At 60.1% G+C, this 57322-nt stretch carries 50 protein-coding genes and 1 riboswitch (2 of these 51 only partly in view); of the genes, 27 read left to right on the top strand and 23 right to left on the bottom strand.

Annotated elements, in window-relative coordinates; genetic code table 11:
- Window positions 1–525, top strand: partial view of a putative RNA methyltransferase gene (locus DWX63_RS04630; protein WP_117842955.1) — the 3' portion only. 288 nt of this gene lie to the left of the window's left edge; 525 of the gene's 813 nt are visible here — the last part of the coding sequence; its start codon lies off the left edge, out of view; the stop codon is at window positions 523–525.
- 125 nt (window positions 526–650) lie between these two features.
- Here DWX63_RS04630 and DWX63_RS04625 read toward each other — a convergent pair whose 3' ends face one another.
- Window positions 651–1052 carry a hypothetical protein gene (locus DWX63_RS04625; RefSeq protein WP_117582847.1) on the bottom strand — a complete coding sequence of 134 codons (402 nt, stop codon included), beginning with the start codon at window positions 1050–1052 and terminating at the stop codon, window positions 651–653.
- A gap of 434 nt (window positions 1053–1486) precedes the next feature.
- On the opposite strand from DWX63_RS04625, the gene DWX63_RS04620 reads away from it, so the two are divergent.
- Complete coding sequence (locus DWX63_RS04620) at window positions 1487–2191, top strand: class I SAM-dependent methyltransferase (protein ID WP_117842954.1); 705 nt, start codon at window positions 1487–1489, stop codon at window positions 2189–2191.
- A gap of 67 nt (window positions 2192–2258) precedes the next feature.
- Here DWX63_RS04620 and DWX63_RS04615 read toward each other — a convergent pair whose 3' ends face one another.
- Window positions 2259–2555, bottom strand: coding sequence for a hypothetical protein (locus tag DWX63_RS04615; protein WP_055310006.1), 297 nt, complete (start codon window positions 2553–2555; stop codon window positions 2259–2261).
- A 76-nt stretch (window positions 2556–2631) separates the two neighbouring features.
- Between DWX63_RS04615 and DWX63_RS04610 the strand changes: the two genes are divergently transcribed.
- The 4 genes from DWX63_RS04610 (at window position 2632) to DWX63_RS04595 (ending at window position 9099) form a co-directional block, all read left to right on the top strand.
- Window positions 2632–3120 (top strand): N-acetyltransferase, encoded by a 489-nt coding sequence (locus DWX63_RS04610; protein WP_117716525.1) that lies wholly within the window; start codon window positions 2632–2634, stop codon window positions 3118–3120.
- A gap of 257 nt (window positions 3121–3377) precedes the next feature.
- Window positions 3378–5381, top strand: coding sequence for a translation factor GTPase family protein (locus tag DWX63_RS04605; RefSeq protein WP_117842953.1), 2004 nt, complete (start codon window positions 3378–3380; stop codon window positions 5379–5381).
- 93 nt (window positions 5382–5474) lie between these two features.
- Window positions 5475–6593 (top strand): AAA family ATPase, encoded by a 1119-nt coding sequence (locus DWX63_RS04600; RefSeq protein WP_117842952.1) that lies wholly within the window; start codon window positions 5475–5477, stop codon window positions 6591–6593.
- A gap of 10 nt (window positions 6594–6603) precedes the next feature.
- Entirely contained in the window at window positions 6604–9099 is a 2496-nt protein-coding gene (locus DWX63_RS04595) for an excinuclease ABC subunit UvrA (protein WP_233514470.1), read from the top strand.
- A gap of 29 nt (window positions 9100–9128) precedes the next feature.
- Here the strand turns inward: DWX63_RS04595 and DWX63_RS04590 are convergent, their stop codons facing one another.
- The 6 genes from DWX63_RS04590 to DWX63_RS04565 form a co-directional block, all read right to left on the bottom strand.
- Window positions 9129–9728, bottom strand: a complete 600-nt coding sequence (locus DWX63_RS04590; protein ID WP_117842950.1) for a tRNA (cytidine(34)-2'-O)-methyltransferase — start codon at window positions 9726–9728, stop codon at window positions 9129–9131.
- 95 nt (window positions 9729–9823) lie between these two features.
- A complete protein-coding gene (locus DWX63_RS04585) occupies window positions 9824–10954 on the bottom strand; it encodes a GTP-binding protein (protein WP_117842949.1) in 1131 nt (376 codons plus the stop codon).
- 86 nt (window positions 10955–11040) lie between these two features.
- The gene (locus tag DWX63_RS04580) at window positions 11041–11382 is read right to left on the bottom strand and encodes an arsenate reductase family protein (protein WP_055252194.1); all 342 of its coding nucleotides are present in this window, start codon (window positions 11380–11382) and stop codon (window positions 11041–11043) included.
- Window positions 11383–11398: 16 nt separating this feature from the next.
- Window positions 11399–12022 carry a flavodoxin family protein gene (locus tag DWX63_RS04575; protein ID WP_117842948.1) on the bottom strand — a complete coding sequence of 208 codons (624 nt, stop codon included), beginning with the start codon at window positions 12020–12022 and terminating at the stop codon, window positions 11399–11401.
- Between the two features lie 111 nt (window positions 12023–12133).
- Complete coding sequence (locus DWX63_RS04570) at window positions 12134–13663, bottom strand: diguanylate cyclase domain-containing protein (protein ID WP_117842947.1); 1530 nt, start codon at window positions 13661–13663, stop codon at window positions 12134–12136.
- 126 nt (window positions 13664–13789) lie between these two features.
- Window positions 13790–16507, bottom strand: a complete 2718-nt coding sequence (locus DWX63_RS04565; protein WP_117842946.1) for an EAL domain-containing protein — start codon at window positions 16505–16507, stop codon at window positions 13790–13792.
- 324 nt (window positions 16508–16831) lie between these two features.
- Here DWX63_RS04565 and DWX63_RS04560 point away from each other — a divergent pair, with 324 nt between their 5' ends.
- Window positions 16832–17701 (top strand): patatin family protein, encoded by an 870-nt coding sequence (locus DWX63_RS04560; protein WP_117842945.1) that lies wholly within the window; start codon window positions 16832–16834, stop codon window positions 17699–17701.
- Window positions 17702–17863: 162 nt separating this feature from the next.
- Here DWX63_RS04560 and DWX63_RS04555 read toward each other — a convergent pair whose 3' ends face one another.
- The 3 genes from DWX63_RS04555 to thiM are packed head-to-tail and all read right to left on the bottom strand — an operon-like array spanning window position 17864 to window position 19740.
- The gene (locus DWX63_RS04555; RefSeq protein ID WP_117842944.1) at window positions 17864–18559 is read right to left on the bottom strand and encodes a thiamine phosphate synthase; all 696 of its coding nucleotides are present in this window, start codon (window positions 18557–18559) and stop codon (window positions 17864–17866) included.
- Window positions 18556–18897 (bottom strand): thiamine-binding protein, encoded by a 342-nt coding sequence (locus DWX63_RS04550; protein WP_233514469.1) that lies wholly within the window; start codon window positions 18895–18897, stop codon window positions 18556–18558. Before DWX63_RS04550 ends, DWX63_RS04555 begins: the two co-directional genes overlap by 4 nt.
- Before the next feature lie 3 nt (window positions 18898–18900).
- Entirely contained in the window at window positions 18901–19740 is an 840-nt protein-coding gene (gene thiM / locus DWX63_RS04545) for a hydroxyethylthiazole kinase (protein WP_117842943.1), read from the bottom strand.
- A 51-nt stretch (window positions 19741–19791) separates the two neighbouring features.
- A riboswitch (TPP riboswitch) is annotated at window positions 19792–19902 on the bottom strand.
- A gap of 61 nt (window positions 19903–19963) precedes the next feature.
- Here thiM and DWX63_RS04540 point away from each other — a divergent pair.
- The 4 genes from DWX63_RS04540 (at window position 19964) to DWX63_RS04525 (ending at window position 24523) form a co-directional block, all read left to right on the top strand.
- On the top strand, window positions 19964–20872 hold the full coding sequence (locus DWX63_RS04540; protein WP_117757303.1) for an HAD-IIB family hydrolase: 909 nt from the start codon (window positions 19964–19966) through the stop codon (window positions 20870–20872).
- 10 nt (window positions 20873–20882) lie between these two features.
- Window positions 20883–21779 (top strand): LysR family transcriptional regulator, encoded by an 897-nt coding sequence (locus DWX63_RS04535; RefSeq protein WP_117842942.1) that lies wholly within the window; start codon window positions 20883–20885, stop codon window positions 21777–21779.
- 152 nt (window positions 21780–21931) lie between these two features.
- Entirely contained in the window at window positions 21932–23065 is a 1134-nt protein-coding gene (locus DWX63_RS04530; protein ID WP_233514468.1) for a 5-methyltetrahydropteroyltriglutamate--homocysteine S-methyltransferase, read from the top strand.
- Between the two features lie 123 nt (window positions 23066–23188).
- Window positions 23189–24523, top strand: a complete 1335-nt coding sequence (locus DWX63_RS04525; protein WP_117757306.1) for a uracil-xanthine permease family protein — start codon at window positions 23189–23191, stop codon at window positions 24521–24523.
- Window positions 24524–24584: 61 nt separating this feature from the next.
- Here the strand turns inward: DWX63_RS04525 and DWX63_RS04520 are convergent, their stop codons facing one another.
- The 4 genes from DWX63_RS04520 to DWX63_RS04505 form a co-directional block, all read right to left on the bottom strand.
- On the bottom strand, window positions 24585–25250 hold the full coding sequence (locus tag DWX63_RS04520) for an alpha/beta hydrolase (RefSeq protein WP_117655640.1): 666 nt from the start codon (window positions 25248–25250) through the stop codon (window positions 24585–24587).
- A 207-nt stretch (window positions 25251–25457) separates the two neighbouring features.
- A complete protein-coding gene (locus DWX63_RS04515; protein ID WP_158559609.1) occupies window positions 25458–27212 on the bottom strand; it encodes a hypothetical protein in 1755 nt (584 codons plus the stop codon).
- A 271-nt stretch (window positions 27213–27483) separates the two neighbouring features.
- Entirely contained in the window at window positions 27484–29262 is a 1779-nt protein-coding gene (locus DWX63_RS04510; RefSeq protein WP_117842939.1) for a hypothetical protein, read from the bottom strand.
- 207 nt (window positions 29263–29469) lie between these two features.
- A complete protein-coding gene (locus DWX63_RS04505) occupies window positions 29470–30783 on the bottom strand; it encodes an NCS2 family permease (RefSeq protein WP_117842938.1) in 1314 nt (437 codons plus the stop codon).
- 193 nt (window positions 30784–30976) lie between these two features.
- Here DWX63_RS04505 and DWX63_RS04500 point away from each other — a divergent pair, with 193 nt between their 5' ends.
- Complete coding sequence (locus DWX63_RS04500) at window positions 30977–31396, top strand: peptide deformylase (protein WP_117563534.1); 420 nt, start codon at window positions 30977–30979, stop codon at window positions 31394–31396.
- Between the two features lie 131 nt (window positions 31397–31527).
- Entirely contained in the window at window positions 31528–32493 is a 966-nt protein-coding gene (gene bsh / locus DWX63_RS04495) for a choloylglycine hydrolase (RefSeq protein WP_117629622.1), read from the top strand.
- Between the two features lie 102 nt (window positions 32494–32595).
- Here bsh and DWX63_RS04490 read toward each other — a convergent pair whose 3' ends face one another.
- A complete protein-coding gene (locus DWX63_RS04490; RefSeq protein WP_117842937.1) occupies window positions 32596–33507 on the bottom strand; it encodes a DMT family transporter in 912 nt (303 codons plus the stop codon).
- Window positions 33508–33625: 118 nt separating this feature from the next.
- Between DWX63_RS04490 and DWX63_RS04485 the strand changes: the two genes are divergently transcribed.
- Window positions 33626–34483 carry a LysR family transcriptional regulator gene (locus DWX63_RS04485; protein ID WP_233514467.1) on the top strand — a complete coding sequence of 286 codons (858 nt, stop codon included), beginning with the start codon at window positions 33626–33628 and terminating at the stop codon, window positions 34481–34483.
- Between the two features lie 162 nt (window positions 34484–34645).
- Window positions 34646–36166 (top strand): aminotransferase class I/II-fold pyridoxal phosphate-dependent enzyme, encoded by a 1521-nt coding sequence (locus DWX63_RS04480; protein WP_117842935.1) that lies wholly within the window; start codon window positions 34646–34648, stop codon window positions 36164–36166.
- Between the two features lie 75 nt (window positions 36167–36241).
- Here the strand turns inward: DWX63_RS04480 and DWX63_RS04475 are convergent, their stop codons facing one another.
- Window positions 36242–36652 (bottom strand): peptide deformylase, encoded by a 411-nt coding sequence (locus DWX63_RS04475; protein ID WP_117842934.1) that lies wholly within the window; start codon window positions 36650–36652, stop codon window positions 36242–36244.
- 271 nt (window positions 36653–36923) lie between these two features.
- Here DWX63_RS04475 and DWX63_RS04470 point away from each other — a divergent pair, with 271 nt between their 5' ends.
- Both DWX63_RS04470 and DWX63_RS04465 read left to right on the top strand, forming a co-directional pair.
- Window positions 36924–38273, top strand: coding sequence for an MFS transporter (locus DWX63_RS04470; RefSeq protein WP_233514466.1), 1350 nt, complete (start codon window positions 36924–36926; stop codon window positions 38271–38273).
- 152 nt (window positions 38274–38425) lie between these two features.
- On the top strand, window positions 38426–39334 hold the full coding sequence (locus DWX63_RS04465; RefSeq protein ID WP_117842932.1) for a hypothetical protein: 909 nt from the start codon (window positions 38426–38428) through the stop codon (window positions 39332–39334).
- Window positions 39335–39767: 433 nt separating this feature from the next.
- On the opposite strand, the gene pdxT is transcribed toward DWX63_RS04465, so the two are convergent.
- Window positions 39768–40355, bottom strand: a complete 588-nt coding sequence (gene pdxT / locus DWX63_RS04460) for a pyridoxal 5'-phosphate synthase glutaminase subunit PdxT (protein ID WP_117842931.1) — start codon at window positions 40353–40355, stop codon at window positions 39768–39770.
- Between the two features lie 20 nt (window positions 40356–40375).
- Window positions 40376–41266, bottom strand: a complete 891-nt coding sequence (pdxS, locus tag DWX63_RS04455) for a pyridoxal 5'-phosphate synthase lyase subunit PdxS (protein ID WP_117842930.1) — start codon at window positions 41264–41266, stop codon at window positions 40376–40378.
- A gap of 145 nt (window positions 41267–41411) precedes the next feature.
- Between pdxS and DWX63_RS04450 the strand changes: the two genes are divergently transcribed.
- Both DWX63_RS04450 and DWX63_RS04445 read left to right on the top strand, forming a co-directional pair.
- Window positions 41412–42851, top strand: coding sequence for a PLP-dependent aminotransferase family protein (locus DWX63_RS04450; RefSeq protein WP_117842929.1), 1440 nt, complete (start codon window positions 41412–41414; stop codon window positions 42849–42851).
- A 537-nt stretch (window positions 42852–43388) separates the two neighbouring features.
- On the top strand, window positions 43389–44270 hold the full coding sequence (locus tag DWX63_RS04445) for a hypothetical protein (protein WP_117842928.1): 882 nt from the start codon (window positions 43389–43391) through the stop codon (window positions 44268–44270).
- 241 nt (window positions 44271–44511) lie between these two features.
- Here DWX63_RS04445 and DWX63_RS04440 read toward each other — a convergent pair whose 3' ends face one another.
- Window positions 44512–45075, bottom strand: coding sequence for a ferritin family protein (locus DWX63_RS04440; protein ID WP_070097113.1), 564 nt, complete (start codon window positions 45073–45075; stop codon window positions 44512–44514).
- Between the two features lie 254 nt (window positions 45076–45329).
- On the opposite strand from DWX63_RS04440, the gene DWX63_RS04435 reads away from it, so the two are divergent.
- The 6 genes from DWX63_RS04435 to DWX63_RS04410 all read left to right on the top strand — a co-directional run bounded on the left by DWX63_RS04435 (window position 45330) and on the right by DWX63_RS04410 (window position 51395).
- Window positions 45330–46550: an iron-containing alcohol dehydrogenase gene (locus DWX63_RS04435; protein ID WP_117842927.1), complete on the top strand. Its 1221-nt coding sequence runs from the start codon at window positions 45330–45332 to the stop codon at window positions 46548–46550.
- Window positions 46551–46558: 8 nt separating this feature from the next.
- Window positions 46559–47938, top strand: a complete 1380-nt coding sequence (locus DWX63_RS04430; protein WP_117842926.1) for an aldehyde dehydrogenase — start codon at window positions 46559–46561, stop codon at window positions 47936–47938.
- Between the two features lie 422 nt (window positions 47939–48360).
- Window positions 48361–48687, top strand: a complete 327-nt coding sequence (locus DWX63_RS04425) for an HIRAN domain-containing protein (RefSeq protein ID WP_117776063.1) — start codon at window positions 48361–48363, stop codon at window positions 48685–48687.
- Window positions 48688–48705: 18 nt separating this feature from the next.
- Window positions 48706–48885: a hypothetical protein gene (locus DWX63_RS04420; protein ID WP_117655200.1), complete on the top strand. Its 180-nt coding sequence runs from the start codon at window positions 48706–48708 to the stop codon at window positions 48883–48885.
- 66 nt (window positions 48886–48951) lie between these two features.
- Window positions 48952–49497 carry a metallophosphoesterase gene (locus tag DWX63_RS04415; RefSeq protein ID WP_233514465.1) on the top strand — a complete coding sequence of 182 codons (546 nt, stop codon included), beginning with the start codon at window positions 48952–48954 and terminating at the stop codon, window positions 49495–49497.
- Window positions 49498–49637: 140 nt separating this feature from the next.
- Window positions 49638–51395: a DUF2130 domain-containing protein gene (locus DWX63_RS04410; RefSeq protein WP_117842924.1), complete on the top strand. Its 1758-nt coding sequence runs from the start codon at window positions 49638–49640 to the stop codon at window positions 51393–51395.
- A gap of 80 nt (window positions 51396–51475) precedes the next feature.
- Here the strand turns inward: DWX63_RS04410 and DWX63_RS04405 are convergent, their stop codons facing one another.
- From DWX63_RS04405 to DWX63_RS04395, 3 genes are all read right to left on the bottom strand, one after another.
- The gene (locus DWX63_RS04405; protein WP_117842923.1) at window positions 51476–54157 is read right to left on the bottom strand and encodes an RNA helicase; all 2682 of its coding nucleotides are present in this window, start codon (window positions 54155–54157) and stop codon (window positions 51476–51478) included.
- Between the two features lie 310 nt (window positions 54158–54467).
- On the bottom strand, window positions 54468–55307 hold the full coding sequence (locus DWX63_RS04400; protein WP_117842922.1) for a tRNA (guanosine(46)-N(7))-methyltransferase TrmB: 840 nt from the start codon (window positions 55305–55307) through the stop codon (window positions 54468–54470).
- Window positions 55308–55425: 118 nt separating this feature from the next.
- Window positions 55426–56298, bottom strand: a complete 873-nt coding sequence (locus tag DWX63_RS04395) for a hypothetical protein (protein ID WP_117842921.1) — start codon at window positions 56296–56298, stop codon at window positions 55426–55428.
- Between the two features lie 267 nt (window positions 56299–56565).
- Here DWX63_RS04395 and DWX63_RS04390 point away from each other — a divergent pair, with 267 nt between their 5' ends.
- Both DWX63_RS04390 and DWX63_RS04385 read left to right on the top strand, forming a co-directional pair.
- Window positions 56566–57282, top strand: a complete 717-nt coding sequence (locus DWX63_RS04390; RefSeq protein WP_117842920.1) for a helix-turn-helix domain-containing protein — start codon at window positions 56566–56568, stop codon at window positions 57280–57282.
- Window positions 57282–57322: the beginning of a DUF4097 family beta strand repeat-containing protein gene (locus DWX63_RS04385; RefSeq protein ID WP_117842919.1), read on the top strand. 856 nt of this gene lie beyond the right edge of the window; only the first 41 of its 897 coding nucleotides appear in the window; its start codon is at window positions 57282–57284; the stop codon falls past the right edge of the window. The genes DWX63_RS04390 and DWX63_RS04385 overlap by 1 nt, the downstream gene beginning before the upstream one ends.

Here is a 57322-nt window from a genome sequence, read left to right as displayed (position 1 = left end):
TGCTGTGGCGAGGGCTACTACACCAGCGCCATGGGTGCGGTGCCGGGCGTGGATGCTTATGGGTTCGACCTGGGCAAAGAGATGGTGCGTCTGGCCGCCAAGCGCGGCGATGCGACCTACTTCGTGGCCAACATGAAGGACATCCCCGTGGCCGATGGCACCTTCGATATGGTGACCGAGCTCTTTGCCCCCTTTAACGAGCGCGAGTTTGCCCGCGTGCTGGCGCCCGAGGGCTCGCTCTACACCGTGGTGCCGGGCGCCCGTCATCTCTTTGGGCTCAAGGAGGTGCTCTACGACACGCCGTACCTTAACGACGAGAAGCTGCCGAAGACGACCGAGCTCGAGTTGGTGGGAACGCAGCGGGTGTCTGCGAACATTACGCTCCAGACACAGGCCGACATCGAGGCGGTGTTCCAGATGACGCCGTACTACTACCGCACGCGCCCTGCCGACAAAGAGCGCCTGGCAAACCTGGACACCCTTCAGACCGATATCGACTTCATCATCGCCGAGTACCGCCACTAACCTACCAAAAAGGGACAGGTTTATTTTGGCAGGTTTTATCTGGGCAAACGTAAAGGGCTGACCGCGGAGATGCGCGATCGGCCCTTTTTAGTTGCTTGGCTGCAGAGGCTATGAGAAGCGAGCGCTTACAGGCGGTCCTTGTTCTCGGCCTTGATGGCGTGCGCCTGCTGAACAAAGAACAGGTCGTACACCACGATGACAAAGGCGCCAAAGTTGATGGCGTCGCCGCCAAACGCGGGAAGCGTGAGCACCGCCTGGGCAAGCGTGGCGACTGCAGCAACGATACCGAGCTTAAACGCGCCGTCAACCTGCGAAGGCTTGTTGGCACCCTTGATGCCCGCAACGCCCGCGGCAAGATCGATGAGGCCCTTGGCGATAATCACGGCCGCGGCGAGCATGGCGTTCGATCCGTAGGTGGACTCGAACTTGCCGGTCGCGATGCCGGCGATTCCAATGACGAGACTGGCGATGCCCAGAACAAAATAAATCAGGGCAAGGATTTTGAGAGTCTTGCGAGTGAAGCTCATGGCTGGTCCTTTCGATACGAGTACGCCAACCTGGCGCACCCTATGTGCTGCACATATGGTGAAGCACATTGTAGTTCAACGCGGCGATGCATGCGCCTGAAAGCGTCTCTTGCCTGCACGGTTCAACCTTTCAAAAAGGAAAGCTGGACGTAAGTCAAATCGATGGCAGCGCATGCGCGGCGCTGCGATGATGAGGCCATGGTAAGAGCTGGACCGAAGGAGGAGCCATGATGTACGGAGTCAAGCAAGTGGATGAGCCGCGGTCACTGGGAAGGCGCATGAGTGATTCTGTGATCGCTGCCGTGTGCACGGTATTGATGGCTGTGCTTTGCATTGGGATGCTGTGGACCATGTCGCATGTGGGACAATAACGGACGGTTGGGTGCCAACTGAGGTGGCGCTCACGTATTCGTTTTGCTTGCTAAGGAGTGTCCATGGGCGTCGTCGATTCCTTTTCTGTTGCTCGGGCTGCTGGGCTCGAGCTCGTGCGGACGTCCGAGGGCCTTACGCTCACCGACGGCACGATGGAGTTGCGTGCCGATTTTGGCCGCATGCTTCCACGGCTCAAGCAGGGCCGTTTGCAGCAAGAGCTACTGGTTAAGGCCGCGCGCACAAAAGGCATCGAGCAGCCATGGGCGATTGACGCCACGGCAGGCTTTGGCGAGGATTCGCTGCTGCTGGCGGCAGCGGGCTTTACCGTCGATCTGTATGAACAGGACTGCGTGATCGCGGCGCTCCTCAAGGATGCCTTGGACCGCGCGGCGGATGATCCGGCGCTTGCGACTGCCGTGGCGCGTATGCGCTTACATGCGGGCGAGGACAGCATTGCCGGCCTTCGCCATACGGCTGAGCTGGTCGAGCGCGGTGAGCTCGCGGCTCCCGACGTGGTGTATCTGGACCCCATGTTTCCCGAGCGCACCAAGAGCGCGGCGGTTAAAAAGAAGTTCCAGCTCTTGCACCATTTGGAGCAGCCGTGCGCCGATGAGGAGACGCTGGTCGAAGCTGCGCTTGCACCGCACCCGCGCAAGGTTGTTATCAAGCGGCCGGTGAAGGGGCCGCTGCTTGCCGGCGTTAAGCCGAGCTATCAGCTTGCGGGCAAGGCCGTCCGCTACGATGTTTTGGTGCCGCCGCGCCCGTAGCCTGCGTGCGATGGCCGGCGATGTGTCGGTGCCGTGCCGCTGCGTGAGCGTCGCGCCGATGCGGCGCCTATTTCCAAGGGTGCGACGTCAGGTGCCACCCGCCGCAGTATTCACATTTGTAGCAGGCCAAGCCACGTCGTCCACGGTTTTCGCAGTCGGCCATAACGGCCTCGGCCTCGGCGCGTGTGTCGTAGCGGTTTTTGCGCTCGCACGACTTGTAGCGCCAAGCCTCATCGCGCTCGGCGTCCAGGGCATCGCGGCGCTCGTCCTCGCGCGCAAACAGGTCGCTCATATCGCCGCCGGTGGCAGCGCCCAAAAACTCGCTTTTGGCCTTTGACCAGGCGGCTCGCTTTTTGCTTCCCATCTGCTTCGTGCCCTTTCCAAACGCTGGTATCATTGCCCAATCAAAGTGATACCAATAAACGTGAGGTCGCCGCGTGATGATCAGAAAAACCCTCGATACCGACATTCCCGCCGTCATGGCTATCTATGACGCCGCCCGCGCCTTTATGCGCGCGCATGGCAACGCCACACAGTGGCCCGAGGGCACGCCTTCGGCCGAGCAGCTGGCTGCCGATATCGCCGCCGGTGGCAGCTATGTGTGCGAAGTCGACGGTCGCGTGGTGGCGACGTTTGCCTTTTTGCCGGGCCCGGACGAGTGCTATGACGTCATCGAGGACGGTCAGTGGCGTAGCGACACTCCGTACGCCGTACTGCACCGCGTGGCGTCCGACGGCACCGTGCACGGTATCGCGGCCGCGATGTTTGCCTTTGCCAAGGCGCGCGCTGACCACCTGCGTATCGACACGCACGCGGACAACCTGCCCATGCAGGGCGCGAGCATGAAAGCGGGGTTCGAGCGCGCCGGCGTCGTGTATGTGTCGGACGGCACGCCGCGTGTTGCGTTCGACTGGCTGCGCGAGGCATAAGAGCGAGGACGCGTATCAACAATCCATGTACATGAAAATGGCCCCGGGTGGGGCCATTTTTGGTCGCTGCGCTGTTAGGGGAGGTGCCGGCTTTCGCAAGGCGCGAACCTGCGAAAATCGCCGCGCGGCAACGCGGGGCGATGAGCTCGGTCGGGGGATAGGGCCCGCTTCGCCCGCCGGCCCGTAAATTGTATCATCCAGTGTGGAACGAGAATGCCCGTTGCCGCGTGCGGTGGGCTTGCAATAAGAGGAGAGCCATGTCGAAGCAAGCTGTCGTTGGAATCTTGGCGCATGTCGATGCCGGCAAGACTACGCTGGCCGAGGCCATGCTGTTCAACGCAGGTCGCATTCGCAAGCGCGGCCGTGTGGACGACGGCGACTCGCACCTGGATACCAACGCTATCGAACGCGAGCGCGGCATCACGATTTTCTCGTCGCAGGCTGTGCTCGATCACGACGAAACCCACGTTATGCTCGTGGACGCCCCCGGTCACGTGGATTTTTCAGCCGAGGCGGAGCGCACGTTACGCGCGCTCGACTACGCGATTTTGGTGGTAGGTGCCAACGACGGCGTGCAGGGACACACCGAAACCCTGTGGCGCCTGCTTGCGCGCTATGGCATCCCGACGTTCATCTTTATCAACAAGATCGACTTGGAGAATCCCGGCCGCGATGTTTTGCTGGCACAACTTGGGCGGCGTCTTTCCGGGGGCTGCCTGGATGCCAACGAACTGCTGGCGGGCGGTGCCGCTTGGGAGGACGCTGCCGCATTGGACGAGGCAGCCCTCGAGGAGTTTCTTGAGACGGGCGAGCTTTCCGTCGCAACGCTGTCGCGCATGGTTGCAGAGCGCAAGCTCTTTCCCTGCTTTGCCGGCTCGGCGCTCAGGGACCAAGGCGTGGGCGAGCTGCTGGATGGCATGTGTGCGCTGATGCGTGAGAGGGCGTGGCCGCCGGAGTTCGCCGCGCGTGTCTATCGTGTCAGCCGAGGCGTTCGCGGAGAGCGCTTGGCTTGGGTTAAAGTGACCGGCGGCACGCTGCGTGCAAAACAGATGATCGAGGGGCGCTCCGGTGCCGAGGCATGGGAGCAGAAAGTCGATCAGGTGCGCATCTATAACGGAGAGAAGTACGAGCTTGCCCAGGAAGTTGCCGCTGGCGGTATTTGTGCCGTGACGGGTCTTGCGCACGTTCGCCCGGGGGACGCCTTGGGTGCGGAGCCCGGGTGCGATGCACCCGTCATTGCGCCGGTCCTCACCTATACGGTGCTCCCGGGCGAACATGATGTCCATGCGGTGTTTAAAGCGCTGACCGAGTTGGCGGACGAAGACCCCATGCTCGGCGTAAGCTGGAATACGCATCTTGAGCAGATTCATTTGCAGTTGATGGGCGCCGTGCAGCTCGAGGTCGTGCAGCGGGTGTTGGCAGATCGCTTTGGTCTATCGATTGCGTTTGAGCCCGGCGGCATTCTCTATAAGGAGACTATTTCGCAGCCGGTTGAGGGCGTGGGCCACTTTGAGCCACTGCGCCACTATGCCGAGGTGCATCTGCGTCTGGAGCCGTTGCCAGCGGGTTCGGGCGTGCACTTTGGCACCGTGACCTCGACCGATGAGCTCGATCTTAACTGGCAACGTCTGGCGCTCACCAACGCCATGGAGCGCGACCACCTGGGCGTGCTGACCGGCTCGCCCATCACCGATGTGCGCATTACGCTCACGGGCGGCCGCGCGCATACCAAACACACCGAGGGCGGCGATTTTCGCCAGGCCACGTACCGCGCGATTCGCCAGGGTTTGATGCGGGCGCGCGAGGCCGGCACAGCCGTGCTGTTGGAGCCGTGGTACCACTTTGAGCTCGAGGTGCCGGGGGAGTGCGTGGGCCGGGCGCTCTCGGATGCCACGCGCATGGGTGCCGAGTACGAGCCGCCGACGATGGCGGGAGACCGGGCGAAGCTTGTGGGTCGCGTGCCGGCATCCGAGGTACAGGATTACGCGCTGGAGGTGGCTGCCTACACGAGCGGCCGCGGGCATCTGTACCTGGAGTTCGCCGGCTATGCGGCTTGCCATGATGCCGAGCGCGTCATCGAGACGGCCGCCTACGAGCCCGAGGCCGATCTGCCCAACACGCCCGATTCGGTCTTTTGCGCCCACGGCGCCGGTTACACGGTCAAATGGTACGACGTACCCGCCGCGGCGCACGTAAAGGTCGATCCTGCCACCTTCCGCCCCTATCGCCCCGCCGACGCAGAATTTTTCGGCCACATGTGACAAAGGGACTGTCCTCTTGTCACATTCAGTTGGTATAACTCGGTATAAGTTGGTATAACTATTATCAGCGTTTGCCAATCCGAGGAGGCCGACATGAATCCAAATCCCTTTAAGCCAACGGCTGGTAAGCGGCCTCCGGTGCTCATCGGTCGCGAGTCGGTCATCGAAGATTTTGAGGAAGGGCTCGATAACGGCGCCGGAGCGCCGGGCAGGCTCATGCTCATTACGGGAAACCGCGGCTGCGGCAAGACGGTTCTCCTGTGGGAGCTGCAACGTCTAGCCAATGAGCGCGGATGGGCGGTTGTCTCCGATTCCGCTTCGCTTGGCTTGTGCGATCGCCTGGCCGACGCGCTTCGCTCGAATAAACCCGTTGTGACGTCAATGGAGTTTGGGCCGTCGTTTGGCCGGATGTCGGTCGAGGCGGCGCGGGCAAAGGGCGAGACGTTGCGGGGGCTGGTCAACGAGCGTCTCAAGAAGCTCGGTCCAGGTAAGGGCATCCTGTTTGCGATTGACGAGGCTCAGTCCGCGTCTATCGAGGAGTTGGCGGCTCTTGCCGTTCTTTATCAGCAGGTGCTCGGAGATCAGGATGCCACGGGCTTGTCCGATAGCGACCAGCGCGGTCTTGCGCTGGTGTTCGCCGGCTTACCCAGTATGGTTGACGATTTGCTCGAAGAGCCGAGCGTGACGTTTTTACGGCGCGCCCAGCAGCGTACGTTGGGGGCGATTTCTTTGCCCAAGGTGCGCGATTCATATATCCAGACGGTTAAAGACGCTGGTCTTTACGTTGACGCGGAGGCGGCGGACCTTGCGGCGCGCAAGAGTATGGGGCATCCCTATATGGTTCAGCTGGTGGGATATTACATGTGGCGCTCTGCTGTCCGGCGCAACTCGCAGGTCATTGAAAGGCGCGATGTCGAGGATGGCCATGCGGATGCCGTCTCCGAGTTCTACGAAGCGGTCGATACGCCCCTGTATTACGGGCTGCGCAGTCCACAGCGCCTTTTTATCGAGGCCATGGCGGTTGACGAGGACAAACCGACGCGCATGGCGGATATCATTGAGCGCTGCGATCGCACCCAGAGCTGGGCGAGTAAATATCGCGCAAGCCTGATTCGCGAGCGCGTCATCGAGGCCGCCGGATACGGCCTCGTCCGGTTTGCCGTGCCCATGCTGGGCGAGTACATCCGCGAACGCATTTTATGGCATGAGTAGGGTGATAAAAGTGACGGAACAGAAGATGAGCCCGCAGGCTATCGAGGTGCGTGGCGCGCGCGTGCACAACCTCAAGGACATCGATATCGATATCCCGCTGGGAAGGCTCGTGGGTATTGCCGGCGTGTCGGGCTCGGGCAAGAGTTCGCTGGCGCTGGGAGTTCTTTATGCCGAGGGCTCGCGCCGTTACCTGGAGGCGCTCAGCACCTATACCCGCCGTCGTCTGACGCAGGCCGAGCACGCCCAGGTGGACGAGGTGCTGCACGTGCCGGCGGCACTCGCGTTGCATCAGCGTCCCAGTGTGCCGGGCGTGCGCTCGACCTTTGGCACCATGACCGAGCTCAACAATAGCCTGCGTCTGCTCTTTAGCCGCTGCGCCCATCACGTGTGCCCGCATTGTGGGGCGCGTGTGGAGCCGAGCCTTAACGTGGCTGCGGGCCTGTCGCTCACGTGCCCCGCATGCGGTCACGAGTTCTACGCGCCGGGCGCCGAGGACCTTGCCTTTAACAGCGGCGGCGCGTGTCCTACCTGCGGCGGTACCGGCGTCATGCGCGAGGTGGACGAGGCGAGTCTGGTGCCCGACGAGTCAAAGACCATCAACGAGGGCGCGGTGCTTCCCTGGGGCACGCTCATGTGGGATCTGATGAAGCAGGTGGCTGGCGAGATGGGTGTGCGCACCGACGTGCCGTTCAACCAGCTCACGCCTGCCGAGCGCGATACCGTGTTTCATGGTCCGGCGGTTAAGAAGCACATTCTTTACGTTCCCAAAAACGGCGAGGGCGCCACGCCGCTCGACTTTACCTATTACAACGCCGTCTATACCGTTGAGAATGCGCTCGCCAAGGTTAAGGACGATAAGGGACTTAAGCGCGTAGCTCGCTTTTTGCGCGAGGGCCCGTGCCGCGATTGCGGCGGCACGCGTCTCTCCGAGGCTGCGCGCCAGCCCCAGGTGCGTGGTATCAATCTGGCACAGGCGGCGGCCATGACGCTGGGCGAGGCGATTGAGTGGGTGCGCGAGGTGCCTTCATCCTTGCCGGCCGAGATGCGGCCCATGGCCGGGGACATCTGCGATTCGTTTTTGAGTACGGCCCGCCGCCTGGTCGACCTGGGCCTCGATTACCTTTCGCTCGACCGCGCCGGTGCCACGCTATCCACAGGTGAGCGCCAGCGCGTGCAACTTGCCCGCGTGGTGCGCAACCGATCGACGGGTGTGCTCTATGTGCTGGACGAGCCCTCGATCGGTTTGCATCCTGCCAATGTCGACGGCTTGGTAGGCGTGATGCGCGATTTGGTAGATGACGGCAACACCGTGGTCGTTGTCGATCACGACACACGCGTGCTGGCGGAAGCCGACTACCTGGTCGAAATGGGTCCCGTTGCCGGAGCGGGAGGCGGTAACGTGATCGCCGCTGGTACGGTGGATGAGGTCGAGCAATCGCAGGGCAGCCGCATTGCGCCGTTTTTGCGCTCGAATCCCAGGCGCTTACGCCCGCAGGTGACTGACGACGAACTATTCGACCACGGTCATATCCGCATGGCGACCGATGCCATGCATACCGTCAAATCGCTCGAAGTCGATATTCCGCGCGGCCGTCTTGTCGCGGTGACGGGCGTTTCGGGTTCGGGCAAGACGACGCTGGTGCTCGAGACGCTCATTCCGGCACTCAAGGCGCAGGCGGCCGGCGAGCGCCTGCCCAGGCACGTGCGCTGGGTCGATGCCGAGGGCATCGCGCGCGCCAACCTGATTGACGCCACGCCCATCGGCGCCAACGTGCGCTCGACGGTAGCGACCTATGCCGACATCCACGATGAGCTGCGCCGCGCCTTCGCCCGTACGTCCGAGGCCAAGGCAGCCGGCTACAAGGCGGGCGCATTTAGCTACAACACCGGCGCCTTGCGCTGCCCTACGTGCGATGGCACGGGTTCGATATCGCTCGACGTGCAGTTTTTGCCCGATGTCGAGATCGTCTGTCCCGCATGTCGTGGTTCGCGTTATGCAGACGCGGCTTCGCATATCCATCGCGAGGGCAAGGACGGCAGCCTGCTCACGTTGCCGCAGCTTATGGACATGAGTGTGGACGAGGCCCTCGACACTACGGTGGGACTCAAGAAAGTCCAGACGCGCCTGCAGACCCTGCACGACCTGGGCTTGGGCTACCTGACGCTCGGCGAGCCCACGCCGGCGCTTTCGGGCGGCGAGGCGCAGCGTCTTAAGCTTGCGAGCGAGATGGGCCGCGTGCAGGACAATGCCGTATTCGTGTTCGACGAGCCCACCATCGGCCTGCATCCGCTCGATGTTCAGGTGTTGCTGAGCGTGTTTGACGGCCTCGTTGCCAAGGGCGCCACGGTTATCGTGATCGAACACGACCTCGACCTTATCCGTAACGCCGATTACGTGATTGACATGGGCCCGGGCGGCGGCGACGCGGGCGGGCAAATCGTCTGCGCCGGCACGCCGGGCGACATCGTGGCGTGCTCCACAAGCATCACTGGCCGCTACCTATAACCGAATGTGACAAAGGGACCGTCTCTTTGTCACATTCCCGGAAAGCCTGTTTGGCGCAGAGCCTCGTAGAGGACGATGGCGGCGCTGTTGGAGAGGTTGAGGGCGCTGATGCGGTAGTCGTTCGGATCGACGAAGTTGCCGCAGATATCCTGCTGAAGGATGGCCTCGTGGCTGCCCTCGATATGCCCGAGCGATTCCTCGTGGGCTTCCCAGGCCTCGGCGTTGTCGAGCGAGTCGCAATCGCGCAGCATGGGAATGCGCTCGCAGCGCTCGGGCGCCGCGGCAAGCAGTGGCTCGGGAATCCCCGAGCTCTCGCTGCCAAAGACCAAGTAGTCGCCATCGCGGTAGGTACTTTGCGCATAGGTGCGGCGTGCCTTTTTGGTCAGCAGATGCAGGCGCTCGTCGGCGGGGGAGAGGCCGTTGCGCGCAAGGAAATCCTCCCAGCCGGCATAGGTCGTCACGTCCAAGTTTTGCCAGTAGCCCAGGCCGGCGCGACGCACTGTCTTGTCGTCGAGCGAAAACCCCAGCGGCTCCACCAGATGCAGGCGGGTACCGGTAACCACGCAAGTGCGGCCGATATTGCCCGTATTGGCCGGAATCTCGGGCGCATACAGCACAATGTTGAACATGAATCTCCTTGGCTCAGAACGAAAAACCACCACGAAGGGCACCTTCGTGGTGGTTTGGCGGTTACGTAGGCGGAAAAATACCCGCTTGGATAAACCTAGGCGCGGTGCCAGTCGGTCAGGCAGGCATCGAGGGAGGCGATGAGTGCGTCCTTGTCCATGTGACGGCCGATGATGCACAGGCTCGTCATGCGGTCGCCCGTCTCGTCGTCCCAAATCTGCATGATTTCGGGGTTCTCGTCGATAATCTTCTGCTTCTCGCCCTCGGGCGCAGAATCGACAAACAGGCCGTTTTCCATCAGACGCATCTGGTGGCCGGCCTGCTCAAACATGTAGCACATGTCCGGATCGCCGGTCTGCCACAGCGGGCCTTTGACGCGAATGACCTCGTCGGGCCACTCCTGCTCGACAAAATCGGTGAACTTCTGCAGGTCAAACGGCTTGCGGCGCGAGTACACAAAGGTCTCGATGTCGTACTCGAGCACTTCGGGGTTGTCGTGCTCCTCGGGATGCTCCATGGCCTCGATCCAGGCGGCGGAGTTGTAGGCGCGCATAAAGTCGAAGCGATCGGTGTCGAGCAGTTCCTCCATGGGAACCTCGCCGTTTTGGGCCTCGACAATCACGGCGTCCTTCTGCAGGCTGCGCACGATGGCCTTGAGCTCGGCAATCTGCTCAGGCGTGACGGTATCGGTCTTGTTGAGAATCAGCGTGGAGCAAAACTCGATCTGCTGAATGAGCAGGCTCTCGATGTCGTCCTCGTCAATGTCCTCGGCCAGCAGGTCGCGACCGCCGTTGAACTCGTCGTACATGCGGGCGCAGTCGACCACGGCCACGATGTTGTCGAGCGCAAGCTTGGGCTCGCCGCCAACCTTGGCCTCGTCGCAGAAGCTCGAGATGGTGTAGGCGATGGGGATAGGCTCGCAAATGCCCGAGGCCTCGATGATGATGTAGTCGAACTTGCCCGAATCGGCGATGCCCTGCAGCTGGTTGGCCAGGTCGTCCGAAAGCGTGCAGCAGATGCAGCCGTTGGTGAGCGGGATGAGGTCGTCGGTCTCGGAAAGGCCGCCGTCGGCGATGAGGCTGGCGTCGACGTTGATCTCGCCGATATCGTTGACGATCACGGCGGCGCGGATGCCGCCGTCGTTAGCGAGGATGTGGTTGAGCAGTGTGGTCTTGCCGGCACCGAGGTATCCGGTAAGCATGATGATCTTCACGGGTTTGTTGGGCATGTGCCCTCCTTTGTTAGACGTGGCTTACAGTTGAATCTTATGCCAAACGCCTGCTCTTATACCCACGCGCCGGCAAATAACACAGGCTACTCCCAGGCTCCCCATACATCGGGGCAATAACCGACGGTGGCCTTTTTGCCGTTGCGCACGATGGGCTCGGCTAGAACCTGCTGGTTCTCGAGCAACTTGTCGAAGCGCTGGCTAGGGGTGAGGTGCTGGATGAGCGCGAGCGTCTCCTCGTCCTTGGCCTTGGGATTGAGCAGCTTGTCGATGCCGCCGACCGCCTGCATCACGCTCGTGAGCTCGCCCTTGCTCATCTCCTTTTCCTTCAGGTCAATAAACTGCACCTTAATGCGGCGCTCCTTAAAATAACGCTGCGCCTTCTTGGTATCGAACGACTTCTTAGTCCCGAAGATTTGCACGTTCATAGTATGTTCCGCCGTTCTAACGAATGAAGTTGGTGCGCTCGCGATCGGCTTCGGGGGCTTCGATGCCGGCGGCCTTTCCTGCTTCGATGCAACGAAGGAGCCAGGCCATGTTTTTGCCGATGTTTCGCATGGTGGCCAGACCCTCGGCATCTCCATCGGCCTCGCCCGGCGCAGCGCCAAAGACGTTGTTCCAGTAGGTGGAGGCGACCACGGGCATCTGGTTGATGGTGAAGTACTTGTTGAGTACATCGAACGTTGTCGACGTACCGCCGCGACGGGCGACGGCGACGGCAGCGCCCGGCTTGTGTGCAAAAGCTTTGCTACCGGCATAGAATGCGCGATCGAGTGCCGAGAGAATGCGGCCGCTGGGGTGCGCGTAGTAGACAGGCGAGCCAAAGACAAAGCCGTCGGCCTGTTCGGCGGCAGCGATCAGCTCGTTGACCACGTCGTCGTCAAAGGTGCAGCGACCGCCAAGCTTGCCACACTGGCCGCAACCGATGCAATCGCGAATGGGCTTGGCGCCCAGCTGAAACACCTCGGTATCAATGCCTTCTGCATTAAGTTGCTCTGCGACCTCGGTGAGTGCGCGGGCGGTGTTGCCGTTTGCCTTGGGGCTGCCATTGACCAAAAGAACCTTCATCACAAACTCCCTCTGCTGTCGGTGACTTCTGCGGAGGATTATCCCACGAGAGGGTAGATGGCGTGGGGCGCGATGTGAAACGGCTTGTGTTTCACATCGCGCCCCATAACGCTAGTCCAGCTTGGTGCCCGGTACTTGTGGTGCCTCTTCAAGTAGCGCTTTGAGCTCGTTCAAAATGGAAACGGGCTGTCGGTCGACGGCATCTAGATGAAGTGTGGCCACACGAATGGGCGGCTGATATTCAAATGAGCCAAAGAGTACGGGCGAACCCAAGAACCGCTCGATTTCTTCTGCGATCGCGTCGGTCTCTTCGGGATCAAGGTCATCGAAAAGCGCCACGAACATCGGTCCGGTCGAGCGGAACAGACGGCCCTTGCCGCGCGAACAGTCCATGAGGCAGGCGGCACTTTCTGCCAAAACGCGGTCGCCCGCATCAAAGCCAAAGCGGGCATTGACCTTGGCGATGTCGTCGATTTTGATGGCGACCAGGCCTGCCTTGCGCGCCACGCGACGCATTTCGCCAATGGCGTTGACCAGGGCGTGGATATCGCCCAGGCCGGTCACGGAATCGGTCGTATCCGCCAAGCTTCGGTTGATGATAATGCCCACATACATGTTGGGCTCGGTTTCGGTGCTATCCAAGCGGTAGCCCGTACACTCGCACAGCGCATATTTACCAGCGGTATTCATGACGCGATACTGCATGTAATGGAAGTGCCACGCGCCGTTTACCACCATATCGAGCTCGCTGCGCACGTTGTCGCGGTCCTCGGGGTGAACGCGGGCGAGCCACATATCGAGCGAGTTATAGGGATGCTGGGAGGGCAGGTCAAAATCGCGCACGGCATTAATCGACCATTGCGATTCGCCGGTATCGAGGTTAAGGATAAACGGATAGCGCGTCTCGGAGCTCATGGAGATCGCTTGGAACACCCGGTCGTTGCAGGGAGGCTGATCGGCGATCGGGCGCATGGATGCGTCGTTTTCCTTCGGCTGCTGCACACGGTGCATGAGCTTGTAGCGATACATTTTGCGGTCGGCGTCCATGGTCATCTGGCGACGCGTATCGCCAGCGAGTGGGTCGACGCGCGAGCAGCCAAAGCTAAAGCTAGCGATCATGGGCGCTTTGCCGCCCGATGTTGCCTCGATAAGGTCGGTGCGCGTCCGCTCCAGGCGCTGCTCGAGTTCGGCTTCATCTGTCGTGGGGGATACGAGTACAAATTCGTCTCCACCGATACGGAACAGCAGGTCATTGGGTTCCATTGTCTCGGTGAGTGCACGGCAGATGCTCAGGATGTAGCGATTGCCCTCGGTGTGGCCAAACGTATCGTTGCAATGCTTAAGGCGATCGATATCGATATAAGCGCAGGTGAAGGGGGTGCCTTTGTGCCAAAGCAGCTCGGCATAACGGTGGAGTCCAGCACGGTTGCCAAGATTGGTGAGCGAATCGATATAGGCGCCGCGCTCAAGCAGCTCGCGTTCTTGCTGCAGGATGGCAAATGTCTTCTGTAGCTGCTCGCCGATGGCGCACAGCTCCGTGGGCAGCGCGGCAACATCGAGCTCGGCGGTCGAGATCCCGTTCGCAAGTCGCTGAAGATAGGCAATGATCGATTGCTCGCCCAGGCGATACGACTCGTTCATGATGGATAACCTCCTTGGGCACAACAGTGGTTTGCATCATATCCCCAATTCGGTTTGGATTGGGGGCATAAGTTAGCCAATGGGGACAAGCGCCCCTTCGGCGGTATCGTTTTGCGCGCGAGCGTATCAGTTTTTGTTACCGCCATCGAGCAATGCCTCAAAATCCTTTGCCTGCATGGGGCGGTAGTAGAGGAAGCCCTGAGCGTAGTGGGCACCCATTTGGAGCAGCATGTTCGCCTGCTCGTTTGTCTCGACGCCTTCGATTACAACGGGCAGATGGAGCGATTGCGCCATCTCGAGCATTGATGAAACGATTTGCGCGCTACGGCTTTGATCGCGGTCGGTGGGCACAAACGTGCGATCAAGCTTGATGACGTCGACGTTGACGTTCTTGAGCATCGCGAGCGTAGACTGGCCGGTGCCAAAATCGTCCATGTAGGTCGAGAAACCGCGAGTGTGTAGGTCGGCCGTCAGCTTATCCACGGCCTCGGACTCTCCCGTATAAGCCGTCTCGGTGATCTCAATGCGCATGAGCTCGGGCGGTAGGTTGTATTGGGCGGCAAGCGCCCCCATATGCTCGGCGACGTCGCAGGCAAGGATATCCACGCGCGACACATTGAGCGAGATCGGAACTACGCGCAGCCCTCGATCGATGCACTCACGCAGCCACGAGGCGACGCCCTGCCAAACATATTTGTCGAGCGTCACCACAAAACCGCTTTCCTCGAGAGCGGGGATAAAGGTGGTAGGTGAAATGAGGGAGCCATCCTTGTCAATCCAGCGTGTGAGCGCCTCGGCGCCAACGATCTCGCCGGTTTCCATGTCGACCTGGGGCTGCAAGTAGTAGGTAATGCGGCCGTTTGAGAGCGCATACTGGAATTCGGTCAGCGTGCGGTGGAACGCGATTTCGTGTTCGTATTCCTCGGGGCGGAAAATGGCAATGCGCTCCTTAAAGTCGTTTTTTGCGCGCCGATTGGTAAACATGGCCTTGGCCTGCGCATCGATGGTGATTTCCTCGTTGGAGTCGATGGGGTAGACGCCCATGGACGGCCAGAAGCCCACGCCGTCATCATGCTTGGCCACGGCCTGGCGAATGCGGCTATAGATCTGATGGACGGTGTCGTGTTCAAAGGGGATGAGTACGCAAAAATCGTCTTGGCCCCAGTACCCTGCGACGCCCATGGCGGCATTCTCGATGTCCTTGAGAACCGTGCCCACATCGGCGAGTACGCGGTCGCCCTCGGCCTGTCCGTGCCATTCGTTGAACAGTCGCATGTGCCCCATATCGACGGTGGCGATACACCAGGCGCCGTTGCGCCTTGTCTCGAGAAATTCGTTGGCGCGGCGCATAAACTCGCTGGGTCGATAGAGACCCGTGAGCGGATCGATGCGTTCGGCGATGGCGCTTTTGCGCTCCACCTCGGGTATGGGGAGGCTGTCGTTGGGAACAAGCCCGCCGGCCGTGCGAATGCGACGGTCGAGTTCGCCTAAAACGGCGGCCGTTTGATTGGTCAGGTGCTCGTAAAAGGCCGGAACGACAAGACAGACGGGGGTAATAGTGTCGCCCGCGATTCGAACGGGAGCGAAAACGGCCTCTTTGAGATGTTGGATCAGTTGCTCGAATGCTTCGTGATTCAAATTGTTGCTAAGCACGACGAACTGGGCGTTGCGTGAACGGAAGACGCGACTCCTGCCGCGAGTAATCGACAGCATGCGGCCTGCGTATTCGGCGAGCATGTTGTCGACGGCCTCGGCCCCGTAGAGCTCGTTGAGCTTTGCCGTGCCGCGAACGCGCACTGCTATAAGCCCCGTCTCGCAACGGTCGCGACGGCAGGCATCGATAGCGTTGATCAGCGTGCGCTGCGTTCCGAGACCCGTGGCGGCGTCGACGGTCTCGGCAAGCGAGTGGTTGACGAGCTCGCCGACATAGAGCGAGGGGACATTTCCGTCGCCGTCGATACGAAACCCGCGAGCACGGCCGAGGATGTAATCGCCGGCGGCATTGCGCACGCGGTACTGCATGACGTGACGATGTTTGGAGCCGTCATAGATTTGGTCGATGTCGTTGGTATAGGCCTCAAGGTCATCGGGATGGACACGCGTTTTCCAATAATCGTGACAGTTGTCTATATGCTCCGAAGGAAGACCAAGATCGCGCAAGGCGCCTTGTGACCAAAGGGTTCGATGTTTGTCCAAGTTCTCGATAAAGAAATATCGGCCTTCGTTGAGCATCGAAAGGGCGTCGAAAACGCGATCGCTTATTTCAAAGTCGTCGGTGTGGGCTTGTGCGATATTGCGTCGATCAAGGTGCACGGCATGGCGCAGCTTATAGTCGTACATGCGATGGTCGGCATCGTTCGTCAAGCGATTGGGGGCTTCGCCCAGGGCGGGGTCGGCGTGCGACACTCCGTAGCTAAACGAGTGAGGCATCTCGGCATCGTTGTTTTTGAGCAGGACCGTCCGGCAGTGTTCCAGACGCTCGGCGAGGTCGTCCTCGGTCGCGATCGTAGACAGGATGGCAAACTCGTCGCCTCCCAGGCGAAATGCCGCCTCGTCCACCTTCATATACAGCTTGAGATAGAGGCTCACCTGTAAGATATAGCGGTTGCCCTCGTCATGGCCAAAGATGTCGTTGCAGTGCTTAAGGTTATCGATGTCGATAAACGCCATGGTTACGGGCAATTCCTGTTCCCAGAGCTCCTCTAAGGAACGGGTGAAACCGCCGCGGTTGCCCAGTCCGGTGAGCTGGTCGGTAAAGGCAGTCCTGATCAGATCGTCCTGACGCTCGAGAAGGTCACGGATGGTCTTTTCGAGCGTCTCGGTGTAATTGCTGGCGATATCCATGCTGTAAGCGGCTTCCTGAGGTCGGGGTGTATTGCGTCGGGCGAGCTCGTTGTACACACGCGTTGCTGCTCAACGCTTTGCGTGTATCCAGGCCCCCGCCTTGCTGCGTCGCTGGTTTAATATGTCGGTCCGTGTTCGCTGCTGATAACTATTGAGTAGTATAAACAACAATAGAGGATTGTATATGGGTGCCCCTGCCGCGGGCGGCTATTATTCGCCAATCGGTAGCGTGACGATGCGATGCTCGATATAAATGCGACTGAGTCGATATATGTTGGCGGGTATACTTGTTCCGCTTTAAAACACGGGAACGGAGATGGTCGCATGGCACAGCCAGACACGACGCGCACGGTGGGGCTTGCGCTCGAGGGAGGCGGCTACCGCGGTATGTATACGGCGGGCGTGCTCGACGTATGGATGGAGCACGGCTTAACCTGCGACCATATGGTGGGTGTCTCGGCGGGCGCGGCGTTTGGCTACAACTTTAAATCGCGCCAGATCGGCCGCGCCATTCGCTACAACAAGGCCTATTGCGCCGACAAGCGCTATGCGAGCGTGACGAGCTGGTTGCGAACCGGCGATATGTTCAATGCCGAGTTTGCCTATCATGAGGTACCCATCGAGCGCGATCCCATCGATCTGGAGGCATATCGCGCCTGCCCCATGCAGTTTACGTGCGTATGTACCGATCTTAAGACGGGGCAGGCCGTCTACCATGACCTGCCCTATGGCGACGAGCGCGATATTGAGTGGATCCGGGCGTCGTCGGCGATTCCCGTGGCGACGCGTCCTGTTGCCATCGAGGGTCGTAAGTACTTGGATGGCGGTGTTGCCGATTCCATTCCCAGCGCTTGGCTGTTTGAGCAAGGCTATGACCGCAACGTGGTGGTGCTGACGCAGCCGGCAGGCTTTGTAAAGCAGCCCAATAGCGTGATGCCTATGCTGCGTCGCGTGTATCGTCACTATCCGGAGTTTGTTGCGGCGCTTGAGCATCGGCACGAGGTCTACAATGCCACGCTCGATGACCTGGCGCGTCGCGAAGCCGCTGGCGAGATCTTTGTGGTGCGGCCGAGCGAATCGGTGAAGGTGCCGTCGCTGTGCCGCGAGCCCGATGAGCTCGAGCGCATCTATCAGATCGGCCGTCGCGATGCGGAGGCGACGCTGCCGGCGCTGGAAGCGTATCTGGCGGGGTAGGGACTACGCCGGAAACTGCATCCCGTAATCAGCGTTCAGACTGGGACGCAGTTTCCCGCTGGTCCTCTATGCGGAAAGCGCATCCCAGAATGGACGTCCAAACTGGGATGCGCTTTCCGCTATTGAAGATATGGGACTGCGGAGCAACTGCTCGGTCTAGGCTTATGCCTGCTGCCAGGTATCGACGAGCTCCTTGGCTGCGGCGTAGGGGTCGTCGGCACTGCAGACGGCGCTCACCACAAAGAAGCCGTCGACGCCGGTAGTCTTGAGCTGCGGCAGGTCGGCCATCTTTACGCCGCCGCCCACCACGATGGGCACGGGGCTTGCCGCGTGGAGTGCGGCCAGGTCCTCAAAGCTTTTGGTGATGATAGAGCCGTCGGCCGCGCGTCCGCAGTCGCGCTTGGTCTCGGTCTCGTGGAGCGGGCCGATGCCCAGGTAGTCGACTAGGCTCATGTCGGCGGTCTTGACGTACTCGAGCATCTCCTCGCAACGGGCCGAAAGGCCCACGATGGCATCGGGGCCCAAAAGTTTGCGGCAGACCTCGACGGGAATATCGCTCTGGCCCACGTGCACGCCGTCGACAGCAATGCCCTGCTCGCGCGCGGCGAGTACGCAGTCCAGGCGGTCGTCGATCAGCAAAGCGACCTGACCGGTCTTGCCAGCCTGTGCGATTGCCTGCGCGGCGTCGCCGGTCAGCGCGATGATCTCGCGGGCGCTTGCCACCTTGGAGCGCACCTGGATGCAGGTAAAGCCGGCATCGAGTGCCTGGGCCACCACATCGCCCACGGGGCGCCCGAGCGTGTTTTCGGGGCCGAGTACCAGATAGGCCGAGATATCAAGGTTGTCGCGGATGCTCATCGTGCTTCCTCCTGCTTTTTGATCTGTGCTTCCATGCGCTCGAGTTTGCCGGTCATGGTGTCGGTAAATCCGGGTCGAATATCGGCTTTGAGCACGACTTCGGTGCGGATGCCCTTGCTCGCCAACACAAAGGTTGCGTCGCGCACGACCTGCATGACCTCGTCCCAGTCGCCCTCGATCTCGGTGAACATCGAGGTGGTGCGGTTGGGAAGGCCGCTCTCGCGAATGACGCGCACGACTTCGGCGACCTCGGCAGACAGCTCGTCGCCGGTGCCGCACGGGGCGATGGCTGCGGCGACGAGCGTGTTCATACCGGCATTGGTTGCGGGCTCGGACATGCCTTATGCCTCCTCGAGCTCGAGTCGGTTATCGGCAATGTCCTGGGCGGTCGCACGGTAGAGCTCGTCGATAAAGGCGACCTTAAAGCTTGCCGGCGCGTCGGCGACAGCAGCGGCACGCGTACCGGCAACGTTGTAGACGGCGGTGCCGCAGATGGCTGCCGTAAACGGATCGGCAGCACAGGCGTACACGGCCAGCACGCTGCCCTGTGAGCAACCACAGCCGGTGATCTTGGACATGAGTGGGCTGCCGCCGTGGGACTTGGCCACGGTCGTGCCGTCGGTGATCAGGTCGACTTCACCCGAGACCACTACGGCGCCGCCGGTGTAGCGAGCGAGCGCCACGGCGGCATCGCGGGCGGCGTCGACCGTGTCGGTGGTGTCGACACCGCGTACGCGGCTCAGATCAGCCGCCTCGCCCTCAAGACCCCACAGGCCGGCGAGCGCGATAATCTCGGAGGCGTTGCCGCGCACGATGGCGGGTTTGTACTGCTTGAGCTCGTTTACCAGCTGGGTGCGCAGGCTACCGATGCCCAGGCCAACCGGATCGAGCACCCAGGGCTTGCCGGCGTCGTGTGCCGCCTTGGCCGCGCGGGGAATCGTCTGCTCGTAGATGGGGAAGAGTGTGCCCATGTTGAGATAGATGGCGCCGCCGGCGGCAACGAGCGCCTCGCCCTCGTCGGGCAGATAGACCATGGCGGCCGATCCGCCCACGGCGAGCTGTGCGTTGGCGACAAAGTCGATCGTCACCGTGTTGGTGATGGAGCCGGCCATCGGATTGGTGGCGCGAATCTCCTCCACGGCCTTGATCACTTGTTGCTTGAGCTGTTTCGAATCGATCACTGCACATGCCTCCTTGGCATAGAAAAGGGGCGCTGTGCATAGACAGCGCCCCTGTAAAGGCGGCATGCTCCCTACGCCAGCATTAACTGACAGGTTCAAAGGATTGGGCCCCATGCCCTCTCAGCCTTGTGGTTTGCACCGCCGGCACTCCCGCATCGAATCTGTTGTTCCCTATACTAGCGCATCGGTACAATGGTTACGATGAAAACGACTGGGGGACCCTATGATCAAACTTGTGCTGACCGATATGGACGATACGCTGATTCCAGCCGGGCATGACGGCGCCAGCGACTACGCCATTGAGGGTATCCATGCCATGCAGGCGGCGGGTCTGCACTTTGGCCCGGTTTCGGGCCGTCAGCCGTCCGCGATGGGCTGGATGTTCAAAAATCGTTCCGAGTGTTTTTCGACCGGTGCGTTCTGTAACGGCCAGGTGATGTTTGTCGACGGCGAAGCGGTCGCCTCACGTGCGACCGATAGCGACGCGCTTATGCGTTTGGCCGCCTATCTGGAAGAAGAAACCGACGATACCTATCTGAAGGTCTACAGCTTAGGTGATGACTTTTGGGATAACGATGCCTATTGCGTGACACGTGATGCCGAGCGCGTGCGCCGCGCCATGGAATCAGGCGGCAATGCGTGGCTCAAAGGCGAAGAGGCCCCGTGTCGTCCCGTTGTCGATGACGCGCCGGTGTTTAAGGCGAATATCTGGAGTGCCCGTTCGCGTGAGGAGCTCGCGGAGCTACGCGAGTGCGTTGCCGCCGAGGTGCCGGAACTCTCGCTTGTGTTTCCCAACAACCGAGTGCGCCTGTTCGACATCCTTCCGGCCGGTTGGGACAAGGGCTGTGCTGCGCTGGAGCTGGCGCGCGCTTTGGGCCTGACGCCCGACGAGGTGGCCGTATTTGGCGATTCCGATAACGACCTGCCCATGATCGATGCCGTTCCCAACTCCGTTGCAGTCGCCAATGCCAACGAGGCCGTTACGGCGGCGGCGCGCTGGCATATTGGCGCTGCGGCAGATGATGCGGTCGCCGGGGCTCTGCATCAGATTGCCGCCTGCGCCGCGACGGGGGAGATGCCGTCGTTTATGCGCCAGATGGACGCGGCGGGTCTTGGCGCCGTGAACGTCTAGGGAGAAAGTCATGAAGCTTCAGCAGCTCAGGTATGTTGTCAAGGTTGCCGAATGCGGTAGCATCACCGAGGCCTCGCGCCGACTCTTTGTGTCGCAGCCTTCGATTACCGCGTCGATTCGCGACCTCGAAAACGAGATGGGCGTGCGCATCTTTGAGCGCACCAACAAGGGCGTCATTGTGTCCGAGGAAGGCGAGACCTTCTTGGGCTACGCGCGCCAGGTACTCGACCAGGCCGACCTGCTCGAGGGCAAGTACAAGGGCGCATCCGAGCAGGTGCCGCACTTTAGTGTGAGCTGTCAGCATTATTCCTTTGCCGTTAACGCGTTTGTTGACGTGATCCGCGAGTTCGATGCCGCGCGCTACGACTTTACCCTGCGCGAGGAGCAAACCCACGAGATTATCGAGGACGTCGCGCACATGAAAAGCGAGCTCGGCATCCTGTATCTGTCGGAGCACAATCGCGAGGTCATCGAGCGCATGTTGGCGGCCAACGAGCTCGTGTTCGAAGGGCTCTTCTGCGCCACGCCGCATGTCTTCGTGTGCGCCGACCATCCGCTGGCGGGCCGCTCGAGTGTGACGCTCGAGGACTTGGAAGACTACCCGTTCCTGTCCTATGAGCAGGGCAGCTATAACTCGTTTTATTATTCTGAGGAGCTGACCTCGACCTTTGAGCGCCGCAAGAATATCCGCGTGCGCGACCGTGCGACGCTGTTCAACCTAGCTATGGGCCTTAACGGCTACACGGTGTGTTCGGGCGTGATCAGCCATGAGCTTAACGGCCCCGGTATTATCTCGATTCCGCTCGATGTAGACGAGTACATGGAGATCGGCATTATCACGCGCAAAAATACGACGCTCACGCGCTATGGGCAGGCCTATATCGAAGCGATTCGTCAGCATATTTAGCTCACTTCGAGATACCCATGTGAGGCTGAGCTCCACTGTTGCTCAGTATAGAAAAAACTAATAACAAACCTATATAAACGTATATTTTACGATGGCCATATAAGCGCTCATACTCTGTCCCAGTAAAGCAACCAATGCAAAGGGAGATATCTATGAGCACTTCAATTCAATCGAACGCGCCGTTTCGCGCTGATATCGTCGGCAGCTTTCTTCGTCCGCAGGCCGTAAAGGATGCCCGCGCTGCCTATGCGGCAGGCACGCTTGATGCCGAGGGGCTTAAGGCCGTCGAGGACGAGGCCATTCGCGATTTGGTGGCAAAGCAGAAGGCCGCCGGCCTGCAAGTTATCACCGATGGCGAGTTCCGCCGCAGCTACTGGCACCTCGATTTTATGTGGGGCCTTAACGGCATTGAGCGCCGCACCTCGCGTACAGGCTATATGTTCCACGATGAGGAGGCTACCGCCGACACCGCCGTGGTAACCGGTCCCATTGGCGGCAAGAATCATCCGTTCGTCGAGCATTTTAAGTTCGTCAAGGCGCTTGAGGGGGAGGGCCAGGTCGCACGGCAAACCATTCCGGCACCGATCCAGACATTCTCCGAAGTCACGCTCGACCGTTGCGATGGCCAGCAGGAGAGTCTGCGCGCCGTCTACAAGACCGACGAAGAGCTCGCCGATGCCATCGCGGCAGCATACCGCACCGTGATTGCCGACCTGTACGCAGCAGGCTGCCGCAATATCCAGTTTGATGACTGTACTTGGGGTATCTACTGCGACACCGATTTCGTGGCAAAGACCGGCATGAGCCCGGTCGACCTGCAAAAGGTAAGCGAGCTGGGCGTGGCGCTCAACAACGCCGCCATCGAGGGCAAGCCCGACGATCTGGTCATCAACACGCACGTGTGCCGCGGCAACTATCACTCCACGTATGCCTTCGAGGGTGGTTACGATCCCATTGCACCGTACCTGTTTGCGCACGAGGATGTCGACGCGTTCTACCTTGAGTTCGATACGCCGCGCGCCGGTGGCTTTGAGCCACTCAAGTATGTTGCTCCCGGCAAGAAGGTCGTGCTGGGCCTGGTGACCACCAAGGCCGCTGAGCTCGAGGACGAGGATGCCATCGTCGAACGTATCCACGAGGCCGCAAAGTATGTGCCGCTCGTGAACCTGTACCTGTCGCCCCAGTGCGGCTTTGCCAGCTGTGAGATTGGCAACAAACTGACCGAGGACGAACAGTGGGCAAAGATCGCGCTGGTCAAGCGCATTTCCGAGCGCGTTTGGAAGTAACGCTACCGTTTGCAGGTGACGGCGCGTGCGAGACATGGCATATCACGTACAATGGTTCGGATCGTATCGTTCGGGCAGGTTATCCGATATGCCTGATCGCCCTTCCATCATGAAAGGACTTCCATGTCCCAATCCTCGACGCCCGCCGTCACCGATGCCATCTACGATGCATCGTCGCTCGGCCGCCCGCGCATGTTTGTGTTGGGTTTGCAACACATGTTTGCGATGTTCGGAGCCACGGTGCTCGTGCCTGTGCTCACCGGCCTTTCCGTTTCGGCGACGCTTCTGTTCGCCGGCATCGGCACGCTGCTGTTTCATTTTCTATCGCGCGGTAAGGTGCCCGCGTTTCTGGGCTCGTCGTTTGCTTTTATCGCGGGTTATGCCGCCATTGCACCCAACGGCGAGGCCGAGCTTTTGCCTTACGCTTGCCTGGGCGTAGCCTGCGCCGGCCTGCTCTATCCGGTGCTGGCGGCGCTGTTCCGCGCATTTGGCGCCAAGCGTGTCATGCGCTTCTTTCCGCCGGTGGTGACCGGTCCCATCGTCATTTCCATCGGCCTGATCCTGGCGAGCTCTGCCATTGCCAACTGCCAGACCAACTGGCTTGTCGCCGTTATCGCTGTGGCCGTGATCGTCATCTGCAACATCTGGGGCCGCGGCATGATCAAGATCGTGCCGATTTTGCTGGGCGTTGTGGTGAGCTATGCCGTTGCGACTGCGCTCGGCGAGGTTGATTTCTCGGGCGTTGCCGCCGCTCCGTGGGTCGGTCTGCCCATCGTGTGGGACAACACCGTGTTTGCACTCTTTGGGCCGCAGTTCGATAGCGGTCTTGCCACGACGGCCATCATCACCATCATGCCGCTGGCTTTCGCGACCATGATCGAGCATATCGGTGATATCTCGGCTATCGGCTCCACTTGCGAGCGTAACTACATCGCCGATCCCGGCCTGCATCGCACGCTGCTCGGCGATGGTCTCGCCACGATTCTGGCGTCGCTCTTTGGCGCTCCGGCCAACACCACGTATGGCGAGAACACCGGCGTGCTCGCCCTGACGCGCGTGTTCGACCCGCGCGTGATTCGCATTGCCGCCTGCTGCGCCATCGTGCTTTCGTTCTGCCCCAAGTTTGCTGCCGTGATCGCCGCCATGCCAGCGTGTGTAATCGGCGGCGTGTCGCTCGTGCTCTACGGCATGATCAGCGCCGTGGGCGTCCGTAACCTCATCGAGAATCAGGTTGATTTCCAGAACAACCGCAACGTGCTGGTGGCGGCTCTGGTGCTCGTGCTTTCGCTCGGCATTGCCTACAGTACCGCCGGTGCCATCGTGCTGGAGCTGGGCGGCGTGACCATTTCGCTCTCGGGCCTTGCCGTGGGTTCGCTGGTGGGCATTGTGCTCAATGCCATCCTGCCGGGTAACGACTTTGAGTTTGACGTCTCCGAGCTTGAGGAGGCTGCTGAGTAACAACTGCGTCCAGCTAAAACAAGATATGGTGCCCATGCGTATATGCGCGTGGGCACCATTTTTAATGCGTCAGTATCCAGTGGATGCCGCGGGCCATGCGCAAGTCGGTCTGGGAAAAGTGATTGCCGGGGTTGAGCTCCAGCGTCGTGGGAATACCACGTTCGCCGAGCAGCTTTTCCATTGCGCGCGTATCGTCGAGTACGTGCCGCATCATGCGGTTGGGAGTCTTGGTCTCCTTTTTACCGAGCGACAGATAGACAGCCTGCGGGCTGCCGGCAAATGGCGCCGTGCTGGCGCGATCGACAAAGTCGGGAAACCATAGCGACCCCGATGCGCTCGCGGCGCGGTCAAATGCGTCGGTTTGCCAGAGGGACCAGAGTGCGAAGAGGCCCGCGAGCGAGTAACCGGCAATGCCACGCCAGGTGGGCGGCTGAGGAAGCGATGACTCGACCTGGGGGATTATCTGATTCAGCAGCTCATCAAGAAAACCGGCAGCTTGGCCGCCGAAAGGCTCGGCATCGCGTACGGTCCCGTCGCATGCCCAGGGGCTCAGCTCGCGATTCCAATCGAGCCCGCCAATGGTGACGAGGGCGAATGGCGGACAGTCGAGCTCTCGGCAACACTTATAAACCTCGCTGCCGTCGCCCACGACCACAGGAAGGTAGATGACAGGCGCGCTTTCCGTATGATTCGAATAAACGGTTATCTGCTTTTGATGCGCTTCCATGACGGGCTTCTCTCAGTGTTGTGATATCGGCAGCCCCAATTGTCGCACGCCAGCGTATGCCGGTTGGGCTAGACCAAAGACAATCTCGTGCATCCCCTGCGGACGCATATGGAAAACGCCACCGCCGGAGGGGAGCTCGGCGGTGGCGTTGTTAAACGGTGCTGGGGCTCGGGGCCTTCGCGGGAGCTGCCATGTGCGCAGAGGCGTCTAAGAGCGCTTACGGCTCGCCATGGTGCCTGCGGCGATAGCGGCTGTTCCCGCAAGGACGGTTGCCACGATGGCCGCACCCGAGGTGTCGCCGGTTGCCGCGAGCACGCCGGTAGTCTTGGCTTTCGTGGTTGAAGCCGCAACGGCCTTGGTCGGCTTTGAGCCCTCAGGCTTGGGGTTCTGCTTGGTCTCGTCGGGCTTGGGGTCTTCCGGCTTGGCTACCTCGGGAGGTGCGATGGTCGTGCTTTTGGCGACTGCTTTGATATAGAGGGAGTCGACCGTGGCGTCGCCCGTGCCGATGGCTTGGCCTGCTTCGTAGATGCCGTCACGGAGCTTGCGATAGTCAATGACCTTGCCGCCTTCGGGCGTCTGGATGGCGGCGTTCTCAATCTTGATGGTGCCGATTGTCTTGCCGTCAGCGCTCATGGCACGGGCAAAGATTGCCGCTGTATCTCCTTCGACCGTTACCTTGCTGCGGATGATCGAGATGACTGCGGGTGTGACGCCCTCGCTGGTCTGGGCGATGATGCCGATGTTCTCGCCTTGGGGTTCGCGCCTCGTCTCGCCATCTTGGTTTTCGCTGTAGGGGATGGGGCCGTCGCCGTTCTCGACATAGCGGGCTATGGCCTTGACAACGGAGTCGCTGATGTAGATGTGGCCACCCTTCTCGTTGGGTCGATCGTTTCTGGTGGAGAATGCAGCCGAAACCTCGCCTTCCGCAAACGCGTCCACGGTGGAGCCGTTCTTGACGACGATGTCGTCCTGGTAGGTGAAGAGGGCGATGGCGCCACCGTATCTGCCTTTACTTGCACGGACCGTCACGTTTGCATGATCGAGGGTGATGCCCTTGTGGGCATAGACGCCATATTCAACACCGTTTACGTTGAGGGAGGCGTTTGTGGCTGCGAGGCTGCCCTTGGCCTCGATGGCAGCGTCTTTCTCGGAGCTTGCCTTGACCTGGCTGCCGTCCGAGATGTTGATATTGCCGCCGCTCCAAAGGGCCTCACCATCGGCAGAGCTTGCCTCGACTGCCCCGCCACCCTTTATGGTGAGGTTCTTGTCGGTTCCAATACCCTTGTCCTTGGTAGCCCTGGCGGTGACGGCTCCGCTGTCGTCAATCGTGATATTGCCGTTTGCCCTGATGCCATCCGATGCGCCCGTGGCGTTGACGTTGCCCGAACCTTTGATAGCGAGATCACCCCCGGCATTGATGGCATCAAACCCAGTGCTCGTGGCGTTGACGGATCCGGCTCCGTCGATTTTGATATTACCCGTGGAGAGGATAGCGTCCTCAGTAGATGTCACGCTGAGCGTGCCGCCCTCGTCGCCTTGGATATTGAGCTCGGCATTCTCGTTAGTGCCATGAGAAACGTTGATGCTTTCGATCCATTCGGCAGTGACGATGTTGGTTCCCGAGTAGTTCACGTTGAGCTTGCCTGCGGCCTGGATCTCGCCGCCGTTATAGTTGTTGAGCTTCAAGTCGTCGGCGCCGTCCCACGACCAGGTACCGGCCTCGTCGCTCGCCGCGGTGTTGTACTTGTTGCCGCCGACCTTGACCCATTCCGCTGCGAGCGAGACGCTCGGCATGAGCAGCGAGCTCACCGTGAGCGCGCACACGGCGCCCGCGACGATGCGGCTCGTCACGCGGCGCCAGCTGCCGTGCGCGAGTCCTATGCGACGGCGAACGTCGGGTTCGGCAACATGGGTTCCGGCGGTAGTGTCATTGCGTTTGGGGGTCGTGAACAAGGCTGCCATGGTTGCTCCCGTTCTCATAGGGCCTATACGGCTAGGTTCAGCGTATCTGCTGGATGTTGCCGGCGGTAGTGCCGTTTGGAGGGCAAAATGGCCAAAATGGGGGAGAAATAGGCCGCACGCCGGCGCAGGGACCGACGCTAAAAGAAAAGCGCGGGGCCGCATGGCGACTCCGCGCTTTATTGTTCAGCTTTTGCAGCCTTGCCCTTACGCTACGAAGAAGTAGACGAGGAAGGCAAGGGCCGCGATCCACCCGTCCTGTGCGAAAAAGTGTTTACGAGCGTTTGCGACTCGCCAGGGCGCCTGTGACGATAGCGGCCGTTCCTACAAGGGCGGTCGCTATGATGGCTGCGCTCGAGGCGTCGCCGGTTGCCGCGAGCTTGCCGGTGGTCTTGGCTCCCGTGGCTGCAACTGCAACGGTCTTGGTTGTCTTCGTGCCCTCGGACTTGGAACCCTCGGGCTTGGTCTCGCCTGGCTTCTCCTCGGGTTTGATCTCCTCGGGAGGCACGGTGACCGTGCGCTTGGCGACAGCGGCGTCATAGGGGGAGTCGATCGTGGCGTCACCCGTGCCGATGGTTTGACCTGCCTCGTAGGAGATGCTGGGGCCGTACTCTTCTTCGCAGCGATAGTTAATGATCTTGCCGCCTGCGGGCGTCTGGATGGGAGCGCCTTCGATCTCGATGGTGCCGATCGCCTTGCCATCCTCGCTTATGGCAAGAGCGAAGATTGCCGCCGTGTCTCCCTCGGCCGTGAGCTTGCTGCGGACGATCGAGATACTCGCGGGCGTGATGCCCTCGTAGGTCTGGGCGAAGATACCGATGTTCAGACCCCTAGGCTCAGGGATGACCTCGCCGCTTTGGTCGTTGCTGTAGTGATCGGGGCCATCGCCACCGGTCTCGACATAGCGGGCTATAGCCTTAACAACGGAGTCGCTGATGTAGATGTGGCCGCCAGCGACGTTTGGCTGGTGGTTTCTGGTAGAGATTGCAACCGAGAATTTGCCTTCTGCGAACGCGTCCACGATGGAACCATTCTTGATGACGATGTCGTCCCCGTCAGTGATGAGGGCGATGGCCTGGCCGCCGCTCGCGCTTGTGCGGACCGTCACGGTCGCGTGATCGAGCGTAACGCCCTTGTAGGCATAGACACCATATTCAACACCGCTTGCGTCAAGGGAGGCGTTCGTGACCGCGAGACTACCCTCAGCGTCGACGGCAAGATCTCCCTGGGAGCTTGCCTCGACCTGGCTGCCGCCCGAGATGTCGATGTTGCCGTCAGCCCAAATCGCCGCTTCTTCTATCGAGCTTGCTTCTACCTTGCCACCGCCTTTGATGATCAGGTCACTGCCCGCGGCGATGCCATAACCTTCGCTTCCTTTAGCGATCACTGTGCCAGAGGAATCGATGGTGGTCTTGCCCTTGGATTGGATGCCTTCGGTACCGCCCGTTGCATTCACGGTGCCCGAGCCCGTGATAGAGAGATCGCCCTTTGCCTCAATTCCGTCGGAAGTAGTGCTTGTGGTGTTCACAGTGCCTGGGCCAGAAATGGAGAGGTCGCCTGTGGATTTAATTGCATCGGCCTCAGCTGTCACATTGAGCTCATCCGTGCTATTCGAGCTCGTTATGTTCAACTCTGCTTTCTGGCTAGTGCCATCCTGCGCCTTGATGGCGGCTCCGGTGTAATCGGGCTCGGTTTTCACGGTGTTCTTGCCCTCGTAGGCAATGTTGAGCTTGCCCGCAGCCTGGATCGCACCGCCGTCATAGCCGTTGAGCTTCATGTCGTCGGCGCCGTCCCAGGCCCAGGTGCCGGCCTCGTCACCTGCTGCAGTGTTGTACTGAGTGCCGCCGACGTTGACCCACTCGGCTGCGAGCGAGATGCTCGGCATGAGCAGCGAGCTTACCGTAAGCGCGCATACGGCGCCTACAACGATGCGGCGTGTCACGCGGCGCCAGCTGCCGTGTGCGAGCAGCGTGCGACGGCGCACGTCGGGCTCGACAAAATGGGCTCCAGAGGTTTTGTCATTGCGCTTGGGGGTCGTGAACAAGGCGGCCATGGTTACTCCCATCCTCATAGGGCCTATGCGGTTATATCCAGCATATCTGCAGGATGTAGCCGTCGGTAGTGCCGTTTGGAGAGCAAAACGTCCAAAACTTGCGAAGCAATACATCGCGCGTCCGTGTGGTGCCTGGCTTTAAAAGCAAAGCGCGGAGCCGCTCGATGCGACTCCGCGCTTTGCTGTTTGGTATTGCGAATCTTGCGCCTACGCTACGAAGAAGTAGACGAGGAAGGCAAGGGCTGCGATCCACATGAGCGGCTTGATCTTGGAGGCCTCGCCCTTAAAGAGCGCGACGATCACGTAGGCGATAAAGCCCAGGCCAATGCCGGAGGAGATGGAGTAGGTGAAGGGCACGCCGGCGACAATCATGAACGCCGGGAAGCCCTGCGACACGTCGGACCAGTCGATCTCGGAGGCCTCGCTCATCATGAGGTAGCCGACGTAGACCAGAGCACCGCAGGTGGCGGCACTGGAAACGATGGTGACGATGGGGGAGAAGAACGCGGCGAGAATGAACAGCACGCCGGTGGTGACGGAGGTGAGGCCCGTGCGACCACCGTCGGCAGCGCCAGAGGTGGACTCGACGAAGGTAGTGATGGAGGAGACGCCCATAAAGCCACCGGCAGCAGCGGCCACGGAGTCGACGACCAGGATGGGACGGATGTCCTCGACATTGCCGTCCTCGGTCAAGAACTCGCCCTGCTTGGCGACGGCCATCGCGGTGCCCATGGTGTCGAAGAAGTCGCTCATGAGCAGCGAGAAGGCAACGACGAGCAGCATCGGGTCGGTCAGGACCTTCACGATGGCAAGGTTGCCGTCGGCAGTGCTGGCAAACGGGGCGCCGAAGGTCGAGAAGTCGAGCGGTGCGATGAGGCCCTCGGGCGCATGGGTGACGCCCAGCGGGATTCCGGCGATAACGGCGACGATGATGCCGATGAGCAGCGAGCCCGGCACGTTGCGGGAAGCCAGGGCAACCGTCACGACGATGGAGATGATGCCGACGATAAAGGTGGGGGAGGCGATGTCGCCCAGGCCGACGAGCGTACCGGCGCCAGCGGTGATGATGCCGGCGTCGCACAGGCCGATCATGGCGATAAACAGGCCCAGACCCACCGAGATGGCGTGGCGCAGGACCACGGGGATGGCGTCCATGATGGCCTCGCGCAGGCCGCAAAGGACGAGCAGCAAGATGACGATACCCTCGAGGAAGATAACGCTCATGGCGACGTGCCAGTCACCGCCGCACATGGTGGTGGTGATGCCCGCGATCATGGCGTTGATGCCCAGGCCTGAAGCGCAGGCGAGCGGGCGGTTTGCGAAGATGCCCATGCAGATGGTCATGATGCCGGCGCCCAGGCAGGTGGCGCAGGCGAGCGCTCCCGCATCAATGCCAGCGCCCGAGAGCACTGCGGGGTTGACGGCGATGATGTAGGCCATCGCCAGGAATGTTGTCAGTCCAGCGCGAAGTTCGGTCCCGATTGTGGACTTGCGCTCACTGACGTGAAAAAGTTCGTCCATGCATACCCTTTCCTTGTTCGGCCCCGAGTTTAGGCCGATTGACACGAACTCATTTACTATATCGCCTTTACAACCTTGCTGTTCCTCGCATGTTGATGTTCGGCGCTTTGTAACAGACGGACGGTATTTATCGCATGAAAATGTGTGGGTACCGTATACTTAAGCGGTTACAACGACCCCTATGGAGGAACGTATGATTAAAGAGCTTTGCCACGACGAGGCTATCCTGTCCCAGCGTTGCGAGGTTGCGACCGTCGAGGACGAGTCGGTTGCTCAGGACCTGATCGATACCATCAAGTCGCTCGATGATGCCGGCTGCTTGGCCGCCAACCAGATCGGCGTTACCAAGAAGGTCTGCGTCTACCTGGACGACGCCGGCGAGCCCCACGTGCTCTACAACCCCCGTCTGGTGTTTGGCCTGGGCGCCAGCAAGATGGAGGAGAGCTGCCTGACGCACGAGGAGGTCACCAAGTCCACGCGCTATATCAAGTGCAAGGTTGCCTTTGACCAGATCGTCGATGGCAAGATGCGCGAGCGCAAGCAGGACTTTGTGGGCTTCGAGGCGCAGATGGTCCAGCATATGATCGACCACTGTCTTGGAAAGTTGGTCTAAGGGGACCAAAGCACCGCACTTCGTCTCTTTTGGTCCGGGCGTGACATTGTTGTCATGTCCGGGCTTTTGTGTTTAGCGCCTTTTTGTTTGGTGACAATAACCTTAGCAGGACCGTAAAGCTAGGAGGCGCTATGTGCACGAGCATTCGATTTACCGATAATTCTGGCCACATGTATCTGGGCCGCAACCTCGACTGGAGCTTTGACTACGGCCAACAGGTTCGCGTGATGCCGCGCGGGTTCCACATTCCGTATTCGTTTATCGACGATGCGTCGGCGGCACACGCGGTAATCGGCATGTGCATCGATTACAAGAACTATCCCATGTTTTTCGACTGTGGTAACGATGCGGGTCTGGCTGTGGCGGGGCTCAACTTTCCCGGCTATGCCGAGTATGCCGAGGGCCCTGTCGACGGCAAGAACAATATCGCGGCCTATGAGTTTCCCCTGTGGGTGGCAGCGACGTTCTCGACGGTCGATGAGGTCGAGGCCGCGCTGCGCGACACGGTGATTGTCGCCAAATCTGCCGGAGAGGGGCTGGGCGTGTCGCTGCTCCATTGGATTATCGGCGACAGCCAGCGCAGCATCGTGGTCGAGATGATGGCTGACGGCCTGCATGTATACGACGATCCGGTCGACACCCTTGCCAACCAGCCGACCTTCCCGTGGCACATGGAAAACCTGCGCACCTATATCACCGCCACAAGCGATTTTCCGCAGACGGCGACATGGCGTGGCGCCGAGCTTAAGCCCTATGGAGCCGGTGCCGGCATGCGCGGCATTCCGGGCGATTGCTATTCGCCGAGCCGTTTTGTAAAGGCGGCGTACCTCAATGCCAATTACCCGCAAAAGGAGAGCGAGACCGAAAACGTCGTTCGCATGTTCCGCTCGCTCGAGGGCGTGGTGATGATTGAGGGGGCGTCCAGGATGGGCGATGGCAAGTTCGAGAAGACTATCTATACCGGATGCTTTAGCGCGCGCACGGGCAATTATTACTACGCGATGTATGGGGATCCGTCGATTCGTTACGTGAGCCTGATGGATGCCGAGGGCGCGAGCCCCGATAGGCTCGTGGTTCCCGAGCCGCGTCGTTCGTAGCCCATAGCTTTACTGCAGTGCAAAGCGCCCCTGCATCTCCTGTGAGGTGCAGGGGCGCTGCGACCTGGGCTTTATCCCGCATGCGCCCCGAGAAAATGTCCCTTAAGCGCGTGCTGCCTGGGCGATACCGGCCTTGGTGCTTGCGCGTTTGCCGGCGAGTTCGCAAAAGACCGCGCCGCCGATGATGAGCGCGGCGCCCATGAGGCGGATTGGCGTCATGGTCTCGCCCAAAAGGACGGCGGAGAACACGACTGCCGAAAGCGGCTCAAGGTAGCCGACAACCGCGACGGTCTGCACGGGCAGCTTGGCGACAGCACTAAAGTAGAGCAGGCAGCCGATGCCGGTGTTGGCGACGCCGAGCATGGCGACGGCGCGCCAATCGATGCCGGCGGCAATGCTGGGGGAGAGGAACGAGGGGGCGCCCTGTGTGAGGAGCGTAAGGACCAGCGCGGTCATAAAGGCGGCGCTCACCTGGAGCGCGGAGTTTTCGAGGCCTTCGACGTGTGGCGCACCCTTGCTAGCGATGACCATCAACGCGTAGCAGAAGGCCGAGGCGATGCCGCAAGCGATACCCGCAATGGGCATATTGCTGCCTAGACCTTGTGCCGCAATGAGAAAGGCGCCGCAGGCAACGGCGATAAACCCGGCGATTTTGCCGCCGGTCAGCTTTTCGCCAAAAATGAGCGGGGAGAGGGCCATAACGATGATGGGGCCGCAGTAATACAACAGCGAGGAGATGCCAACACCGATCGTCTGATAGGCGCGGAACAGGAAAATCCAGCTGGCGCCCAGCGCGGCGCCCGAGACGATGAGCGCTGCGGCCTCGCGGGGGCGAGACGGAGCCTGCAGGTTATGGCGCTTGGTTATGAAGAGGATGGCGGCAAGGGTGAGAGCGCCCAAAAACGTGCGCAGGAGCACGATATCGGAGCTCGGCAGCGCGATGGCAGCGGCGATGATGCCATTGGAGCCAAACAATAGCAATGCTGCTAAGTACGTAAACAGTCCGTTGTTCATGCGCTGACATCCCCTCTATATCCGAACATGTTCACTATGGGTGAACTGGCTTTAGAAGAAAAGCGAATATAATGCATGGAAAACATGACAAAAACTCATGCAAGGGTGGGGGCGTGCCGTGGAGACCAATATCCAAAAGATGCAAGTGCTGCTCGAGACGGTGCATGCCGGCAGCTTTACGCGTGCTGCAGAGCGGTTGAGCTATTCGCAGTCGGGCGTGAGCCGCATGGTGGGCGACCTTGAGGCAGACTGGGGTTTTAAGGTGCTTGATCGCAGCCGCGAGGGCGTGGTGCTTTCTGCCGACGGGCGGCAGGTCATGCCGGCAGTCGAGGCGTTATGCGAAGAGTTTGGCCGCCTGCAGCGACGCGTGGACGAGATGCGAGGGCTCATGCGCGGCAAAATCTGCATCGGTACGTTTTCGAGCGTGGCGACCCACGTGCTGCCGCCGGTGATCGCGCGTTTTCGCGCCGATTATCCAGACGTCGATTACGAGTTACTGATGGGCGACTATTCAGAGATTGAACAATGGGTGGCGCAGGGCCGCTGCGATCTGGGCTTTATCCCGCATGAGCCCCGAGAAAATGGGATGACATCGCGATCTTTGGTGCGCGACGAGTTGATGGCGGTGGTGCCGACAGACTCTCTGCTTGCTAGTGAGGGGGCCGTCTCGCTTGCCGACTTGGCCAACGAGCAGTTTATTCTGCTGGAACGCGGCACCGATGACGAGATTACGCCGCTGTTCCGTCGGGCGGGGCTGACGGTGCGCTCAAAACTGTCGACCTGGGATGACTATGCGATTATGGCCATGGTCGAGGACGGTCTGGGCGTGAGTATTCTTCCGGCGCTCATCTTGCGCCGCTGTCAGTTCGATGTCGCCGTGCGTCCGCTCGAGGGACATCCCCATCGGCAGATCAACGCGATATATCGCACGGCTGACGTTTCGCTTGCCGCCGCTCGATTCCTTGAATATCTCTAAACGCGTGCGCGTCATTGTCCGCCTTGGGCAAATCTCGGAGTTCGGTACGTTTTCTTGTGAAATTGAACTTCCGAATAAGGTACGGCGCTATACTGCTGCCTAAATTGAACTTAGGTTCAATTCGTGTTCTATAAATTGAACTTTGCCAGCAAGGAGGTTCTAATGGCCCAAGAGACGTTTAGCGATCGCCTGCGACAGGCCATGTCCGATCGCGACGTTCGCCAGTCGGACGTAATCCGCGCATCGGAGATGCTCGGAAAAAAACTCGGCAAGAGTCAGATGAGCCAATATGTGAGCGGCAAGACGATCCCGCGGCGCGATGTGGCAGAGCTGCTCGCTCGTATTTTGGAGGTCGATGTTTCCTGGCTGCTCGCCGGTGACGCCGATCAAGGCGAGGAATCATCGCCTCGCAACGTGCCCAAGCCCGAACCCCATCCCTCAGCTCAAATTCCAAGGAGCACCACCATGCGTACTTTTTCTAAATCCACCAAGCTCGATAACGTCCTGTATGACGTGCGCGGCCCCGTCGTCGACGAGGCCGCCCGTATGGAGGACGAGGGCGAGCGTATTCTCAAGCTCAACATCGGTAATCCGGCGCCCTTTGGTTTCCGCACGCCCGATGAGGTCATCAAGGACATGCGCCAGCAGCTGCCCGACTGCGAAGGCTATTCCAACTCGCGTGGCCTGTTCTCCGCGCGCAAGGCAATCATGCAGTACTCGCAGATCAAGGGCCTGCCCAATGTTCAGATGGAGCACATCTACACGGGCAACGGCGTGTCCGAACTCATTCAGCTTTCGATGAACGCGCTGCTCGACAATGGCGACGAGATTCTGATCCCCAGCCCCGACTATCCGCTCTGGACGGCGTGCGCAACCCTTGCCGGCGGTCATCCCGTTCACTATCTGTGTGATGAGCAAGCGGATTGGTATCCCGACCTGGAGGATATGGAGTCCAAGATCACGAGCGCGACCAAGGCCCTCGTCATCATCAACCCCAACAACCCCACGGGTTCGGTCTATCCGCGCGAGGTACTCGAGGGCATCGTTGAGATCGCGCGCAGGCACCAGCTCATGATTTTTGCCGATGAGATCTACGACCGCCTGTGCATGGACGGCTACGAGCACGTCTCGATTGCCTCGCTCGCTCCCGACCTGCCCTGCGTCACCTTTAGCGGCCTTTCCAAGTCGCACATGATCGCGGGCTATCGTATTGGCTGGATGGTGCTTTCGGGTAACCAGCGCTGCATGAGCGACTTTATTATGGGCATCAACATGCTCTCGAACATGCGCCTGTGCTCCAACGTGCCGGCTCAGTCAATCGTCCAGACGGCGCTCGGCGGCCATCAGTCTGTTAACAACTACATCCGCCCCGGCGGTCGTGTCTACGAGCAGCGCAACTTTGTGTACGAGGCGCTCAGCAAGATCGACGGCATCTCGGTGGTCAAGCCGCGTGCGGCGTTCTATATCTTCCCCAAGATGGATGTTAAAAAGTTCAACATCACCGACGACGAGCAGTTTGCCCTCGACCTGCTGCACGAGAAGAAGATCCTCATCACGCGTGGCGGCGGCTTTAACTGGGGCGAGCCCGACCACTTCCGCATCGTGTACCTGCCGCGCATGGAAGTGCTCAAAGAGTCGCTCGAAGACCTCGCCGACTTCTTTGACCATTACCGTCAGAGCTAGTGGGATAGAAGCTCCGCACTATGAAAAGCTCCCTGCAGTTGTTTTGCTGCAGGGAGCTTTCTTGAATCGGCGGAACTATATAACGATTCCGCGACAATGGTCGATTTCGTGCTGGATAATCTCGGCGGTGTAGCCCGAGAAGTTTTTGATGCGGTGGACGAAGTTCTCGTCCAAATACTCCACCTTAATGCGGCGGTAGCGGGTACAGGGGCGCTCACCGATCAACGAGAGGCATCCTTCGCTCGTCTGGTAGGCATTGACCTGCTCAAGAATCTGCGGGTTGTACATAAGCAGCGACTTGCTGCCGTCCTTTACGCAGATGATGCGTTTGCGCACGCCGATCATATTGGCGGCGAGGCCCACGCACTCGTGCTCATGCTCGTGGAGCGTATCCAGGAGGTCCTGCCCGGTCGCGGCATCATCGGGACCCGCGTCTTCGGAGGGCAGGCGCAAAAAGAACTCGGATTTCATGATGGGCTTAATCATGGCGGGCTCCTCATGTCTCATGCTTTCGTGGACTTTTAATAATAGCGCGGAAGGAAAGCGGCGCGTCCGCGTTACAATCTTTCGACGTTGGACCATGTGGCCAGATTCGTCGTGTTGCGGCGTCTGGCGTAAGTCTGGGGCTCATTCTCGCCCTGGACTGTTCCTCCGGGGCGATGCGATTGTCGTTCCAAGAGGAAGGAAATGCATGGGGAGCAAATCTCAGCAACAAGTTAGGGCAACGCCATCGGGCACTTCGGCGTTTCTCATCGTTATGTATATCGCAGCCTTTGTTGCCGCGTTTAACGAGAACATCATTAACGTGGCGCTGCACGACATTATGGCGGCCTTTTCGGTGGGTGCCACCACGGCGCAGTGGCTTGTTTCGGGCTACATGATCGTGACATCGATCTTTACGGCCATCATGGCCTTTCTGTCCGGACGCTTTTCGACGCGCAAGCTGCTGTTTTTCGCATGTGGCTGCATGGTCGCCGGCGAAGTCCTGTGCCTGATCGCGCCGTCGTTTACCGTTTTGCTGCCGAGTCGTATTATGCAGGCTGCGGGATCGGGCATCTTGTTTCCGCTCATGATGAACGTGGTGCTGTCTTGTGCTCCGCGCGAGAAGCTCGGCCTGTATCTGAGCCTGGGCGGTGCCTGCATCACGTTGGGACCGGCGTTTGGCCCCGTAATCAGCGGCCTTATGTGCACGTTGTTTGGCTGGAGGGCTGTGTTCGTAGTGCCGCTGGTGGGCGGTGTTGTGGTCGCTGCGGCGGGTGCAAAGCTCGTTCGGAATGTTGGAGAGCGCCTGGATGTTTCGCTCGATATCCTGTCGGTTATTTTGCTCGCCGCCGGCATTACGGCGTTCGTGTATTCCGTAGGCGAGTTCTCGACCAATGTGATGGCCGGCATCGTGACGCTTTTCGCCGCGGTTGTGCTGCTCGGCCTGTTTGCGGCCCGTCAGCTCAAGCTCGTCCATCCGGTGCTCAACGTGCGTCCCATGACGAGCGTTCGTTTTTGGCCTGCCTGTCTGCTTGTGGTGGTGTCGATGATGACGACGTTCTCGATGAGCGTTTTGTTGCCGCTCTATTTTGAGGGCGCATACGGCATGACCGCACTTGTCGCGGGTTTGCTCATTTTGCCGGCGATCGCCTGCAACGCCGTGACCTCGATTGTGGGCGGACGCGTGATGGATGCCCGTGGTGCGTGGCCGCTGCTGCCGGTCGGCTTTGCCCTGATCGCTGTGGGGCAGACGGCAATCTCGATGACCGCGGCAAGCATGAACATCGGCGTTGTCGTGCTGCTGACCGTTGTGGTGTATGCCGGCGTCGGTTTGGTACTGAGCCCCTCGCAGACCGCCGGTTTGGAGACGCTCCCCGCCGCTGAGCATCCTCACGGAACGGCATTGCTTAACACGTGGAACATGATTGCCGCGTCGTTTGGTCCGTCGCTGTTTATCGGCCTGCTTTCGAGTTCTGCGGTGGCTGCTGGCGCCGCAGGCGTTGCGTCGGACGTTGCCCAGGCGATAGGATTTGCAGCCGCCGTGCGCGTGGCGGCCGTGATTGCCGTTGTCGGGTTCGCGGTGTCGCTGGTGTACGCTCGCCGCGAGTCGCACATGTCGCATTAATGTGTGCACATAGATTCTGCAGTTAGATTGGGTGACGACACCATAAACTAATGGACGATTTGCCGAGAGGCATGAATGTTTAAAGCGCAAAGAGTGCGCGACGGGCCCCGCGAATGGGGCGATGATGCCCGAGAGGGCCAAGAAGGAGTCTCATGTCTGAGAACGAAGAGATCATGAACGAGACCGAGAACGAGACCATGGCTGCCGAGGTTGAGGCAGTCGAGACTGTGGAGACCGAAGCTGCCGAGGTTGAGGCTGCTGACGAGGTTTCCGCCGAGGAGGCCGAGGTTGTCGAGGCCGCCGCTGATTACGATGACGAAGAGCTGATGGACAAGATGCAGAAGGCCGCCCGCCTGCTGCGCAGCCGTCGCTTTGCTATTTCCAAGGAGGAGGAGGCCAAGGCCGAGCGCATGGCGAACATCGAGCGCGCCATCAAGCTTCTTGACCTCAAGCCCAAGATGGAGCAGAAGGAAATGTCCGACCTGCTGGGCATGCGCCTTCGTGAGCTCGATGGCCTGATGGCCGAGGCCGAGGCTGCCGACCTGGTCGGCCGCATCGACGACGCCGAGGGCGATATGCGCAAGATCGTTGTCTTCGCTGCCGAGGATGCCGCTGAGGGCCTGGTCGAGCTTGCCAATAAGAAGGAGAAGCTCCTGCCCGAGCTTTCTTACGAGGAGGCCACCGAGCTGATGGCCGCTCTCGATAAGGTTATCGCTCCGCTCGTCGCCATGGGCCTGGACGAGGACCGCGGTCCTCGCGGTGGTCGTGACGATCGCGGTGGCCGTGGCGGCGACCGTGGTGGCCGCGGTGGCTTTGGCGATCGCGGTGGCCGCGGCGGTGACCGCGGCGGTCGCGGTGGCGATCGTGGCGGCCGTGGCGGCTTTGGTGACCGTGGCGGCGACCGTGGCGGTCGCGGCGGCTTCGGCGGCAACCGTGGCGGCTATGGTGACCGCGGTGGCAACCGTGGCGGCTTCGGCGGCAACCGTGGTAACGACCGCGGCGGTCGCGGTGGCGATCGTGGCGGCCGCAACGGTGGCGGCTTCCGTGGCAACCGTTTCTAGTTGGGTTACGCGGGTTTACCAACCCGCGTAACGGCTCGACGCTGCAAACGCCCCTAAGCGGCAATCTGACGTTCAATTTCAATGGCGCGACCAGAAGGTCAGCGCCCTTTCATTTCACGTCACCTTGCTCGCTTAGGGGCGTTTTCGCTGACTTATGCTCAACCTGCGACGCCTTCATGATTCGCTATACAAAGAGGACGGCATGACCAGAAGGTCTATGCCGTCCTCTTTTCACATAGTCATTGGGGGCGTTCTTAAATGACTGGTCGTTGGGGACGTTCTTGTTTGACTGGTCGTTTAAGAACGTCCCCAACGACTACATAGCACGAGAGTGGATAATCTCCCGGTTTGAGCCTGCATTCAAGCTCAAAGTGGGAGATTATCCACTCTCATTTGTTGTGTGTGCGAAAATCCACGCTCGTTTCTATTCCGCCTACATTTGTAGGAACAGTTCGTGGAGGCGGGTGTCTTTATCGAGTTCGGGGTGGAAGGTTACGCCGAGCTGGTTGCCCTCGCGGGCGGCGACGATGCGGCCATCGACCTCTGCCAAGGCCTTGGCGTCGCCGTGGACCTCGACGATGCGGGGCGCGCGGATAAACGTCAGCGGCACTTCACCGTCGATGCCGTCTACCTGTCCCTTGGTGCGAAAGCTGCCGAGCTGTCTGCCATAGGCATTGCGCTCAACGAGCACATCCATGGTTGCCAAACGCGGCGTGCCCTTATCGTCATGGGCGGCAAGGTCATGAGCCAGCAGAATCAGGCCGGCGCAGGTGCCCAGGACGGGCATGCCTTCAGCGATGCGGGCACGAAGCTCCTCGAGCATGCCCAGCTCATCAAGCAGCTTCCCCTGAACGGTAGACTCGCCGCCGGGAAGTACTAGACGGTCAAAGTCCTGCTTCAAATCAGCCGCCTGCCTCAGCTCAATACAACGTGCGCCCAGCTCGGACAGCCTCGCCTCGTGCTCGGCAAAAGCACCTTGGACCGCCAGCACGGCGACCGTCTGGTCTGCGTAATCGCTCATGTGCGATCCTTTCTGCTGGACTAGCGTCCGCGCTCCTCCATGATGATCTCGATCTCGTCGGCGTTGATGCCGACCATGGCCTCGCCCAGGTCCTCCGAAAGCTCAGCGATGAGTTTGGCGTCGGTGAAGTTTGCCACGGCCTTGACAATGGCGGCTGCGCGCTTGGCGGGGTCGCCGCTCTTAAAGATGCCCGAGCCGACAAAGACGCCTTCGGCGCTCAGCTGCATCATCAGCGCGGCGTCGGCGGGGGTCGCTACGCCGCCGGCGGCAAAGTTCACGACGGGGAGCTTGCCCGTGGCATGGACCTCGCGGACCAGCTCGACCGGCACCTGCAGTTGCTTGGCTGCCTCAAAGAGCTCGTCGTCACGCAGGGCAACAACGTCGCGGATCTGCTTTTTGATCTTGCGCATGTGGCGCACGGCTTGAACGACGTCGCCCGTGCCCGGCTCGCCCTTGGTGCGGATCATCGTGGCGCCCTCGGCGACGCGGCGCAGCGCCTCGCCCAGGTCACGGGCACCGCAGACAAACGGGACGTCAAACTGGGTCTTGTCGATGTGGTAGACATCGTCGGCGGGGGAGAGAACCTCGGATTCATCGATGTAGTCGATTTCGATGGCCTGAAGGACCTGCGCCTCGACGATGTGGCCGATGCGGCACTTGGCCATAACGGGGATGGAGACGGCCTCTTGAATGCCCTTGATCATCTTGGGGTCGCTCATGCGCGAGACGCCGCCTGCGGCGCGGATGTCGGCCGGGATGCGCTCGAGTGCCATGACGGCGCAGGCGCCCGCCTCTTCGGCAATGCGTGCCTGCTCGGGCGTGGTGACGTCCATGATGACGCCGCCCTTGAGCATCTGCGCGAGCTCGCGGTTGAGTTTAACGCGATCGGCCTTGCTGGTCTGTTCTGCCATGGTTGCTCCCTTGGTTGGCATGTGTATTGCTTGACGGAACATCCTATCGGGGAGCTGGGCATGGCGAAATACTCAATTTTCGAGATAATAACAAGGTCAGACTAATACCAGATTGAATGACTCGATAAGGTCAGGTGACAAACTCATGCTTGACTATAATTTGGAAAACCGCGGCGAAGCATCGCTCTATGAGTATATTTACCAGCAAATTCGAGATGATATCGTAGCTGGACGTATTGCGGCGGGGGAGCATCTGCCGTCCAAGCGCGCCTTTGCGAGTCATCTGGGAATCAGTGTCATTACCATCGAGAATGCATATAGCCAGTTGCTTGCCGAGGGTTATATTTGCTCAAAGCCGCGGCGTGGTTACTACGCGTGCGAGCTTCCCGATGCACCGGTTTTGTCTTTGGCAGCGGGGGATATCGACCGAGATGCTGTCTCTGTTGGCCCCAGCGCGCATGATTCCGACGGACAGACCAAGCAGTTCGAGGCTCTTTCTCCTTCCGCTTTGGAGGCGGCGCGACTTTGGCAAAGCGCGCTACGGGCGACACTGACGTCCGAAGACGAACGTGAAATCTTTTCGCCCGCGCCGGCGCAGGGCACCGTTCGGCTACGACGCGCAATTGCTCACCATCTGCGCGGGACAAGGGGTATGAATGTCGACCCCAACAACATCGTTATCGGTGCGGGCGCCCAGTTGCTCGATACCATGTTGGTTCAGCTGCTTGGCGCGGACAAGGTGTATGCCGTTGAGGATCCGGGGTATTTGCGTTTGACGCGCATCTATCAGGCCATGGGTTGCGAAGTGCGGCATATCCCGTTGGACGGTGAGGGCGTGGACTTGAGCGCTCTGCAGAAAACCGGGGCGGATGTCCTTCACCTGATGCCGTCCCATCAGTATCCGACCGGCCTTGTGACGAGCATTGCGCGTCGCTATGCCCTGCTGAGCTGGGCCGCCGAGCAGCCGGACCGGTATCTCATCGAAGATGACTTTGATTGCGAGTTTCGCCTTGCCGGTAAGCCGATTCCCGCGCTCGCGTCGATTGATGCCGCCCAATCGGTCATCTACACCAACACGTTTTCAAAAAGTCTGTCGTCGGCCCTGCGTTTGGCGTATATGGTCCTGCCCGATGAGCTGATGGAACGGTTTAGGCGCAACCTTGGCTTTTACGCCTCGTCGGTGAGTTCTGTTGACCAGGTCGCTTTGGCTCGTTTACTGGAATCAGGCGATTACGAGCGACATGTGAACCGCGTACGCGTTCGTGCTCGCGAGGCGCGTGATGGCCTGGCGACGCTTGTACGGAAGGCATTTCCGGCGGGGGAGGTTTCGATCGAGCACGCGGATGCCGGCCTTTACTGCGTCGTAGCCGCAGGGCGTGACACGGATGAAAACTCTATTACGCATGCCCTCACGCGTTCGAATATTCCTTTTACCGATATCGGTGACTGTTTTTGGTGCGCCAATGGCGTATCTGTCCCAGAAAAATCAACTCGAATTCTTGTCCAGTATGACGACCTGAGTCCAAAAGAGCTAAAAACCCTGGAGTCGCAGTTGACAGGAACGCCCTGCAGCCTAAGTGAGTAGACTTTTGGCGCCTTGGCGACCAGACCGTTTTGCAACATGTCATTTACCTGCGGCTTTATAAAGCAAAATGGATGGTCTGCTCGGCAAGTTCCAAAAAGCCTACTCACTTGCTGCGCAAAGCTTCCGTTTGAGAAGATATGGGGTTTTCAACAGCGCTCCGTCCAGCTTTTGGCAAGCTTTTGGCCAGTTGGGGAGGGCTGTTGAAAACTAAGTAGTCCGTTCGGCGCCCTTTTCGGCGCGTTCGCGCCAATGCGTGAGCGCCCGGGTTGAAATCCGTGTTTTCCTGTGCCTATGAAGGATCTACTTTGTGACATATCGGCTTTTAAGTACTGGCGCTTGCCCCCTCAGGCCCGCGCTCTGTGTCCGCCGCTCCCGCGACCGGAAGAAGACCGGCGGCGATGCGAGCTCGCCCGTAACCCGACGGCTACGGTTGTGCTCGGCTTTCCGCTGTATACATTGGTTCGGACGAGAGGCAAGCGGACTTGCCCTGTCAGCATTAGGCAGCGGCTGTTCCTAGGCGAGTTCCCCAGGGAATCCGTGCTGGAAACGGAATATGGGTTTTTGGTTACGTCTCCTCTGCTGACGGCATTCATCATGTCGCGGCATCTGACGGATCTCCAGCTTCTTTTGGTGTTGGCGGAGATGTGCGGCTTGTTTACGGTTTGTGCCTTGCCAGCAGCACTCGAGGCAGAGCTTTCGCGTGCAATTGAGTCGGGCGCGATTCCGGCAACCTTGGGTTGGGCGCGCTGTCCGTCCGAGGACGGCGCCGCCTCAAATTTATGGCGGCGCGACGCTTTGGTTTTGGGCGAAGACCTTGACCGTTTTTGCTCAGATGTTTGTGGGATGCGTTACGGCAAGCGATTTGTCGCGGTATCTCATCTCGTTCCACTGGGTGCCGCATCGCCTTTTGAGGTTGAGACGTATTTGTTGCTTGGGTTGCCACGATCCCTGGGAGGCGAAGGTTTTTGCGGCATAGAGCTTAATGTCGAAGTGGCGCTAAGCGCAAGTGCTCGGGCGATTGTAGGCAAGTCCCGCGTATACATTGACCTACTTCTGTCTTCGCCGGACGGAGAGCGACAGGTGGCCATTGAATGCCAAGGAAAGGGCTCACACGGGCGAGCCGGGGATGGCTTGCGTGACGCCGACCGCATGACGGCGCTTCAGGCCATGGGCTACGATGTATTTCTCCTGACACACGGACAGATATCCGATGAGGATAGATTCCACGCGATTGTTAAGGCCGTGTGCAGGTTGCTCGATGTTGAATATCGCGATAAAAGCTTGGAGGAGCAAGGGGCCGAGGCATTACTTCGGTCTGAGCTATTCGTTGACTGGTCAAAACTGGGAGAAATCGACAAAAAGATGCCCGTTAGACACAAAAAGGCCCGATCATGGACGGTTGCAAATCTAAGTGAGTAGACTTTTAGCGTGATGGCGACCAGATTGTTTTGCGGCAAGCTATCTACCTGAGGTTTTATAAAGCAATACGGATGGTCTGCTCGACAAGTTCCCAAAAGGCTACTCACTTAGTTTTTGACGCGAAGCCGATGCCGAAGGTGGTCCTTTTTTGGGACGTTAACTGGTTCGCTAGACACGAAAAAGGCCCGGACCATGCGGTCCGGGCCTTATCGAGCTAGAGATTGTCTCTCAGGCGGTTGGCTTAACCAAAGTAGCGCTTGAGCAGACCGGCGAAAGCCTTGCCGTGGCGGGCCTCGTCGCGAGCCATCTCGTGCACGGTGTCGTGGATGGCATCGAGACCAGCGGCCTTGGCGCGCTTGGCAAGATCGGTCTTGCCGGCGGTGGCGCCGTTCTCGGCCTCAACGCGCATCTCGAGGTTCTTCTTGGTGGAGTCGGTCACGACCTCGCCCAGGAGCTCGGCGAACTTGGCGGCGTGCTCGGCCTCCTCGTGAGCAGCCTTCTCCCAGTACAGGCCGATCTCGGGATAGCCCTCGCGATGAGCGACGCGAGCCATGGCCAGGTACATACCGACCTCAGAGCACTCGCCCTCAAAGTTGGCGCGCAGGTCAGCAACGATGTCCTCGGAGACGCCCTCCATCTTGGCGACGCCCACGACGTGCTCGGCAGCCCACTCGAGCTGGCCCTCCTCTTGCTTCAGGAAGCGAGAGCCGGGAACGCCGCACTGGGGGCACTTGAAATCCTCGGGCAGCTGGTCGCCGTCGAACTCTTCCACATAACCGCAAACGGGGCAAACAAACTTCATAATTCGATCCTTTCGATCGATGGCGATGGTGCGCTCGTCCGGTCCCGTAAGGGCCCTCTCCGGACGTGCGTCTTGACGAGTTCTATTATCCATAAATGAGACCGAATGTGAAGCCTATTAGGAATGATTTTTAATAAAACAATTTTGGGCATGTGAAGATGTTGATTGATTAACGATTTGCAAGCCATATGCGGACGCCGATGAGTACAATCGGTCGAGCAAATGTTGACCTATCAACAAATGAAGGAGTTTCCTTTATGCATCTAGCCCGTCGTGCCTGGTGCCGAACATATCAGACGGCTTTTCGCATCGCATTGCCGATCCTGCCCTATACCGAACCGCGCATTTTGGAGCATGCCGAGGATGTGCCCGCGGTGCTTCAAAAGCGCTCGATCCAGAAGGTCCTTATCGTGACAGACCCTGGTATTGCTCGTTTGGGACTCACGGCATCACTCGAGCGCGCGCTTACGGCTCAGGGGATTGGTGTTACGGTCTATGCCGAAACGCGTGCGAACCCCACGGTCTCAAACGTGGAGGAAGCGGCGTCCCTGTATCGCGAGAGCGCCTGCCAGGCCATTATCGGCTTTGGTGGCGGTTCGGCCATGGACTGCGCCAAGGGTGTGGGCGCACGCATCGCACAGCCAAATAAGCCCATCAACAAGATGCGTGGCCTGTTGCGCGTCCACCGTCTCCTGCCGCTGCTTATTGCGGTTCCCACTACCGCCGGTACGGGAAGCGAAGTCACACTCGCGGCGGTTATCACCGATGACGAGACGCACTACAAGTACCCCATTAACGACTTTGTGCTTATCCCGCGCTTTGCGGTGCACGACCCCGAGTTTACACGCGGCCTGCCCGCCTCCATTACGGGGCAGACGGGCATGGATGCCCTGACGCATGCCGTCGAGGCCTTTATCGGCCGTAGCACCACGCCCTACACGCGCAAGATGGCGCGTCAGGCGGTCCAGCTCATCCACGACAATTTGCCCGAGGCTTATGAGCATGGCGACGACATGCGCGCTCGTCGCAATATGCTTTCGGCGGCGTATAAAGCGGGTGTTGCATTTACCCGCTCCTATGTCGGATACGTGCATGCCATCGCGCACAGTCTGGGCGGCCGATACGGAATTCCGCACGGTTTGGCCAACGCGATCATCCTGCCGCACATGCTTCGCGCTTATGGTGACGCCGCCGCCCCCAAGCTTGCCGATCTTGCTCGCATGGCCGGTATCGCGCCGGCTAACGCGCAGGACAGTCTTGCGGCCGAGGCCTTTATCGATTGGGTCGACCGCATGAATGCCGCCTTGGGCATTCCCAAATATGTGACGGGCATTCGCCGCTCCGATATTCCGCAAATGGCGGCCCATGCCGATGCCGAGGCCAATCCGCTATACCCCGTTCCACTTTTGATGGACCGTTTGGAGCTCGAGCGTATGTACGAGGTCGTCGCGGGTGGTATGTTTGAGGATGAGAACTAGGAGGGCCCATGAACACCGAGGAAATCGCGCGCATTGTCGGCGAACAGCGCGCCTACTTTAAGACGCGCGCCACGTTTGATGTCGATGCTCGACGTCGCGCCCTCGTGCGCCTGCGCGAGGCGGTGCGGGCACACGAGACCGATATTGCCCATGCGCTCAAGACCGATTTGGGAAAGTCGCATGACGAGGCCTATATGTGTGAGATCGGCACCTCGCTTTCCGAGATTCGTCATCAGATTGCGCATGTGGCTCGATGGAGCCGTCCGCGCCTGCGTCCGTGTGACCTCGCCAACGCCGTGAGTGTGTGCAAAACGCAAGCCGTGCCCTATGGCGTCACGCTCATTATGGCGCCCTGGAACTACCCGTTTTTGCTAACGCTCGAGCCGCTTGCCGGCGCCCTTGCCGCGGGCAATACCGTGGTCATCAAGCCGAGTGCCTATGCTCCGGCATCGAGCGCGGTGCTCAGGCAGATTTGCGAGGAAGCATTTGATCCGCGCCTGGTGACGGTCGTCGAAGGCGGCCGTGCCGAGAATGAGGCGCTGCTCGACGAGAGCTGGGACAAGATTTTCTTTACCGGTAGCGTTCCGGTCGGCAAGTTCGTCATGGAGCGCGCAAGTAAAAACCTGACGCCCGTGACGCTTGAGCTGGGCGGAAAGAGCCCCTGCATTGTGGATGCCACGGCAAACTTAAAAGTCGCGGCACGGCGCATCGCCTTTGGTAAATGGCTCAACGTGGGGCAGACCTGCGTGGCGCCCGACTACCTGCTGGTCGATACGCGCGTACACGATGAGCTGTTGGGCCTCATCAGGGAGGAGACCCGTCGCATGTTTGGCGAGCATCCGCTCGACAACGAGGATTACGGTCATATCGTCAACGCCAAGCATTTTGCGCGCGTGCGCGGGCTGATCGACCCCGACAAGGTTGTGCTGGGAGGCACGGCGCGCGAGTCGTCGCTCAAGATTGAGCCGACGATCCTAGACGGCGTGGCGCCTGAGGACGCCGTGATGCAGGAAGAGATTTTCGGTCCCATCTTGCCGGTGCTGACGTTTGAGAGCCTGGATGAGGCCGAGGCGTTTATTGCAGATCGTCCGACGCCGCTGGCCCTGTATATCTTTAGCCAGGATCGCGCAGTTCAGGAGCGCTTTGTGCGCTACGTGCCCTTTGGCGGCGGCTGCGTTAACGACACGATCATGCACTTGGCTACGAGTCATATGGGCTTCGGCGGCATGGGTGCGAGCGGTATGGGCCAGTACCATGGCCGCGAGAGCTTCGATACGTTTAGCCACAAGAAGAGCATCGTGAACAAGGCAACGTGGCTGGACGTGCCGTTCCGCTACGCCCCTTATGAGAGCTGGAAGCACAAGTTCGTGCGCATATTCGTGCATTAGAAAATGGCAGGTAATACGAACAAATGTTCCTATTACCTGCCATTTACGTTAGACTACTGCTATGGGGTACGGATGGGCCAACTCCCTTTAGAAGGGAATTGGTATGAACGTAAGCGATGTTATTTCGTTACTGGCGTTGTTAATCGCGGCTATCGAACTCGGCCTGTTTATCGGCCGAATGAAATAGCCGCCCCCGCGTAAGCGAAGACGGCCACTTCTCACGATGTAAACGTGCACTGGAGTTGGCAAGACCCGCTGCAACGGGTGCCATCCGTGCCTCTATCTTATCTGCAAGCGCTCTGTCTCGCAAGCGTTGCGGCAAATGGGCGAAAGGTGCGAGCGGGTGAAATTTTGTCCGCACGGGCCCGTAAGCTTCTCAGTAAGGTTAAGTGCCGGTTTATTCGGTCGTTAGAGGAGTTGCCATGTACGAGCCTTCACGTGTTCTTTTGTCGTTTCATATTGCAGGATTTCAGTATGCCGATGGCGCCTTGGTCTTGGGCGATCTTAAAGCGGGCGTTAAACTGACGCTGTGTGCCGAGCGCGATAACCCCCATGATCCCGAGGCGGTTGCGATCTACTACGGCAACACCAAGCTTGGGTATGTTCCGGGAAACGAGGTCGGCCCGCTGTCCTTGATGATGTATTACGGCCACGAGGACGTATTTGAGGCTCGCGTGCAACAGGTTGCTCCCGAGCGCAGCCCGTGGCATCAGGTGCGCGTTGGTCTCTATGTGGTGGATGCTCGCTAATCGGCAATGGAGGCGGTCATGTTTGATGACGATGACCTGTTCGATCTGACGGACGACCCGTTTGAGTGGGATATGCTGATCGACGATGATGAGCTGGAGCAGGACCGGAAGAAGCGGCAGGACAAGAACGCCCAGGGCGACGCTTCGAAAAAGCAAGACAAGCGCCGCCGCGGACTGTTCGGCGGGCTCTTTGGATAACCGCTGCATCGCTGCGTCTGTATACTTAGCACGAGTTGAACACGTTGCGAAATGAGGACAGAGACGATGATGTGGTTTACCGCCGACCTGCACCTGGGCGATACGAATATCTTGCACGATATGGATCGGCCGTTTGATTCGGTCGAGGAGATGAACCGCAAGGTCATCGATGCCGTCAATGAGTGCGTGGCGGCGGACGACCGTCTCTATATCTTGGGAGACTTTACCTATCGTTTGCCCCTGGCGGAGGCGATGCGCCTGCGCGAGCGTATCGAATGTCAGAACGTGACGCTCATCCGTGGTAACCATGACGGCGACTGGGAAGATCCCGACGTACCGCAGATTTGGGAAGACGTGCGCGATTACCTGGAGATTGCTCCCGGCTATGCCAAGGGCCATCGCCTGGTGTTGAGCCATTACCCCATGCTCAGCTGGAATGGCAAGGCGCGCGGCGCCATCATGCTGCACGGGCACATCCACAGCAGGGGAGACCGTACCAATGCACGCAACCGCGATCGCGAGCGCCCTATCTTTCGCTACGATGTCGGTCTCGATGCCAACGAGTGCAAGCCCGTAAGCCGTGACCAGATTCTTAGCTTCTTTGGGTTATAGGGCGCCAGAGCCACCACAAAGGGGGCAGGCACCTTTGTGGTGGTTCTGGCGCCGTTGCCATTATGGCGGCGGCGTCTTTTTTGTCCGTGCGGCGCGGTAGAGTGTAGGCGGTTGAAATATGCGTCCATCGAGGAGCTGCCATGAACGAGATCAAGTGCCCGCATTGCGGAGAAGTTTTTAAGGTCGATGCGTCCGGTTATGCGGATATCGTCAAGCAGGTGCGCGATGCCGAGTTCTCGCGCGACCTGGATGAGCGCGTGAAGGCGGTCCAGCGCGAGGGCGAGCAGGCACTGGAGCTTGAGCGCTCGCGCTCGACGGCTGCTTTGCAAAAGGCAGAGTCTCAGCGCGACGCTCAGCTTGTCGAGCAGAAGAATGCTGCAGCTCAGCAGCTGGCGCAAGAGGTTGCCAAGCGCGACGCTGAGCTTGCCGAGCTGCGCGCCAAGCTCGAAGGCGCTGCCGCAGAGCGCGAGAGTGCAAGTCAGCGCGCGGCGGTTGAGGCCCGTTCCGATGCTCAAAAGGAGAATGCCGAGCTTCAGCGCGAGATCGACAATTTACGTGCGCAGTTGGAGCGCAAAGATGATGAAGCCAGGCTTGCCGAGGCGGCGGCACGCAATGCTGCTCAAAACGACCTGTCCGCGCGCGACGCTCAGATTGCCGAGCTGCAGGCCAGGCTCGCCGCGGCGGACAAGGCCCAGGAGATGGCGCTTGCCGCTGCCGCGGCAGAGTCGCAGCGTGAGCTCGATGCCGCTCGCAGCGAGGCCGAGCGCGCGCTTACTGACTATCGCGCGAAGGTGCAAGAGAAGTTTTCCGCCGCAAGGGCTCAGTCTGAGCAGGAGGCCGAGGGTCTGCGTGCGAAGCTGCGCGAGCAGGAGCTGATGGCAAAAATGAGCCTGTCTGAGGCGGTCGCCGCGGCGGAGCGTGAGCGTGATGAGGCGCGTGCCAAACTGACGAGCGAGCTGGCAGTGCGCGATTCGCGCGAGGAACAGGCCAAGGCGGCACACGAGCTCGAGCTTGCGCAGGCCAAACGTGCGAGCGATGATCTGATTCGCTACAAGGATGAAGAGATCGAGCGCCTTAAGGATATGAAGGTTCGCCTGTCCACCAAGATGGTGGGCGAGTCGCTCGAGCAGCACTGCGAGACCGAGTTCAACCGTCTGCGCATGACGGCGTTTCCCAATGCGTACTTCGAGAAAGATAACGATGCGTCCGAGGGCACCAAGGGCGACTTTATCTTCCGCGAGTGCGACGCGAGCGGCAACGAGGTCATCTCAATTATGTTCGAGATGAAAAACGAGAATGACGAGACCGCGACCAAGCATAAAAACGAGGACTTCTTTAAGAAACTCGATCACGATCGTCGCCAGAAAAGCTGTGAGTACGCGGTGCTCTGCACGCTGCTCGAGCCCGAGAGCGAGCTCTATAACGCGGGAATCGTGGACGTGAGCTATCGCTACGAGAAGATGTATGTGATTCGCCCGCAGTTCTTCATTCCCATCATTACGCTGCTGCGCAATGCCGCCATGGGTTCGCTTCGCTATAAGCAGGAGCTGGCGGAGTACAAGCAGCAGAATATCGATGTCACGAACTTCGAAGCCAAGATGGAGAAGTTCAAGAACGATTTCGGCCGCAACTACGAGATCGCGAGCCGCAAGTTCCAAACGGCAATCGATGAGATCGACAAGACGATTAGCCATCTGCAGAAAACCAAGGAGGCGTTGCTGTCCTCCGAGAACAATCTGCGCCTTGCCAACAAGAAAGCCGACGATCTTACCATTCGCAAGCTCACGTGGGGCAACAAGACCATGAAAGCAGCGTTTGACGAGGCACGCGGGGCTGCGGCAGAGACAAACGATGAGCCAGCCGAGGCGGATTCGTATGAGGTCGAGGATGCCGAGTAGGGGATAGCGTATCGCGCAAAAAGCGGGGCCGCTGGCGATGTTGCCAGCGGCCCCGCTTTGTTTCGTCCCATTGCGCCCGGCTAGTCCTCGAGCAGGTCCTCGATAAAGCCGACACGGTAGTTCTTGAAGATTACCTCGCCGCCGTCTTGCGTGGCGTCCAGATCGACATCGCCCATGATGCCAAAATCGTGGTCGCCATCCTCGTCAGCAAAGATCTGGTGCACGTGCCATACGTGCGCGGTCTTCTCGTCGGACTCGTCGATGGAAAACATCGCGGCGCTGCGGGCATCTCCGTCGGTGAGGATTTCCTCGTGCTGCTCGTGGTAAGCGTCGAGTGCTTTTTGCCAGCGGATCTCGCTCATGCCCCAGTCGTCGTCGAGCTCGCCCAGGTCGCGAACGTGCTCGCGGGCGGCAAGGGTCACGCGGCGGAAGAGCGCGTTGCGCACCAACAGCGTGCAGCCGCGGCGGTCCGCCACGACCTCGTCGATGCCCTGCGGCGGCGCAGCATCGAGGGCTGCCGGGTTGCCGGCGTTCTCCCACTCGTCCACCAGGCTCGAGTCCACCGAGCGCACCACAAAGCCGAGCCACGAGATAATGTCGCGCAGACGCTCGTCGCGCTTCTCGATGGGCACGGTGCGGTCGAGCGAACGGTAGGCCTCTGCCAGGTAACGCAGCAAAATGCCCTCGGAGCGGGCGATGCCGAGCTTTTGAATGTAACCCTTAAAATCGCTCGCGCTTTCCAGCATATCGCGCAGGACGCTTTTAGGAGAGAGCTGGTAGTCGTTTGCCCAGGGCACTTCCTGGCAGTACTTGTCGAAGGCGGCGTCGAGCAAGTCCTCGAGCGGTTTTTCGTAGGTGACATCCTGGATGCGCTCCAGGCGTTCCTCATATTCGACGCCGTCAGCCTTCATTTCGGCCATCGCGCGGTCGCGCGCTGCGCGCTCCTGAGCACGCAGCACCTGCTTGGGATCCTCGAGCGTTGCCTCGACCATCGAGATCAGGTCCATGGTATAGGTCTCGCTCTCGGGATCGAGCAGCTCCAACGCGGCAAGCAAAAACGGCGAGAGCGGCTGGTCGAGCGCAAAGTCCTCGGGCAGGTCGACCGTCAGTGCGTAGTCGATGTCCGGCGCGGCGTCAGCCGGAGCGTTGGGTGCGGGCGGCACCTCGGTGCGCACGACGACGCCGGAATCGATGAGCGTGGCGAAGATCTCGTCGGCACGAACCTCGAGCTTAGCCTTTTCCTCAGGGGTCTGCAGGCTCGTCTCGATGAGGTCGTGTACGCGGGCTCGGGCATCGCCACCCTGCTCGACCACGCTAATCACCATGGAGTGCGTGATGCACAGGCGCGGCTTGAGTGTCTCGGGCTGCGTCTCGATCAGGCGCTCGAACGTCTGCTTGTTCCAGGTGACAAAGCCCTCGGGGGCCTTCTTCTTTTTAATCTTGCGGAGCTTTTTGGGGTCGTCGCCCGCCTTGGCCATAAGCTTGGCATTCTCGATCTCGTGCTCGGGTGCCTCGGCGATGACCATGCCCTCGGTATCGAAGCCCGAGCGGCCGGCACGACCGGCAATCTGATGGAACTCGCGGGCGCGCAGACGACGCATCTTATAGCCATCGAACTTGGTGAGCGCGGTGAGCACCACGGTGTGGATGGGCACGTTGATACCGACGCCGAGCGTATCGGTGCCGCAGATGACGGGTAGCAGGCCCTGCTGCGCCAAGCGCTCGACCAGCAGGCGGTAGCGCGGCAACATGCCAGCATGGTGCACGCCGACGCCGCATCCGAGCAAGCGCTTGAGGATTTTGCCGAAGGCCGTCGAGAAGCTCGTGCCCTTGGCCGCCTCCTTGATGGCCTCGCGCTGCTCCTTGTTGGCAATGCCAAAATTGGCGAGCGACTGTGCCGTCGCAAGTGCGGCATCCTGGCTAAAGTGCACGATATAGAGTGGGGCCTCGTCGCGGCGCATGGCGAGCTCGACCGTGCCCTCGAGGGAGGTCGTCACATAGTCGTAACTCAGCGGAACAGGACGCGGGGCGTCGACGACCAGGTCGCAGGCAGCGCCGGTGTGCTCCTCGAGTGAGGCGGCGATGGCGGTGACATCGCCGAGCGTGGCGCTCATGAGCATAAACTGCGTATGGGGCAGAGTGAGCAGCGGCACCTGCCAGGCCCAGCCGCGGTCGGGGTCTGCAAAGTAGTGGAACTCGTCCATGGCGACGCAGCCAACATCGGCGTCCTCGCCCTCGCGCAGTGCGTCGTTGGCAAGAATCTCGGCCGTGCAGCAGATGACGGGTGCCTTGGTGTTGATATGCGTGTCGCCGGTGATCATGCCGACGTTATCGCGGCCGAGCACCTGCACCAGGTCGAAGAACTTTTCGCTGACCAAGGCCTTGATGGGGGCCGTGTAATAGCAGCGCTTGCCCTGCGCCATGCCCATAAAGAGCATGCCCAGTGCGACGAGCGATTTGCCCGATCCGGTCGGCGTGCCCAGAATGACGTGATCGCCGGCTGCCAGGTCCATGAGGGCCTCTTCCTGGTGGTCCCACAGTTCAATGCCGCGGTCGCTCGTCCATTCAAAGAAGCGCTCGAAGGCCTGGTCGGGCGTGAGCCACGGTTCGGGCTCGCTGCCGTCCTCGGGCTCCCACCAGGTGGGGGAGAGCGCACCGAGCGAGCCGAATTCGGCTTCGGTTCCCGTGCCGCCCGAGAATGAACTGGCGGCTCCGGCACCGGAGACGGTGCTGGCGGCGATATCTGTCGTGGTCTGTGCCATGTGTTTGCTTTCTCTCGCGATTGTCCGCCAACTATTATGGCGTAGCGTCGCATCGATGCGTTCGCAGGCAAGAAAATGCAGGAAATGGGCGTTCTGCCCAGCCGTTTAGTGTAGTCGCTAGCCAAGTGAGTAGACTTTTTGCGATATTGCGAGCACATGACTTTTGCGCAAGGGTTCTACCTGCGGTTTTATGTTTCGCTATGCGGGCTGTGCCTGGCTATTGCAAAAAAAGTCTACTCACTTAGGTTTGAGGGCCGTTCGCTGGCGCCAATTTGCGCTTGTTTGCCGACGCCGCGACCATCAGAAGCCCCTAGGACTCTTGCGGCAGGCGCTTCTTGCCTTTACGGGCGCGGTTTCTAAAGTTCTCGACGGCCTCTTCCATGCCCAGAGGTACATAGGTGAGCTCATCGAGGTTTTCGGGCAGGTAGCAGGCAAGGCTTTGCTCCTGCGCGCGGCCCGCCGCGAGCTGTTCATTGCTGGGCTGCGCGCCGGGTGTGGCGCAAATGCCATAGACGACGGCACCCATCTCGCGCGTGCGGCATTCGTATTCGGTCTCGGGATGCTCGGGATGGTCGCGGCGGACGTCGTCGCTTACCCAAAGCGTGTCGTAGCCGGCCGTGGCAAACTGCCCCAGGGCGTAGTCGCGCAATGGCTTACTGTCGGTTCGCAGTGTGACGGTGGCGCCGGCTGAAAAGAGCGGGCGGTAGAGCATCAGATGGTCGACATGGACGAGTCGTTTTTTGGCGTACTTGGCCTTGGGCTGCGGCGTGGGAAAGTTGATGGTTATGGCGTCGAGCTCGCCTGCGGCAAACAGCCGCGGCAGCGATGCGGCGCCTCGGGGCAGCACAAGCGCATTGGGCAGCTCCTGCTCGCAAATCTTCTGGGCGGCATAGGCAATGCAGATGGGCTCCTGGTCCATGCCGATAAAGAGAGTGTCGGGTTCGCAGTGGGCTCGCTCAACCAGATAGGTGCCTTTGCCGCAGCCCAGATCCAGGTGAAGGCGGGCGAAGGGCTTGCCACCAGCCGGCGTACATGCTTCACGCCAATGTCCGGTATAGCTCTCGGGGCTCGTCTCGATGGCATCGGCGTAGCGCTCCAGGCGCTCTTCGAGCACAAAGTTCTTAGGCGTGCGAACGTGGACGGCTCCCATGAGGCTCCTTGATCATGAGTATGGAACGCATGGCAGCACGTTCCATCAATGGGTTGAAAAGGGTGGGGCATAGCTTGCCCGAAAGTTGCGGTGCGGCTCGGCGGCAAGTCGCCGATGCCTACAGGCGCTTGAGAATCACGTAACGGTTGAGCTCGCCGCTGCGACCGTCGGCATGGAAGCGCTCAAGCTCGCGCACGGGGACCTCGCCGCTCTTGTAGAATGTGCGCACGCCGCGCACCAGGTCGGTGATCTGCTGATCGTCAAAGTGATGGCAATAGCGGTAGGCGTGGCGGTCGTTTTGCCAGCCAATGAGGTGGTCGCCGGCTTCAAACTGCGCGGAATCGTAACTTTCAAACGGCGGGGTGAGCTCGGCGCGGGCTTCGGCGCGAACGGCCTTGCGCGCCATGCGCTCGTCGTTCATAAACTCCCAAAAGCTGATGGCGATGATGCCGCCTGGGCGCGTCTGGCGCACCAGGGCGTCGAGCACGCGTACGCGGTACTCGCATGACGGCACGTGGTGCATAAAGCCAAAGCAGACCGAGATGTCGGCGAGCGGGGCGTCGAAAAGCACGTCGGGTGTCTCGGCGGGGTTGAGCTTCATGAGGGCATCGAGTACGTCGAGTTCCTGGAAGTGCAGGTTGGGAATGCGCAGGGCGTGACCGTGCGCATCGATAGCCAAATCCTGACACGAGTCAACACCATAGAACTCAAACGGGCAACTGGCATCTGCCGAGGGGTTTGCGCCGTCGACGCCCTTGGCGGCAAGTGCGCCGCCGGCGGCAAAGTTCTCGAATCGCATGTTGCCGCAGGCAAGATCGAAGACGCGGACGGGATGCTCGATCGTGGCGACGTCGAGCTGCTCGAGCGCTATGTCCATGGTGCGTACCCAGCCGGGCCACGGTGCCTGGCGCGTATCGGAGAAGGAGGCGGAGTGCTCGCGATAGAACGTATTGTTGAGCTGAATGAGCGATGAGGCGAAATCGCGGTTCACGGCGCGGAACTCCCTCCGTTGGCGGTGCGGAATAAACAGTACGACCATACTACCGTTAACGCCGCAACGGGGACAACCGAGCTGCGGGTCATTGCTTTGTTTGGACACATTTCCGCAGCTCATATGCGCCCGCAACCTCCGGTTGTCAAAAATCTCACTAGAATAGGTGGCATGCTTTTGGCGGTGGCGGATAGATTTTTAACTGTGCAAGGCGCCTTAAGAACAAAAACGGTCCGGCGGCACGGCTGGCATCGCATAGGAGGAACCATGAATGTAGAAACTGCTCAGCGGCTCGCCGACCTTCGCCGCAGCAAGGGCTTTAGCCAAGAAGGATTGGCGCGAAAGCTGGGACTGTCGCGCCAGGCGGTCAGTAAATGGGAGCGCGCGGAGAGCTCGCCTGATACCGAGAACCTGATCTCGCTTGCCAAGCTCTATGGTGTGAGTCGGGACGAGCTACTCAATCCGAGCGACGAGATCGAGGACGATATCGAGTTTGAGAACGAGGACCGTGCTCGCCAGCGCGAGGCCGAGGCGGCCGAGCGCGCCCGTACCCACGAGGCGGCAGCGCGCGCTACCGAGGCGGCAACACAGGCGAGTGATGCTGCGGCCAAGGCGGCGCAAGCTGCAAGTTGGAGCGCACAGGCGGCTAACGCCGCGACGGCGCAAGCGACGAGCGCTGGCGCGGTCAATCCGACTCCAGTGAAAGGTCCGTTCCAGTCGTTTCCGTATTGGGCCGTGTGCTGGCTGCTGTTCTTTTTACTGATGTTCCTGTTTGGTGGTGCCCCCTTTGCCGCACTGATCTTCTTTACGATCCCCATCTATCACTGGGTGGCGCGTGCGCTCGACGGCGATTGGGCGCGCGGGAATATTCAGGTTGGTCCGGCGCCGGTGGCATCCAGGGCTCAGGATGATTCCCCTGCGGTTGATACCGACGTGGCTACCGCGACCCCCGTTGATCCGAGCGCCAAAGAAGGTGATGAATAATGAAACTCTCGCATGAATCGAAGGTGCGTCTGGGCGTTGG

Origin of the sequence: Collinsella sp. AF20-14LB (assembly GCF_003459505.1) — a bacterium.
Lineage (GTDB): Bacteria > Actinomycetota > Coriobacteriia > Coriobacteriales > Coriobacteriaceae > Collinsella.
Note: the sequence above shows the minus strand (reverse complement) of the source record. Positions and strands in the feature narration are given on the sequence as shown.

Excerpts from the sequence above, each read along its gene's own strand:
- DWX63_RS04625 (WP_117582847.1), bottom strand. The coding sequence starts at position 1,052 with ATGAGCTTCACTCGCAAGACTCTCAAAATCCTTGCCCTGATTTATTTT.
- DWX63_RS04620 (WP_117842954.1), top strand. The coding sequence starts at position 1,487 with ATGGGCGTCGTCGATTCCTTTTCTGTTGCTCGGGCTGCTGGGCTCGAG.
- DWX63_RS04615 (WP_055310006.1), bottom strand. The coding sequence starts at position 2,555 with ATGGGAAGCAAAAAGCGAGCCGCCTGGTCAAAGGCCAAAAGCGAGTTT.
- DWX63_RS04610 (WP_117716525.1), top strand. The coding sequence starts at position 2,632 with ATGATCAGAAAAACCCTCGATACCGACATTCCCGCCGTCATGGCTATC.
- DWX63_RS04605 (WP_117842953.1), top strand. The coding sequence starts at position 3,378 with ATGTCGAAGCAAGCTGTCGTTGGAATCTTGGCGCATGTCGATGCCGGC.
- DWX63_RS04600 (WP_117842952.1), top strand. The coding sequence starts at position 5,475 with ATGAATCCAAATCCCTTTAAGCCAACGGCTGGTAAGCGGCCTCCGGTG.
- DWX63_RS04590 (WP_117842950.1), bottom strand. The coding sequence starts at position 9,728 with ATGTTCAACATTGTGCTGTATGCGCCCGAGATTCCGGCCAATACGGGC.
- DWX63_RS04585 (WP_117842949.1), bottom strand. The coding sequence starts at position 10,954 with ATGCCCAACAAACCCGTGAAGATCATCATGCTTACCGGATACCTCGGT.
- DWX63_RS04580 (WP_055252194.1), bottom strand. The coding sequence starts at position 11,382 with ATGAACGTGCAAATCTTCGGGACTAAGAAGTCGTTCGATACCAAGAAG.
- DWX63_RS04575 (WP_117842948.1), bottom strand. The coding sequence starts at position 12,022 with ATGAAGGTTCTTTTGGTCAATGGCAGCCCCAAGGCAAACGGCAACACC.
- DWX63_RS04570 (WP_117842947.1), bottom strand. The coding sequence starts at position 13,663 with ATGAACGAGTCGTATCGCCTGGGCGAGCAATCGATCATTGCCTATCTT.
- DWX63_RS04565 (WP_117842946.1), bottom strand. The coding sequence starts at position 16,507 with ATGGATATCGCCAGCAATTACACCGAGACGCTCGAAAAGACCATCCGT.
- DWX63_RS04560 (WP_117842945.1), top strand. The coding sequence starts at position 16,832 with ATGGCACAGCCAGACACGACGCGCACGGTGGGGCTTGCGCTCGAGGGA.
- DWX63_RS04555 (WP_117842944.1), bottom strand. The coding sequence starts at position 18,559 with ATGAGCATCCGCGACAACCTTGATATCTCGGCCTATCTGGTACTCGGC.
- DWX63_RS04550 (WP_233514469.1), bottom strand. The coding sequence starts at position 18,897 with ATGTCCGAGCCCGCAACCAATGCCGGTATGAACACGCTCGTCGCCGCA.
- DWX63_RS04540 (WP_117757303.1), top strand. The coding sequence starts at position 19,964 with ATGATCAAACTTGTGCTGACCGATATGGACGATACGCTGATTCCAGCC.
- DWX63_RS04535 (WP_117842942.1), top strand. The coding sequence starts at position 20,883 with ATGAAGCTTCAGCAGCTCAGGTATGTTGTCAAGGTTGCCGAATGCGGT.
- DWX63_RS04530 (WP_233514468.1), top strand. The coding sequence starts at position 21,932 with ATGAGCACTTCAATTCAATCGAACGCGCCGTTTCGCGCTGATATCGTC.
- DWX63_RS04525 (WP_117757306.1), top strand. The coding sequence starts at position 23,189 with ATGTCCCAATCCTCGACGCCCGCCGTCACCGATGCCATCTACGATGCA.
- DWX63_RS04520 (WP_117655640.1), bottom strand. The coding sequence starts at position 25,250 with ATGGAAGCGCATCAAAAGCAGATAACCGTTTATTCGAATCATACGGAA.
- DWX63_RS04515 (WP_158559609.1), bottom strand. The coding sequence starts at position 27,212 with ATGGCAGCCTTGTTCACGACCCCCAAACGCAATGACACTACCGCCGGA.
- DWX63_RS04510 (WP_117842939.1), bottom strand. The coding sequence starts at position 29,262 with ATGGCCGCCTTGTTCACGACCCCCAAGCGCAATGACAAAACCTCTGGA.
- DWX63_RS04505 (WP_117842938.1), bottom strand. The coding sequence starts at position 30,783 with ATGGACGAACTTTTTCACGTCAGTGAGCGCAAGTCCACAATCGGGACC.
- DWX63_RS04500 (WP_117563534.1), top strand. The coding sequence starts at position 30,977 with ATGATTAAAGAGCTTTGCCACGACGAGGCTATCCTGTCCCAGCGTTGC.
- bsh (WP_117629622.1), top strand. The coding sequence starts at position 31,528 with ATGTGCACGAGCATTCGATTTACCGATAATTCTGGCCACATGTATCTG.
- DWX63_RS04490 (WP_117842937.1), bottom strand. The coding sequence starts at position 33,507 with ATGAACAACGGACTGTTTACGTACTTAGCAGCATTGCTATTGTTTGGC.
- DWX63_RS04480 (WP_117842935.1), top strand. The coding sequence starts at position 34,646 with ATGGCCCAAGAGACGTTTAGCGATCGCCTGCGACAGGCCATGTCCGAT.
- DWX63_RS04475 (WP_117842934.1), bottom strand. The coding sequence starts at position 36,652 with ATGATTAAGCCCATCATGAAATCCGAGTTCTTTTTGCGCCTGCCCTCC.
- DWX63_RS04470 (WP_233514466.1), top strand. The coding sequence starts at position 36,924 with ATGTATATCGCAGCCTTTGTTGCCGCGTTTAACGAGAACATCATTAAC.
- DWX63_RS04465 (WP_117842932.1), top strand. The coding sequence starts at position 38,426 with ATGTCTGAGAACGAAGAGATCATGAACGAGACCGAGAACGAGACCATG.
- pdxT (WP_117842931.1), bottom strand. The coding sequence starts at position 40,355 with ATGAGCGATTACGCAGACCAGACGGTCGCCGTGCTGGCGGTCCAAGGT.
- pdxS (WP_117842930.1), bottom strand. The coding sequence starts at position 41,266 with ATGGCAGAACAGACCAGCAAGGCCGATCGCGTTAAACTCAACCGCGAG.
- DWX63_RS04450 (WP_117842929.1), top strand. The coding sequence starts at position 41,412 with ATGCTTGACTATAATTTGGAAAACCGCGGCGAAGCATCGCTCTATGAG.
- DWX63_RS04435 (WP_117842927.1), top strand. The coding sequence starts at position 45,330 with ATGCATCTAGCCCGTCGTGCCTGGTGCCGAACATATCAGACGGCTTTT.
- DWX63_RS04430 (WP_117842926.1), top strand. The coding sequence starts at position 46,559 with ATGAACACCGAGGAAATCGCGCGCATTGTCGGCGAACAGCGCGCCTAC.
- DWX63_RS04425 (WP_117776063.1), top strand. The coding sequence starts at position 48,361 with ATGTACGAGCCTTCACGTGTTCTTTTGTCGTTTCATATTGCAGGATTT.
- DWX63_RS04420 (WP_117655200.1), top strand. The coding sequence starts at position 48,706 with ATGTTTGATGACGATGACCTGTTCGATCTGACGGACGACCCGTTTGAG.
- DWX63_RS04415 (WP_233514465.1), top strand. The coding sequence starts at position 48,952 with ATGATGTGGTTTACCGCCGACCTGCACCTGGGCGATACGAATATCTTG.
- DWX63_RS04410 (WP_117842924.1), top strand. The coding sequence starts at position 49,638 with ATGAACGAGATCAAGTGCCCGCATTGCGGAGAAGTTTTTAAGGTCGAT.
- DWX63_RS04405 (WP_117842923.1), bottom strand. The coding sequence starts at position 54,157 with ATGGCACAGACCACGACAGATATCGCCGCCAGCACCGTCTCCGGTGCC.
- DWX63_RS04400 (WP_117842922.1), bottom strand. The coding sequence starts at position 55,307 with ATGGGAGCCGTCCACGTTCGCACGCCTAAGAACTTTGTGCTCGAAGAG.
- DWX63_RS04390 (WP_117842920.1), top strand. The coding sequence starts at position 56,566 with ATGAATGTAGAAACTGCTCAGCGGCTCGCCGACCTTCGCCGCAGCAAG.